This window comes from Streptomyces sp. SCL15-4, assembly GCF_033366695.1.
GTDB lineage: Bacteria > Actinomycetota > Actinomycetes > Streptomycetales > Streptomycetaceae > Streptomyces.
On record NZ_JAOBTQ010000001.1, the window covers coordinates 7,109,971 to 7,166,393 of the forward strand.

A 56,423-nucleotide genomic window follows, 5' to 3' on the forward strand; every position below is an offset into this window, starting at 1 on the left:
GGGTGACGACGAGTTCGTCACCGTGGCGTTCGGCGGCGGCCGGTGCCCCGTCGACGGTGACGCGGTGCAGCGTGTTGCCCGCGAAGTCCAGGTCGAAGCGGGACAGGGCCTGGGTGGCGGTGGCGTCGATGGTGGCGCCGGCCCGGAAGGGCGTGCGGGGCGCGAGCCAGTCGAAGTCGAGCGTGTAGCGGCGGACGGTGTAGCCGCCGTTGCCGGCGAGCGGCATGAGCGGGTCGCCGATGCCCGGCGCGCCGGGCGACGGGGCCGGAACGGCGGCGGCATCGGGTGCGGAGGCGCCGCGACGCGGGTGCGGGCCCGGCCCGGCGGACAGGGCGGTGGCGGTGACGACGACGGCCGCCGTGAGCGCGGCGGCCCCGACGAGCGCGCGGACGAGCCGGCGGCGCCGTGCCGGCGGCGGCGTGCCCGCTCTCCTCGCCGCGGCCGACGCCTTCACCGCGGGAGTCCATGGGCGGTGGGAGGTGCAGGGCGTCCGGCGACGGGACCGGCGGTCGTGATCTCCATGCCCGCACTATGCCAGTAAGGTGCGCTTATATAACTAAATGTCACTTCTCTGGGTGCCCGTGTGGCGTTCCGGGACGGCCGTCGTCATCCCGCCGGTCCGCGCGAGGCGTCATTGCGGGACGGGCCGTCCCCCCGTAGAACACGGGCCATGGGAAGAAAGTTAGTCATGTCCATGCTCGCGGGAGCGACCCTCCTGGTGAGCGCGCTCTTCGGCACCGCTACGCCCTCCGCCCGGGCGGCGGACGTGCCCGCCGAGTTCGGCACCGACTGGCACGACCCGGTGACCGCGGCCCCGCCCGTCCACCGGCCGCACACCCGCTCGTGCCGGGTCACGCTCGCCGACGCGCGGTTCCGCGACTTCACGCCCTACCGCGGCACCTACGCGCCGCCCGAGGGCTGCGGCGACCGCTGGAGCAAGGTCGTCCTGCGCCTCGACGGCAAGGTGAAGGGCCGTCAGTACGACCGGCTCGGCTATCTGCGCGTCGGCGGCGTCGAGGTCCTGCGCACCTCCACTCCGGAGCCCTCGCCTGACGGCATCGAGTGGCACGCCGAGAAGGACGTCACCCGCTACAGCGAGACCTTGCGCGCCGCCCGGGACGTCGAGATGCTGATCGGCAACGTGGTGGACGACACCTACACCGGTGTCATCGACGTGCGCGTCACCCTGACCTTCTATGCGGGACGTCCCGCGACTCCCGTGCCCGACCGCGTCCTCACGCTCGACGAGACGTCCGCCGGTACGACGCTCACCACGCCGCGCAACAGCGAACGGATCGTCGCCGAGGTGTACGCGACGGGTTCGGGTGGCGGCTGCGAGGAGTTCTGGTACCTGACCGTCGCCGACCCGGCGCCGTACTCCTGCAAGGCCGGCCACGGCCCGAACCGCGAGGTGCGGATCAGCGTCGACGGCCGGCTCGCCGGCATCGCGGCGCCGTTCCCGCACGTGTGGACGGGCGGCTGGTCCAACCCGTTCCTCTGGTACGTCCTCCCGGCCCCGCGCGCCTTCGACGTCCGGCCCGTCGAGTACGACCTCACGCCCTTCGCCGGCCTGCTCAACGACGGCCGCCCGCACCGCGTCGAGGTGTCCGTGGCCGGGGTGCCGACGGGGCAGCCGGGGTGGAGCACGCCGGTGAACGTGCTGGTCTGGCGGGACCCGCACCGGGCCCACGTCCCCGGCGCGCTCACCGCGGACACGGGCACCGACCCGGCGAACTCCTCGGTGTACACGCCCGGCCGGGAGCACCGGGTGGAGACCGGGGCGGGGCACCGGCTCACCGTCTCCGGGTACCTGGACACCTCTCACGGACGCGTGACCACCACCGTCACCCGGGCGCTCGCCCACACCTCCGTCCACCGCTGGACCGACGGCGAGACCACGGACGCACTCGACGCCTCCTGGAGCGACGACGAGTGGGTCCGGACCACCGGTCACGGCCCCGCGCGGACGACGCGCACACACCGGACCTACGTCATGAACGGCGCCGTCACCCTCGGCCCGGACGACCGGCTGCGCACCGTGCTCGCCCTCGGCGACCGGGCGTCGGCGGTGACGCGCGAGGGCGGCCGGCGCATCGCGTGGTCACGGCTGGACGACACCTACGCCGGCGACGCCGCGTACACCCTCGACGTCCCGCGCGACCAGCGGCACGCGGTCGGCACCTCGACCGAGCGCTACCGCCTCCTCGGCCCGGCCGGCTGCTACGACCGCTCGCTGACCACGGTCCAGGGCGTGCTGACGGAGGACCGCGACCGCTGCTGAGCCCGGCCCACGGCAGTGGCCCCGCTTCCCGGGCGGGTCCTCCCGGGGTGCGGGCCTCGGGGCGGGGGCCACTGCCGAAGGGGTCAGCAGCGCGGCGCGGCGTCCCCGTCGATCAGTGTGTCCAGCAGTACGCCGAGTACCTGACGCTCCTTCTCCGTCAGCGGCGCCAGTATCTCCTCGGCCGCCGAACGGCGGGCGCCGCGCAGTTCGCGCAGGGTCGCGCGGCCCTCGTCCGTCAGCTCGATCCGGGTCACGCGCCGGTTCGCCGGGTCCGGCGCCCGCCGTACCTTGCCGCTCGCCTCCAGCCCGTCGACCAGCGTCGTCACCGCGCGGGGCACCACTTCCAGCCGCTCGGCCAGGTCGGCCATGCGCGGCGGCGAGGGGTAGTGCGCGAGGGTGCGCAGCAGCCGGGACTGCGCCGGGGTGACGCCCAGGTCACGCTGTTCCAGATGGTGTTTCTGGATGCGGTGCACCCGGCGGGTGAGCCGCAGCAACTGCTCGGCGAGCGCGCTGTCCGCATCAGGGGTGGTCATGCGGGAACAATATCAGGATGCCGTTCATTGTGAGTATAGGTAACAATGAGCTACGATCAGTCAGGCATCGTCGGTGCCGTAGGCCGGCGCCCGTTTCCCCTCCGTAGGAGCCCATGCATCCCGACCGTGAACCCTCCTGGACCCCACCTGCCGACGCCGGCGAGCAGCCCCGGCAGGTGCGCCGCATCCTGCGGCTCTTCCGTCCCTACCGCGGGCGCCTCGCCATCGTCGGGCTGCTCGTCGGCGCCTCCTCGCTCGTCTCGGTGGCCACGCCGTTCCTGCTGCGGGAGACGCTCGACGTCGCCATCCCCGAGGGCCGCACGGGTCTGCTGAGCCTGCTCGCGCTCGGCATGATCCTCAGCGCCGTCCTGGCCGGCGTCTTCGGCGTGCTCCAGACGCTGATCTCGACGACCGTCGGCCAGCGGGTCATGCACGATCTGCGCACGGCGGTCTACGGCCGGCTCCAGCGCATGTCGCTCGCCTTCTTCACCCGCACCCGCACCGGCGAGGTGCAGTCCCGCATCGCCAACGACATCGGCGGCATGCAGGCCACCGTCACCTCCACCGCCACCTCCCTGGTCTCCAACGTCACCAGCGTGGTCGCCACGGTCGTCGCGATGGTCGCGCTGGACTGGCGGCTGACGATCGTCTCGCTCGTCCTGCTGCCGGCGTTCGTCTGGATCAGCCGCCGCGTCGGCAACGAACGCAAGAAGATCACCACCCAGCGGCAGAAACAGATGGCCGCGATGGCGGCCACCGTCACCGAGTCGCTCTCGGTCAGCGGCATCCTGCTCGGCCGCACCATGGGCCGTTCCGACTCGCTGACCGCGTCCTTCGCCGCGGAGTCCGACCGCCTGGTCGACCTCGAGGTCAGAGCGAACATGGCCGGGCGCTGGCGCATGGCCGTGATCACGATCGTGATGGCCGCCATGCCCGCCGTCATCTACTGGACCGCCGGCCTCGCCCTCCGGTTCGGCGGCCCCGAGGTCTCCCTCGGCACCATCGTCGCCTTCGTCTCGCTCCAGCAGGGCCTGTTCCGCCCGGCCGTGAGCCTGCTCGCGACCGGCGTCCAGATCCAGACCTCCCTGGCGCTCTTCCAGCGCATCTTCGAGTACCTGGACCTGCCGGTCGACATCACCGAGCGCGAGCGACCGGTCCGCCTCGACACGGTCAAGGGCGAAGTCCGCTTCGAGGACGTCGAGTTCCGCTACGACGACAAGGGCGGCCCCGTCCTCGACGGCGTCGACATCACCGTGCCGGCCGGCGGCAGCCTCGCCGTCGTCGGTCCCACCGGCGCCGGCAAGTCCACGCTCGGCTATCTGGTGCCGCGCCTGTACGACGTCACCGGCGGCCGGGTCACGCTGGACGGAGTGGACGTCCGCGACCTCGACTTCGACACGCTCGCCCGCGCGGTCGGCGTCGTCTCCCAGGAGACCTACCTCTTCCACGCCTCGGTCGCCGACAACCTGCGCTTCGCCAAGCCGGACGCCACCGACGCGGAACTGCACGCGGCGGCCGCTGCCGCGCAGATCCACGAGCACATCACGGCACTGCCCGACGGCTACGACACGGTCGTGGGCGAACGCGGCCACCGCTTCTCCGGCGGCGAGAAGCAGCGCCTGGCCATAGCCCGCACCATCCTGCGCGATCCGCCGGTCCTCATCCTGGACGAGGCGACCAGTGCGCTCGACACCCGCACGGAGGCCGCCGTCCAGCAGGCCATCGACGCGCTGTCGGCCGACCGCACCACGATCACCATCGCCCACCGGCTGTCCACCGTCCGCGGTGCCGACCAGATCGTGGTGCTGGACTCCGGACGCGTCGCCGAACGCGGCACGCACGAGGAACTCCTGGAGCGCGACGGCCGGTACGCGGCCCTGGTGCGCCGCGATGCGCGATTGCGACCGACAGACTGAACATATGCCAGGTTTATGACGATGTGCGTATTAACGTGCCCGCATGCAGACGAACACTCCGCCACGGAGCACGATCCGACTGACACGCCGGGGCAGACTCCTCACCATCGTGGCCGGCGCCGTCGCGGCCGGCACCGCCGTGGCGGTGCCGCTGCTGCTGCTCGCGAGCGACCGCGAGCAGACCAGGCCCGCCACACTGGTCATCCCGGAAGGCTGGCGCGCGAATCAGGTGTACGACGCGGTCGACAAGGCGCTCCGGCTGCCCCCGGGCAGCACCCGCAAGTCGCTCGGCAAGGCGGCGCTCAGACTGCCCGGCGAGGCCGAGGGCAACCCGGAGGGCTATCTCTTCCCGGCGACGTACCCGATCCCGGAAGGCGCGACCCCCGAGTCGCTGCTGCGCACCATGGTCGACACCGCCAACGACAAATACGGCCTCGCGCCGGTCACGGCGGGGGCCCAGCGCAACGCCATGAACCTCCACCAGGCCGTCACGGTCGCCAGCATCGTCCAGGCCGAGGCCGGCTCCAAGGCGGACATGGGCAAGATCGCCCGGGTCATCCTCAACCGGCTGGCCCGCGGGATGCCGCTGCAAATGGACTCGACGGTCAGCTACGCGCTCGACCACGACCCGGTCCAGGCCGGCAGCAGCGGCCAGGTGCAGAGCCCGTACAACTCCTATCAGCGCATGGGCCTGCCCCCGACCCCGATCGACAACCCCGGAGCGGACGCCATGCGCGCCGCCCTCAACCCCACGCCGGGCGACTGGCTCTACTTCGTCACGGTCCGGCCCGGGGACACCCGCTTCACCGCCGACTACGACGAGCACCTGCGGAACGTGGCCGAGTTCCACGCCGTCCACCAGAGCGCCGCACCGGCCTCGCCGGACGGCGGCGTGCCCTGGTCCTCGCCCTCCCCGGTCCCCGCGCAGCCCTCGGCCGGCTGAGCGGCGGAACGTCACGCGGCGAGGGGCTCGCCGTCGAGCAGCCGACGGATGTCCCGGACGGCCGCGCGTCCGGCCCGGTTGGCTCCGATGGTGCTGGCCGAGGGGCCGTAGCCGAGGAGATGCACCCGCGGATCGGCGACCGCGCGGGTGCCCTCCAGCCGGATGCCGCCGCCCGGCTCGCGCAGCCCGAGCGGCGCGAGATGGTCGAGCGCGGCCCGGAAACCGGTCGCCCACAGGATCACGTCGGCCGCGACCTTCCGCCCGTCCCGCCATTCCACGCCGTCCGGGGTGATCCGGTCGAACATGGGCAGCCGGTCCAGGACCCCGTCCGCGAGACCCCGCCGGATCGCGTCGTTCAGCGGCAGCCCGGTGACCGAGACCACACTGCGCGGCGGCAGCCCCCGGCGCACCCGCTCCTCCACCAGTGCGACGGCCGCGCGGCCCGCCTCCTCGTCGAACGGCCCCTCGCGGAAGACCGGGGGCCGCCGGGTGACCCAGGTGGTCGCGGCGGCGTACGGGGCCAGCTCCAGCAGGTGCTGGGTGCCCGACGCCCCACCGCCCACCACCACGACCCGCCGGCCGGCGAACTCCTCGGGACCCGCGTATCGCGCGGTGTGCAACTGCCGCCCGCGGAAGGTCTCCTGGCCGGGATAGCGCGGCCAGAACGGCCGGTCCCAGGTGCCGGTCGCATTGATCAGCGCCCGGGTCGCCCAGATGCCCTCCGACGTCTCCACGAGCAGCCGCCCCCCGGCGCCCTCGCGTACCGTGCGGACGTCCACGGGCCGCCGTACCCGCAGGTCGAACGCGCGCTCGTACCGGTCGAAGTACTCCCGGACCACCTCGGCCGAGGGCCGCGCCGGGTCGGCGTCCGTCAGCTCCATGCCGGGCAGCGCGTGCATCCCGTGCACCTTGCCGAACGTCAGCGAGGGCCACCGGAACTGCCAGGCGCCGCCGGGCCCGGGGGAGTGGTCGAGGACCGCGAAGTCGCGGCCCGGACCGGCACCGGACCGCCGCAGGTGATAGGCGGCGGACAGACCTGCCTGGCCCGCTCCCACGACGACGACCTCGACCTCGCGTGCTGCGTTCACGCCTGTTCCCAACAGGAACCGGCGCACGGATCTTCCCGGCGGTCCGGTTCCCGACCGGAGTCGTCAGTGCCTGGCCGGGGTCGTCGACGGCGGGAGTCCGCCGTTGTACCGACGGTCCACGAAGCCGCCGAAGCCGACCTTGTGCGGGATGAGCCCCAGCTCGGCGAAGGTGTCGGTGATCCGCTGCTCCGAGGCGACCAGCGGATCGTCGACGGCGACCGCGACGCGGGTGGAGTTCGTGCGCCGCACGGAGGCCAGCGCCACCTCGTACGGCAGACCGGTGTCTTCGGCCCACACCTTGGCCCACTCCTCCTGGTGGCCGTCCACCCAGTCCGTGGCCCGCCGCAGCCGTGCCAGGTAGTCCTTGATGGCGGCGGCCTTCTCGCGGTCCTTCAGCGCGGCGGGCGAGGCCACCTGGAAGGTGAGGCCGTTGGTGACGCCGTCCCCGGTGGTCAGCACCCGGCCCTGCTTCGCCTGGAGGATCTGCGAGGTGTACGGGTCCCAGACCGCCCAGGCGTCGACCTTGCCGGAGGTGAACGCGGCGAGCGCGTCGGCCGGCTGGAGGTACTTGACCTTGACGTCGGACAGGCCCAGTCCCGCCTTCTCGAGCGAGGCGACCAGTTGGTAGTGGGCGGACGAGCCCTGGGCGACGGCGACGGACCTGCCCTCGAGCTGCCGGGTTGCGGTCAGTTCCGAGCCGTTCGGCACCAGGATGGTGTCGCCCTTGGAGGTGCCGTGCCAGGCCGCCACGACGGTGATCTTCGAGCCGGCGCCGGCCGCGAAGACGGGCGGGGTGTTGCCGACGCCGCCTATGTCGACGGCCTTGGCGTTGACGGCCTCCAGCAGCGGCGGGCCGGAGGTGAACGTCGACCACTTGATCTTGTAGTGCAGGTTCTCCAGCTCACCGGCGGCCCGCAGGATGGCTTCCGAACCGCCTTTCTGGTCGCCGACGTCCAGCGTGACCGAGCCCGTTCCGTCGGTGTCGGTGCTCGCGGACGAGCTTCCGCCGCAGGCGGTGAGCAGCAGGGCGAAGGGCAGGAGCAGTGCGGCGGGGAGGAGTCGTCGTCGCATGGGGTTCCGTTCCGGTGCGAGGGCGCGAGGGCGCGAGGGTGCGAGGGTGCGAGGGTGCGAGGGTGCGAGGGTGCGGGGGCGCGAAGGTGGGCGCGGGCGCGGGGGTCAGGCGGTTTCGGGGGCGGTGTCGACGCCGAGGAGTCCGAGCAGCCGGGCGCGGAGCGCGGCGAACCGGGGATCGGTGATCTCGCGCGGCCGGTCGAGGCCGATGTGCTGTTCGTGGGCGATCCGGCCCTGGTCCATCACCAGGACGCGGTCGGCGAGCAGCACGGCCTCCTCGACGTCGTGCGTGACCAGCAGCACCGCGCAACCCCGGCGCTGCCACACCTCCCCGACCAGGCGCTGGGCCTTGATCCGGGTCAGCGCGTCGAGGGCGCCGAACGGCTCGTCGAGCAGCAGCAGATCGGGTTCGCGCACCAGGGCGCGGGCGAGGGAGGCGCGCTGGGCCTCGCCGCCGGACAGCGTCTTCGGCCAGGCGTCGACGCGGTGATCGAGACCGACCTCGTCCAACACCCGTTCGGCGACGGCTCGTCCGGGCCTGCCGGGCAGCCCGAGCAGGACGTTGCGCCACACCTTCTTCCAGGGCATGAGCCGGGGTGCCTGGAAGGCGACGGCCCGGCGGTGCGGGACCAGTGCCGTGCCCTCGATGTCCCGGTCCAGGCCCGCGAGGATGCGCAGCAGGGTCGACTTGCCGCAGCCGCTGCGGCCGAGCAGGGCCACGAACTCGCCGGGCGCGATGTCGAGTCGCAGGTCGTCGATGACCGCGCGGCCGTCGAAGGAGCGGGTCAGCCCCTCGACATGGACCGCGGGCGCGGTCATCGTCCGGTGAACGTCGGTCGCCATTGCAGCAGCAGCCTTTCGAGGGAGCGGACGACGAAGTCGGCGAGCAGGCCGAGGAAGGCGTAGACGATCAGGCAGACCACGATCACGTCGGTCCGCAGGAAGTCCCGCGCCTGGACCATCAGAAAGCCGATGCCGGCGTCGGCGTTGACCTGCTCGGCGAAGACGAGAGCGAGCCAGGCGATGCCGAGCGAGTAGCGCAGCCCGGTCAGCGCCCCGGGCAGCGCGCCCGGCAGGACGACGTGCCGTACCAGCCCCCACCGGGACAGTCCCAGTGACTCACCGGCCTCGACGAGCTGGGCGTCGACACCGCGGATGCCCGCGTAGACGTTGAGGTAGAGCGGGAAGGTGACGCCGAGCGTGATGATCGCGGTCTTCGGGGCCTCACCGATGCCGAACCAGATGATGAACAACGGGATGAGACCGACGAACGGCACCGTCCGCAGCATCTGCACCGGCGCGTCCACCAGGTCCTCGCCGATCCGGAACAGCCCCGCGACCAAGGCGAGTCCGGTGCCGGTCACCGTGCCGAACAGCAGGCCCAGCGCCACCCGCCGGAGCGAGGTCGCCATGGCCGACGGCAGCGAGCCGTCGCCGACCAGGTCCCAGCCGACCCGGGCGATCCGGCCGGGCGAGGCGAGCACGTCCGCCGTCAACAGCCCTGTGGCGCTGAGGAGTTGCCACAGGGCCAGGAGCAGGAGCGGGCCGGTGGCGCGGCGCAGCCAGCGGGGGATCCGGGTACGGCGGACGGAGACGGGGACGACGCGCTGGAGGTCGGGGGACGCGCTTCCGTCAGGATGTTCCGGTGTGGAGGTACCGGACGTGTCGGTTGATGGGGGATTGGGCGGGGCGTGGCTGATGCTCATGGACGCTCCGGAAAAGGAGACGGCTCCGCGCCGCCTCGCCATGCTCAGGTCAATGAGCGGTCAAGGCGTGCGTACGGGCAGGCAGGGGCGGCCCGGAGTCCGAGCGGAGGAGAAGGGGGGAGAGAGGGGCGTCAGCGGCCGAGGGGACACGCGGCGGAGGCCACCCGCAGCAGGTCGATGTGACCGCGCGTGGTGAGCAGGGCTGAACGCGACATGCGGCCGAACGTAGTCAGAGGGACGTGCACAGGTCAACGGTGTCTCGCGTTATGGACCGGCCGTATCAGAATTGAGGGCTGCCGACGCGTGTGAAAACCGGCGTATGGGTCAGGATGGGGGCATGTCCGATGCCTTCACCACGCGCATGCTGCACGTCTCCACCGGTTCCCGGGAGCGTGTCGTCGATCTGACCGCCGACTGCGAGGAGTTCCTGCGGGAGGCGGCGGCCGGCCGGGACGGTCTGCTCAACATCTTCGTCCCACACGCCACCGCCGGGATCGCCGTCATCGAGACCGGCTCCGGCAGCGACGACGACCTCCTCGCGGCCCTGCACACCCTGCTGCCCGCCGACGACCGCTGGCAGCACCGGCACGGCAGCCCCGGCCACGGCCGCGATCACGTCCTGCCCGCGATCGTCCCGCCGCACGCCACCCTTCCGGTGATCGACGGCCGCCTGGAGTTGGGCACCTGGCAGTCGGTGTGCCTGGTGGACACCAACAAGGACAATCCCGACCGTCGGGTACGCCTGAGTTTCCTCGGCTGAGTCTCCTCGGCTGGGCCGCATTGCCGGCCGAGGAGTTCCGCCGGCCGGACCGGACGGGTCAGTGACGCCCGGCGGTGTCCTCCTGGTCCGCCTTCTCCTTCTTCAGGTTCTTCAGCCGCGCGGCTTCCTTGCGGACCTCGGCCTGGGTGGCGCGCTCCTTCTCCAGCCACTCGGGCCGCTCCTGCTTGAGCGCCTCGATCTGCTCGGTGGTCAGCGCCTCGGTGACGCCGCCGCGGGCCAGGCCCGCGATGGACACGCCCAGCTTGGCGGCCACCACCGGGCGCGGGTGGGGACCGTTGAGCCGCAGCTCGCGCAGCCACTCCGGCGGGTCGGCCTGCAGCTCGGTCAGCTCGGCGCGGGTGACCACACCCTCCTGGAAGGAGGCGGGGGTGGCGGGGAGGTACACACCCAGCTTCTTCGCCGCGGTCGCGGGCTTCATCGTCTGGGTGTTCTGCTGCGACTTCATGAGGTCAAGGGTATCGGCCGGCTGCGCGGACGCCGACCACGGCCGGGACCGGGGCGACGCCGGCGGCCGGTAGTCTGGCCCGGTGACAGGCTCGGAGGAATCACCGTCGTTCCGGCTCGCGTACGTTCCCGGGGTGACGCCCGCCAAGTGGGTGAAGGTCTGGAACGAGCGCCATCCCGGCATCCAGCTCACCCTCGCCCAAATCCCGGCCGCCGAGGCGCCGGGGGTGCTGCGCGCGGGGGAGGCGGACGCCGGCCTCGTCCGGCTGCCGGTCGACCGTACGTACTTCAGCGCGATCCCGCTGTACACCGAGACCACGGTGGTCATCGTCCCCAAGGACCACCTGATCACGGCCGCGGAGGAGGTGACCCTGGCCGACCTCGCCGACGAGGTGCTCTTCCACCCGCTGGACGACGTCTTCGACTGGGAGGCCCCGCCGGGCGAACCGGCCTTCGAACGCCCCGCCACGACGCCGGACGCCATCGAGCTGGTGGCGGCGAACGTCGGCCTCCTGCTCGTGCCGCAGTCGCTGGCCCGCCTGTACCACCGCCGGGACCTCACCTACCGCCCGGTCGTCGACGCGCCGCAGTCGAGCGTCGCGCTGTCCTGGCCGGAGGAGGCCACCACCGACCTGGTGGAGGACTTCATCGGCATCGTCCGCGGCCGCACGGTCAACAGCACCCGGGGCCGTACGGCGGCGCCCGGGACCGACGACCGGCGCACGCGCACCGACCAGCAGAAACCGGCGGCGAAGTCCTCCGGCAAGTCGTCCTCGAAGGCCTCGGCGAAGTCGTCCGGGAAGCCGGCGGGCCGTACGGCGGGCGCCCGCACCGGCGGCGCCCGGACGGCCAAACCGGCCAAGCGGGGCAAGCCGCGCCGCAGGTCGTGAGGCGGGGCGCCGGACGAGAGGACCGACGGCGCAAAGGCGGACCGCATCACCCCAAGCCGGCCGGAGGCCGCGAGGACGTACGGCTCGACACGGCGCGGGGCCGCAGAGGCGGTACGGCCTGGCACAGGGCGGAGCGCGCAAGGGCGTGTGGCCTGGTACGGGCCCGGGCGCGCAAGGGCGTGCGGCTTGATACGGGTCGGGGCGCGCAGGCGCGTGCGGTCTGACGCGGGCCCACGGGCACAGGGGCGCCGCCTGCCCGGCGCGGTGCCGGAAGGCGTCGTCGGGACGTCCTGCCGTACGCGGTGGTGAGCGCGGTCGCCGGTACGGCCCGGCCGCCTTCCTCGCCTCACCTGCCGGGCCGTACCCCCTCCTCGACGCCGTCCTCCCCCCAGCCCCGCCCGGCGGGCTCCGCGGCCTTCTCCGGCTCGGGCCGCACATGGCGTTCCCGCAGGTCGGCGACCGCCAGCAGCAGGGCGACCAGGATGATGCCCACCGCGGAGAGCAGCCCCAGCTGCATCGCCGTATCGGTGCGGCCGTGGTTGGCGAGATGGGCGAAGTACACCGAGCCCACCACCGCGATCCCGGCCGCCGAGCCGACGCGCTGGCCCGTCTGGAGGACGCCGCCGGCCGCGCCCGCTCGCTGTACGGGGACCCGGGTGAGCGTGAGAGTGGTGTTCGGGGAGACCGTCAGGCCGGACCCGATGCCTCCGACGAGCAGCGGCAGCGCCGACGCCCAGCCCAGGTTCGGTCCGGGGACGAGGGCCACCGCGACCATGACTCCGAGCAGCCCGAGGGCCACGCCGCCCAGCCCGATGACGACGAGTTTGCGGCCGAACCGCACCACCAGCCGGCCGCCGGCGGCGGCGCCGGCCGCGGAGGCCGCCGCGAAGGGCAGGACCGTCAGTCCCGACGCCAGCGCGCTGTAGCCCACGCCGTTCTGGAGGTACAGGGCGTAGAGGAAGAAAACGGTGGTGAAGCCCGCGAAGTAGGTGAGGCTGATCAGCGAGCCCAGCGTGAACGAGCGCAGCGAGAACAGGCCGAGGTCCACCAGCGGAGCGCGCCCGAGCAGCCCCTGCCGCCGTTCCCACGCCCAGAACGCGCCCAGCAGCACCAGCGCGAGCGGCATCAGCGCCCACTTCTCCCGGCCGGGCCACTGCTGCTCCTGCACCAGAGGCAGCATCAGCGCCAGCACGCCCGCGCCGAGGAGCAGCACCCCGCACAGGTCGAACACCTCGCGCTTGCCCGCCGCCGGATAGCGGGGCAGCAGCCGCAGTCCCGCGACGAAGGCGGCCACCCCGATCGGCAGATTGACGAAGAACACCCAGCGCCAGCCGTCGTCGGTGCCCACGGCATCGATCAGCAGCCCGCCCACCAGCGGGCCCGCCGCCGTGGACACCCCGATGACCGTGCCGAGCACACCGAAGGCCTTGGCGCGCTCGGCGCCCTGGAACATCTGCTGGATCAGCCCCGAGGTCTGCGGCGCGACCATGCCCGCCGCCGTGCCCTGGATCAGCCGGAACACCACCAGCCAGCCGGGGCCGGAGGCGAGGCCGCACGCCAGCGACGCCACCGTGAACAGGGCCAGGCCCCACAGGAAGGCCTGCCGCCGGCCGCGCATGTCGCCCAGCCGTCCGGCCGGTACCAGCGCGAGCCCGAAGGTGAGGGCGTACCCGGAGACCACCCATGACTGGACCGCCTCCGAGGCGCCCAGGCCGCGTTCCAGGGAGGGAAGTGCCACGTTCACGATCGAGGTGTCGAGGAGCGAGATGAATCCCGCCGCCAGACAGACCCCGAGCGCCTTCCACCGCCGCTCGTCGGGGGCGGGCCGTGCCTGGACTGTGCTCATGGGGTCACGCTATGCAGTCACGGTCCGCCGCGCACGCGCAGAGGTCCGTCCGTAGCGGAACCGGTCGGCGGGCCCCGTCGCACGGTCCCGCGTACGCCGACCGTGCGCCTCGTAGTAGTGCGGCTCGCTGTCCACGAGCGTTCCGTCGAGATCGAAGACGACCGAGAGTGCGCCCAGATCGCTCATGGCGCCCGGCACGCCGACCGTCAGCCGCGGGCCGTCGCCCGGCCGACCGACTCCACCAGGGGCAGCAGCCGGTACGGGACCCGCTCGCGCAGCGCCACCTCGGTGCGGGTGCGGACCACGCCCGGCAGGCTGATCAGCTTCTGGATCACGTCCTCCAGGTGCGCGTTGTCGCGGCCCACCACCCGGGCCAGCAGATCCCCGCCGCCGGTGATCGAGAAGGCCTCCACGATCTCCGGTACGGCGGCCAGCGCGTCCCCCACGTCGTCCAGATGTCCCTGGGTGACCTCGATGTGCACGAACGCCAGCACCGGATGGCCCAGCGCGGCGGCGGAGAGGGAGGGGCCCGTACCGGTGATCACGCCGTCCCGCTCCATCCGGTCCAGCCGGGCCTGGAGCGTGCCCCGGGCCACGCCGAGGATGCGGGCGTACTCGCGCACGCTGGTGCGCGGCTGCTCCAGGAGCAGCCGCAGGATGCGGGTGTCGAGTTCGTCCACGGCCATGATGGACGACTGTACCAATGGCCCAGCCGCCATGAAGGCGCGCATGCCCTCCGACCTGGTCCGTTGGCTTTCCGGCGCACGCGCGTACGCGGCTCCTGCCGGGCCAATGGCATGGCGATCCGGGGCTCACTTGAGCCAGTGACCCCGGTGATGCTCTCATGGACGTGTCAATGGCGCTGCGGACCCCCGCGGCGCCTTTTCCGTATCGGTGTTCCCAAGGGGAGGGCAGCAGTGCTGAAGAGGATGTTCGTGGCGCCGGACCCGGGCCGGGCGCGGTTGCGCTTCGCCGCGCGGGCCGTCCTCGGCATCGGACTGGCGGTCGTGGTCTGCGGACTCGCCGGACACTCCCTCCCCGGCGCGGTCACCGGGGGACTCGCCGCCCTGCTGGCCCTGTTCACCGTCGCCGATCCGACCGTGCGCGGCCAGGCGGTCACCACCGCGCTGCTGCCCGTCGTGGGCGTCCCGGTGCTCGCCGCCGCGGCCGGGCTGCACGCCCATCCCGTCGCCCGCGACCTCACGTTCCTGGCCGTCGTCTGCGCCGGCGTCTACGCCCGCCGCTGGGGCCCGCGCGGGCACAGCCTCGGCGTCTTCGCCTTCATGACCTTCTTCGTGGCCCAGTTCCTGCACGCCGTCCCGGACCAGCTGCCCGAGCTGTACGCCGCCGTCCTGCTGTCCGTGCTCACGGCGGCCGCCGTCCGGTTCGGCCTGTGGTGCTACGAGCGCCGGCTGAGCCCCGCCGCCCCCGTTCCCGCCCCCCTCGGCGGTACGGGCCTCGCCCGCGTGACCACGCGGCAGGCCGTCCAGGCGACCGCGGGGGCCGGCTTCGCGCTCGTCGTGGGGCAGCTGGTGTCCGGACACCGCTGGTACTGGGCCGTCGGCGCCACCTGGTGGATCTTCGTCAACACCGCCTCGCGCGGCGAGACCCTGGTCCGCGGCTTCCGCCGGGTCCTCGGCACGGTCCTCGGCATCGGCCTGGGCCTCCTCGTCGCCGTCCCCGTGCACGGCGCGCCCGTCCCGACGGCCGTCCTCGTCGCCGCGTGCGTCTTCGGTATCTTCTACACCGCCGCCGTCTCCTACACCTGGATGATGCTCTGGGTGACCCTGCTCGCCACGTCCCTCTACGGCCTGCTCGGCGTCCTCGGTCCCGGACTGCTCGCGCTGCGGCTCGCCGAGACCGGCGTCGGCGCGCTCGGCGCCGCGCTCGCCGTCCTGTTCGTGCTGCCGGTCACCACGCACGCCACCACCGACGCCTGGATCCAGCGCGCCCTGCGCTGTGTGCACGCCTGCACCGCCGAGGCCGCGGCCCGGCTCGCCGGCTCCGCCACGGCCGACCCCGCTCCGCGCGTGGCCGAGCTGGAGCAGCTGATCGGCCGGGTACGGCTGTCGGTGGCGCCGCTGGTGCACCCGCTGAACCCGATGCCGGCGCGCAAGGCGCGGGCCCGCCGGGTCCTCGCGCTGCTCGACGACTGCGCCCGCGAGATCCGGGGCCTGGTCGCGGTCGCCGCCGACCCGGAGGCCTCCCACGACGCCCGGCTCGCCGCCGCCTGCTGGCGCGTGGAGACCGCCGTCGAGGCCCTCACCGCCGGCCGCGCCGAACCCCTCCGGCACCCCGCCGAACAGCCCGCCGAACCCGCCCTCGCCCATCTGCACGGCCTGGAGCGCGCCCTCGCCGACCTCGCGGAGCCGCTGCGTACACCGTCCGGCTCCCGGCTGGTCGGCGCCTGAGCGCCCCGGCGCACCGCGAACCACCCTGCCACTCGGCCCCCTTGGTCTAGACCGCGCCACGCGGACTGCTACCGTCGGCCCGGACTGGCTCGACGGGCTCGACCGAGAGGGGACAGCGGTGGCACGGGACGGCAGGGCGGGCAGGCGCCGGGCGTTCATCGGATCGTTCACGGCGGCCGGCGGCCCCGGACTGGTGGCCGCCGAGGTCGCGCCCGGCGGCGGCGCCCTCACCCTCCTGTCCGCCGTCCAGGACGTCCCCGACCCCTCCTACCTGGCCCTCGCGCCGGACGGCCGGACCCTCTACGCGGTCAGCGAGACCGCCGAGGGAGCCGTCGCCGCCTACCGCGTCGCCGGCGGCCGGCCCGAACCCGCCGGCCCTCCGGTGCCCGTGGGCGGCAGCGGCCCCACCCACCTCAGCCTGTACGCCGGGCACGTCCTGACCGCCAACTACGGCTGCGGCAGCGTCACCGCCGTACCCCTGCGCCCGGACGGCTCGCTCGCCGGCGCGCCCTCCGGACGGCTCCAGCACACCGGCTCCGGGCCGCACGACCGGCGGCAGCGCGGCCCGCACGCCCACCAGGTGCAGCCCGACCCCAGCGGCCGGTGGGCCGTCAGCGTCGACCTCGGGACGGACTCGGTCCGGGTGTGCACCCTGGTGGACGGCAACCTCGCCGTGCACCGCGAGTTCGCCCTGCGGCCCGGCTCCGGCCCCCGCCACCTGGCCTTCCATCCGGACGGCGGCCACGCCTACGTGGTCAATGAACTGACCCCGACGGTCACGGTGTGCCGCTGGGACGCCGGGCTCGGCACGCTGAAGCCCCTGACCGAGGTGCCCGTACTGCGCGACGCGCCGGCCGGCGACGCCTACCCCTCGGGGATCGCCGTCTCGCCCGACGGCCGCTTCGTGTGGACCGCGACCCGCGGCGAGGACGTCCTCTCGGTCCTCGCCGTCGAAGCGGACGGACTCCGGCTGACCGGCACGGTGCCCTGCGGCGGCCACTGGCCGCGCGCCCTGGCCGAGCACGACGGCTTCCTCTACGCGGCCAACGAGCGCTCCGGCGACGTCTCCTGGTTCGCCGTGGACCCGGCGACCGGCGTCCCCCGCTACGACGGCTCCGTGCGGGTCGCCGCGGCCTCCTGCGTCGTCTTCGGCTGAGCGGCCGGGGACGGGAGCGGACCGCCACGCCGTGGGCGCCGCCCGGGCACGACGGACGGGCCCGCTCCGGCGGGGAGCGGGCCCCGTGTCGTGCACGAGCCCTGAGCCGCTGCGGCGCCGGTGGCCGGCCGGGTCAGCGGACCGGGACGCCCTGCGGCTGCTGCGGCGCGATGCCCAGCGCCGTCGTGTACTTGGCGAGCGCGAGCTTGCCGATCGCCGGGTAGGCGCCCAGCGCCTCGGCCGCCGGGCTGCCCGCCTCTTCGGCCGCCGCGGCGAGCAGCGCCGGGTCGATCTCCGGACCGATCAGGTACGGCGCCAGGGCCAGCTGCTGCGCACCCGCGGAACGCAGCTGCTCGGCCACGGAGGCGATGGAGCCCTCCTGGTCCAGGGCCGCCGCCATCACCGGCACGGCCAGGCGGGCGGCGAGCAGCATGCCGGTGATCCCGGCCGCCTGCACGGCCTCCTCGCCGCCCACGGACGCCAGGATGATGCCGTCGGCGGCGGTGGCCACGGTGAACAGCCGGGCCCGGTCGGCACGGGCCAGACCCGCCTCGGACAGCCGCACGTGCAGTGCCTCGGCGAGCAGCGGGTGCGGCCCGAGGACATCGGTCAGCTCGGCGGCGACCCGGCTGTCCATCACCGACTGCCGGATCCGCCGCAGCAGCGCGCTGTCCGGACCGGCCAGCAGCGGAACGACGACGGCGGCCGGGCCGTCGGGCTCCCCGACCCCCTCGACGCCGGCGGCCACCGCCTGCTCGTACCGCGCGGCGCGCTCCTCGGCGGTGCGCGCCAGCACGGAGCGCAGCGCGGGGAACTCGGCGTCGTCCCCGTCCAGGTACCCGATCCGGGCGTCCAGGCCGGGCAGTTCGGAGCGGGCGATGCTCACGACCTCCTCGGCGAGGCCGCGCGTGCCGGCGCTGGGCACGCCGGGCACCGCGAGGACGAGCGCGGGCGCGCCCTCGGGAGCCACCAGCGGCTCCGGACGGCGGTGCCGTCCGGGCTGGCGGGGTCGCGGCATTCGTACGGGCAGGCCGGACGCGGGTCCAGTGGGGGAGCTCATGGCGCCGCATGTTACTGGCTTCGTGGGCTCCTTCGTTCGGGGAGGGTGCAGGTGAGCGGTATCCGTCCGGTTTTGTCTGATGAGTTACGCGTGAATACCATCCCGTCCGGGCACATGCCGGACGCACGAGCCGACACCGGGACGGAACGCCCGAACGGGACTTCAGCCCTTTCCGTCCCGGAGCACGCACAGCAGCGCCGGTTCGGCCGGCAGGGCGAGCCGGTCCGTCGCCAGGTCCGTCGCGATCCGCACCGCGCCGTGCAGCGGATCTCCCTCGGCCGGCACCTGCCGGGCGTGCGGCAGCCTGCGCGCCAGCTCCGCGCGCAGCGGGACGAGGAGCGGCTCGCCCAGCTTGAGCAGGCCGCCGGTGAGGGCCACTTCGGGAGCGCCGTCCGGCGGGCACACGGCGGCGGCGGAGTCGGTCATGTGCCGGGCCGCCGCGCGCAGCACCTCCGCGGCGACCGGGTCGTGCGCGGCGCACGCGGCCACCTGGGGGGCGAACGAGGCCAGTACGGCGGCCCGGTCGGCCCGGGGATACAGCAGGCCGGGCAGGCCGCGCACCGGGCCGAACCGCTCCTCGGCGCGGGCCAGCAGCGGCGCGGAACCGCCGTCCCGGCCGTCGTGGGCGCGCAGCGCGGCCTCCAGACCGGCCCGCCCGATCCAGGCGCCGCCGCCGCAGTCGCCCAGCAGGTGCCCCCAGCCGTCGGCCCGCCGCCAGCGCGTCAGATCCGTGCCGAGGGCGATCAGTCCGGTGCCCGCGGCCAGCACGGCCCCCGGACGCGGCCCGAGAGCGCCGGCGTACGCGGTGACGGCGTCCGCGGCCAGCGCCACGGCACGCACGCCCAGCTCCCGGGCGAGCGCGCCGGGCAGTTCGGCGCGCAAGGCGTCGCCCAGGCTGGCGAACCCGGCCGCCCCGACGGCAGCCGTGTCCAGCGTGCCAAGGCCCGCCTCGGCGGCCAACGAGCGTGCCACCGGGACGAGTTGGTCCATCAGATGGACGGGGTCGATGCCCCGCGCACCGGTGCGGACCGGCTCCCGGGTCTCCGCCCGGGCCGAGGGCTCCCGCCCGGGCACGCCGACGGCGACCCGGAGACCGGAACCGCCGGAGTCCACGGCGAGATAGCCCGGGACGGTCACGGCAGGCGCCAGTCCACCGGCTGCCCGCCCTGCTGCATCAGCAGGTCGTTGGCCCGGCTGAACGGGCGCGAGCCGAAGAAGCCGCGGTCGGCCGACATGGGCGAGGGGTGCGCGGACTCCACCGCCGGCAGACTGCCCAGCAGCGGACGCAGATTGCGCGCGTCGCGGCCCCACAGGATGGACACCAGCGGCTTCCCGCGCGCCGCCAGCGCCCGGATCGCCTGCTCGGTGACCTCCTCCCAGCCCTTGCCGCGGTGCGCCCCCGGGCTGCGCGGCGCGGTCGTCAGCGCCCTGTTGAGCAGCAGGACGCCCTGCTGTGTCCACGGAGTGAGATCTCCGGTGGACGGCTGCGGCAGCCCGAGGTCGCTGTGCAGCTCGCGGAAGATGTTGATCAGGCTGGGCGGCAGCGGGCGTACCTCCGGCGCCACGGAGAACGACAGACCTACCGCGTGTCCGGGAGTGGGGTACGGGTCCTGGCCGACGATCAGGACGCGTACCTCGTCGAAGGGCTGCTGGAAGGCCCGCAGGACGTTCGGTCCGGCCGGGAGGTAGGTGCGTCCCGCGGCGATCTCCGCGCGCAGGAAGTCGCCCATCTCGGCGATCCGCCCGGCGACGGGTTCCAGGGCTTTCGCCCAGCCCGGTTCGACGATTTCATGCAACGGTCGTGGTGCCACGGGCGTCACCCTACTGCCGTACGCCCGCCGCCGATCAACCGATGGCCGAAGCACGACCGGGTTTCCGCCGGGGCCGGGGCCGGTGCGCAGCGGTCGGTGAGGCCGCTCGCGCCGGCGGTTGCGTCCCAGGGTGTGGCCGGTTCGCCGAGGAGCGGGTCAGCCGATCACCGCCGCGCGTACGCACAGCACGTCCGGCAGGTGCGCGGCCAGTTGCCGCCAGCTGTCGCCGTCGTCGGCCGAGGCGAACACCTCGCCGTTGCGGTTGCCGAAGTACACGCCGGCCGGATCGGAGTCGTCCGTGCACAGGGCGTCCCGCAGCACCGTGCCGTAGTGGTCCTCCGCCGGCAGCCCCTCGGCCAGCGGCTCCCACGACCGGCCCGCGTCGGCGGTGCGGAACACCCGGCAGCGGTGCTCCGCGGGCACCCGGTCGACGTCGGCTCCGATCGGGAAGACGTACGCCGTGTCGCCCCGGCGCGGATGGGCGGCCACCGCGAAGCCGAACGTGGACGGCAGGCCCGCGCCGATGTCGGTCCAGCGCGCGCCCGCGTCGTCGCTGCGGTAGACCCCCCAGTGGTTCTGCAGGTACAGCCGGTCCGGGTCGCGCGCGTCTCTGGCGATCTTGGGCACGCACTGGCCGAACTCCGGGTGCGGGTCCGGCAGGAAGACCGCGGACACCCCGGAGTTGGACGGCGCCCAGCTCGCGCCGCCGTCCGTCGTGCGGAACACCCCGGCCGCGGAGACCGCCACCGTCACGACCCGCGGATCGCGCGCGTCGGTGAGCACCGTGTGCAGGCCCTCGCCGCCCAGGCCCGGCACCCACCGGGAGCGCGTCGGGTGCTCCCACAGCGGCCGGATCAGGGCGAAGCTCTCGCCGCGGTCCTCCGAGCGGTACAGCGCGGCCGGTTGCGTGCCCGCGTACACCACGTCCGGTTCGGCCGCGGACGGGTGCAGCTGCCAGACGCGCTCCAGGGATGCGCCGGTGTCCTTCGGGAACCTCACGGCGGGCCGGGCCGGTTCGGTCCAGGTGCGGCCGAGGTCGTCGGAGTGGAACACCGACGGGCCCCAGTGCGTGCTGTCGCCGCCCGCCAGCAGCCGGGGCCGGGACGCCCGGGTGTCGATCGCGACCGAGTAGACGGCCTGCGCGGTGAAATACGGACGTTCGTCGAACTCCCAGGAGCCGCCGCTCCGCCGCCCGATGAACAGGCCCTTGCGGGTGCCCACCGCGAGCAGTACCTCGGCCATGCCGATCACCTCCGGGACGCCTTTGTCCGGGTAGCCGTCAGATATCGGCCAGTGTGCACCCCGCCACTGACAATCCCTCCCGACGCAGGCGTTCGCCCAGGTCATGGGCCATGTCACCGGCCCATGGCCAAAGATCGGCGGTTCCGTTGCGGCATGCGCCTGCGCGAAAGGGGTGTCTCGTGCGACCGTCGGGGTGACGGCTCGTCGTGAGCAGCGGAGCGATTCCTCCCGTACGGGAGGACGGTCCGGCCGGTCGGTGCGCTCGTGAGGAGGATGCCTTTGAAGGCGTTGCGTGGTCCGAAGGTGTGGCTGTGGCGCTGGCGGCGCAACCCGCTCAGACGCCGGGCCGACGTGGTGGAGGCCTGGGTGGTGCTCGGCGCCTTTTCGCTGACCGTCCTGGCCGGGGTGCTGGCGGGCCTGTTGGCGGCCGGCTCGGTGGAGCACGGGCTCGCCCGCGAGCGGACCGAACGGCGGCCCACCGTGGCCCGGGTGGTCACACGGGTCCCGGCGAAGCCGCCCGCGCGGGAGGACCGGGCCGGGGAGCGGGTCTGGGCGCAGGCCCGCTGGCACGCGGTGGACGGCTCCTCGCACACCGGCCGGGTCCGCGTACGGGCCGGCAGCGAGCCGGGCACGCCGGTCACCGTCTGGACCGACTCGCGCGGCCGGCTCGTCAACCGCCCCGTCACCGCCTCCGAGGCCGCCTTCCGGGCCACGCTGGTCGGCCTCCTGGTCGGCGTGAGCGCCGCCGCCGTGCCCTGCGTCGCGGGCCTGGCCGTGCGGGGCCGCCTGGAGCGCCGGCGCCTGCGGGCATGGGACACGGAATGGGCCCGCCTCGGCCCGCAGTGGGGCCGCATGGTCTGATCCGCCGCGACCGCGGGGCCGTGCGTGCCGTCGCGGGCGATGCGGCAGCGGGTACGGGCCGGTCCGCGGTGAGCAGGTCGCGTGGCGGTGAGTTCCGTCGGGGCCAGGCGGCCCGGACCACGGGCACGACCTCGTTCGGGGCCCGGTGTCGTGGCCCGGTGACGCGCCACAGCGCGCGCGTGGCCGGAATCCGCTCCCGCGCCGGTCCGATCCGGGTGAGCCGGCGCGGTGCCGGCGGCGCGGGGCCCGGCCCCGCCGAGCCGCGCCGCCGCGTACCTCCGCGCCGGGATGCGCCGACGCGCGTGGCAGTGCGGGAAGTACGGCGGAGCGTCACCGCCCGCTGACCACCACAGCGCGCCCGCCGCCGGAGACGCGTGCCTGCGGCGCCCCGACACCGGCCGCGCCCCGGCTCCGTCGGCGTCCCGGTCAGCCGGGTGTGATCCGAGAGAGGCCGCCGGCCACGCGTACGTCCCGCGAAGGGTGCTCAGTCGCGGCCGGGCAGGGCGCGCTCCAGGATGGCGCCGAGGTCGGTTCCGGCGGGCAGGGTGCCGAACGCGTGGCCCCAGTCGCCGCCCAGCCGGGACGCGCAGAAGGCGTCCGCGACCGGGTGCGGGGCGTGCCGTACGAGCAAGGAGGCCTGGAGCGCGAGCGCCATCCGCTCGACCAGCCGGCGGGCGCCCACCTGGTCGGTCTCGGCCAACCGGGCCTTGAGCGAAGCCACGGTCGCGTCGAGGCGGGCGTCCGCCCCGCGCGCCAGGGCCAGTTCGGCGAACAGCGCCTCGACGGTGTCCGGTTCCCGGCCCAGGGCGCGCAGCACGTCGAGCGCGTTGACGTTCCCGGAGCCCTCCCAGATCGACAGCAGCGGCGCCTCCCGGTAGTGCCGGGGCATGCCGGAGTCCTCGACGTACCCGTTGCCGCCGAGGCACTCCAGGGCCTCGGCGGTGAAGGCCGGACCCCGCTTGGTGACCCAGTACTTGCCGACGGCGGTGGCGATCCGCCGGAAGGCCCGCTCCCCGGCGTCCCCGCGCACCGCGCGGTCCGCCGCGCCCGCCAGCCGCAGCGTGAGCGTCGTCGCGGCCTCCGACTCCAGCGCGAGATCGGCCAGGACGTTGCGCATCAGCGGCTGGTCGGCCAGCCGGGCGCCGAAGGCGCTGCGGTGCCGGGCGTGGTGCCCCGCCTCGACCAGTGTCTTGCGCATCAGGGTCGCCGAGGCCATCACACAGTCCAGCCGGGTGCAGTTGACCATCTCGATGATGGTCTTCACACCCCGCCCCTCCGGCCCCACCAGCCAGGCCACGGTCCGGTCGAACTCCGGCTCGGAGGAGGCGTTGGACCGGTTGCCCAGCTTGTCCTTCAGCCGCTGGATGCGGAAGGTGTTGCGGCTGCCGTCCGGCAGGACACGCGGCACCAGGAAGCACGACAGCCCGCCCGGGGCCTGCGCGAGCACCAGGAAGACGTCGCACATCGGCGCCGACGTGAACCACTTGTGCCCGCGCAGCGTGTACACGCCCGGCTCGCCGGTGGGCGTGGCGACGGTGGTGTTCGTGCGGACGTCGGAGCCGCCCTGCTTCTCCGTCATGCCCATCCCGGCGAGCAGCCCGGGTTTGTCGGTGGGCACGCGCAGCTCCGGGTCGTACTCCCGGCTGGTGAGCAGCGGTTCGTACACCTTGGCGAGATCCGGCTGGGCGCGCAGGGCGGGTACGGCGGCGTACGTCATCGACGTGGGGCAGCCGTGTCCCGCCTCCGTCTGTCCCCACACCAGGCCGCCCGCCGTCCGGGCCACGTGCGCGCCCGGCCGGTCGTCGGCCCACGGGGCGCCGGCCAGGCCCTCGGCGACCGCCGTCCGCATCAGGTGGTGCCAGCTGGGGTGGAAGTCGACCTCGTCGACGCGGTGGCCGTAGCGGTCGTGGGTGCGCAGCACCGGCTCGTACCGGTTCGCCAGCTCGCCCCACTCCTGCGCCTCCGCGCTCCCGGCGCGCGCCCCCAGCCGCCGGATGTCCTCCTCGGCCCACCCGGCACCCTCCCGGCGCAGCCCCTCCAGCAGCGCCGGGTCGTCGGAGGCGTCGTACGGAGCGAGCGGCGGTGGCTGGTTGGTGACGTCGTGCGTGCCGGACTGCGGCGGGGCCGGTGACTGCGCGGGATTCGAGACCATGGCAGCATGCTGCACTCTTCCTGCGGTCGTAGCAATACTGCAACACGAGGGCGCACGTACAGTACGGGTCCATGCGCGTGAACGTCCCGGCGGAGCCGGATCCGGTGGCCCTGCGACCGCTGTCCGCCCGGTCGGTGGTGCTGAGTCTGCTGCTCGGCGCACACCCGCCCCAGTTGCCGGTGCGGGACCTGGTGCGGCTCGTGGAGCCGTTCGGGATCGGCGGCTCCACGCTGCGGGCCGCGCTCAGCCGGATGGTGGCCGCCGGAGACCTGCGGCGCGCGGACGCCGTCTACCGGCTCAGCGACCGGCTGCTGGAACGGCAGCGCCGCCAGGACGACGCCGTACGGCCGCGCACGCGCGCGTGGGACGGCGACTGGGAGATGGTCGTGATCACGGCGACCGGACGCGGCCCCGCCGAACGCGCCGACCTGCGCGCCCGGTTGACGGGCCTGCGCCTGGCCGAGCTGCGCGAGGGCGTATGGCTGCGCCCGGCCAACCTCGACCGGCCGCTGCCCGCCGAGGTGCACCGGGTGGCGCTGACGTACACGGCCCGCCCCGACGAGCCCCCGCGCGAACTGGCCGCCCGGCTGTGGCCGCCGGACGGCTGGGCGGCCACCGCGCGCACCCTGCTCGCCCACGCGGCCCGGGCCGCACACCCGGCCGACCGGTTCACCGCCTACGCCGCCGCCGTCCGTCATCTGCTCACCGACCCCGTCCTGCCGCCCGCACTGCTGCCCGCCGACTGGCCGGGTGAGGAACTGCGGGCGGCGTACGCCGGATACCGACGGGAGCTAGGCGCGGGTCTCGGCGTGCGCGGAGGAGAGTGACAGCGAAGGGCGCGGGGCGGAGGGGCGTGTCCGGGTGACGCGCACGCTCGTCCCAGGTCGTGCCGGGTGCCTGCGCACACCGCGTCGGCGGACGGCGGGAGATCCTCCGTGGCACGCCGCTGTACCTTCGAGGGGCCCGCACGGCACCGCCCGAAGGACATGATCCGCCGCGTCGGTCCGTGAAGCCCGGCCGATCTCGTCGCCGACCTGGAACCGGCCCCGAAGGGGGCCACGGAGGAAGACCGTTGAGCCCCGAGTCCCCCGAGACGGACACCCCGCCGGACGCGGCGCACTCCACCGGCCGCCCGACCGCGAAGCCCGCCGGGAAGCCGGCCGGTGGACCGGCGCTACCGGTGGGCCGGCCCCGGCTGCTGCGCGACGCGTCGCTGTCCGCCGTGCTGGCGGGCCTCGTCGCCGTCGTCGTCTCCTACTCGGGAACGCTGGTCATCGTGCTCTCGGCCGCCTCGGCCGGACATCTCGACACCGCGCGGACCAGCTCCTGGGTGTGGGCGATCTCCATAGGCAGCGGCCTGACCTGCATCGGGCTGAGCCTGCGCACCCGGATGCCGGTCATCACCGCCTGGTCGACGCCGGGCGCGGCGCTGCTGGTGACGAGCCTCGGCGCGTACTCGTACGCCGAGGCCGTCGGCGCGTTCCTCATCACCGGTGCCGTCCTCACGCTGGTCGGGCTGACCGGAGTGTTCGGGTGGCTGATGCGTCAGGTGCCGGCGGCGGTCGTGTCGGCGATGCTGGCGGGCGTCCTGTTCGGTTTCGGCACCCATGTCTTCACCTCGCTGAAGACGGCACCGGCGGTCGCCGGTCCGGTGCTGCTGGCCTACCTGCTGGCCAAGCGGCTGCTGCCCCGGTACGCGGTGCTGATCGCGCTCGCCGCGGGGGTCGCCGGCAGCGCGGCCACCTCGCGGCTGCACGTCCACGTCGACCACATCGAGCTGGCCCGGCCGGTGCTCACCGCTCCGCACTTCTCCCTCGCCTCGCTCGTCGGCATCGCCGTGCCGCTGATCCTCGCCACCCTCGCCTCGCAGAACGCCCCGGGCATGGCGGTGCTCGCCGCCTCCGGCTACCGGCCCGGGGACCGGCTGCTCGTCGGCACCACCGGTGTGGCGTCCACCGTGCTCGCGCCCTTCGGGTCGCACGCGGTCAACCTGGCCGCGATCACCGCCGCGATCTGCACCGGCCCGGAGGCCCACCCCGATCCCCGGCGGCGGTACGTGGCGGGTGTCTCCTGCGGCGTCTGCTACCTGCTGGTCGGCGCCTTCGGCTCGACGCTGGTGGCCTTCTTCGCCGGGCTGCCGGAGGAACTGGTCGCCGCCATCGCCGGGGTCGCCCTGTTCGGGGCGCTCGCCGGGGGCCTCACCGGCGCGGTCAAGGAGGAGAAGGACCGCGAGGCCGCACTGATCACGTTCCTGGCCACCGCCTCCGGTGTCACCCTGTTCGGCATCGGCTCGGCCTTCTGGGGCCTCGTTTTCGGTGTCGCCGCCCACCTCGTGCTGTCCGGGCGGCGGCGCGGACGGACGGCCGGCGCGTAAGTCACGGCCGGGCCGCCGGCGGCGGCCCGGCCCGCGGGGCTCACTTGTAGGTGATGTCCGAGCTGGAGTACTTGCAGTAGGTGCCGTCCGGACCCGAGCCGTTCGTGGTCGGTTCGGCACCCGAGTTGTTGCCGATGTACTTCTGGCAGGGAATGATCTTCTTGCTGGTGTCCCCGACGATGGTGATGTTCCGCAGGGTCGCGCTGTCGCCGTAGTTGGTGTTGATGCCGACGAGCTTGCTGCCCTTGTAGGTCGCCTCGATGCCGCTGAGGTTGATCGTCCGCTTGTACTGGGTCTTGCAGTTGCCGCAGGAGCGGGCGAACGTCCCGAAGTTCTTCACCGCGAAGCCGGAGACGTTCAGCGTGCCGGCGCCGTTGAACTGGAACACCTTGTCGCTCGCCTCCTTCGCCCCGCCGCCGCTGACGGTGTAGACGTTGGACGACGAGGAGCCGAGGAAGGTGGCCGCGTCCTCGCCGACGTCCTCCCACCACACGTTCTGCAGCGTGCAGCTGCCCAGGCAGTGGATGCCGTCGGCGGCGGGGGAGCCGATGACGACGTTCTTGAGGACCGCGCCGGGAGCCAGCTCGAGCAGCGGGCCCTGGTCCTCGTCCTGGCTGTCGCTGCCGAGGTCGCCGCTGCCGTACAGCCGCTTCATCCCGTAGTCCTTGGTGCCGGACACGGAGATGGTCGAGGAGACCGCCTGGCTGCCGTTCGGGGTCGGCCAGGTGGCCGCGCCCGCCGGCGCCCCGGAGGTCATGATCATGCCAAGCGTGAGTCCGAGGGTGGCGAGTCCGCCGAGCAGACCGCGCGAGGTCGCTGATGAGGTCATGTCCCGCGATGCCTTCTTTCGTGGGGTGGTCAGAGCGGTGCGTCCCTTCCGCGGGGGTGCGGCTCTGTGGGGGTGTGGGGTTATGTACGTGAATCACGTGCGCCTGGCGGAACGCATGGCAGGCTGTTGTGGGGCCGAATCGGCTGCCTTGCGTACCGGATGGTCACGCTGATGAACGGACCGTAGGGGGCAAGCGCTTTCTAGTCAACCGGTCGCGCAGGCACTGTTCCGGTTCCCGGGAGGTGATGTGGGAGCGCTTCCATGAGTTGCGTGTCCATGCCACGATGCCCGGTGTTCCCCGCACGACGCGCACACCGTACGGCTCCCGCACGCATCGCGATCAGAAGGGACGGGCGACGTGCCCCCCACACCGCACCGCTCGAGAACCGGTCTCCGCAAGGTCCTTGTCGCCCTGCTGGGCGCCCTGCTGCCGCTGCTGGCGGCGCTCGCCCTCGCCGCACCGCCGGCCGGGGCCCAGACCCGGGCCGTTCCCGCGGCCACCCTCACCGAGGTCACCGGATTCGGCGTCAACCCGAGCAACCTCCAGATGTACGTCTACGTCCCGCAGAACGTCGGCCCGCACCCGGCGGTCGTGGTGGCCGTGCACTGGTGCGGCGGCTCCGCCTCCGCGATGTACTCCGGCACCGAATGGCCCGCGCTGGCCGACCGGCACGGGTTCGTCCTCGTCTACCCGTCCGTCACCCGCGCCAGCAAGTGCTTCGACGTGTCGTCCCCCCAGGCACTGCGCCACGACGGCGGCAGCGACCCGGTCGGCATCCGGTCCATGGTCGACTGGGCGACCCGCACCTACGCGGCCGACACCGGCCGGATCTTCGTCACCGGCATCTCGTCCGGCGCGATGATGACCAACGTCCTGCTCGGCGACTACCCCGACGTGTTCGCCGCGGGCGCCGCCTTCTCCGGCGTTCCCTTCGGCTGCTTCGCCACCACCGACGGCTCGGAGTGGAACAGCGCCTGTTCCGGCGGCACCCTCACCCGCACCCCGCAGCAGTGGGGCGACCTGGTCCGCGCCGCCTACCCCGGCTACACCGGCCCCCGCCCGCGGATGCAGCTGTGGCACGGCACCGAGGACGACACCCTGCGCTACCCCAACTTCGGGGAGGAGATCAAGCAGTGGACGAACGTGCTCGGCGTGAGCCAGACCCCCGCCGCCACCGACACTCCCGCCGCCGGCTGGTCCCGCACCCGCTACGGCGGCACCGGTGACCGGGCTCCCGTCGAGGCGATCAGCCTGCAGGGCGTCGGCCACAACCTCTACAGCTGGGGCATGGCCTCCCGCGCCCTGACCTTCTTCGGCCTCGACGGCGACGGCGACGGCGGCACCGACCCGCAGCCGCCCGCCGGAGCGTGCGAGGTGACGGCCGCCGTCAGCACCTGGAGCACCGGTCTGACCGCCTCCCTCACCGTCACCAACACCGGCACGGCCCCGGTGAACGGCTGGAAACTCGCCTTCACCCTCCCGGCCGGCCAGACCATCACCAACGGCTGGAGCGCCACGTACAGCCCCCGCACCGGCGCGGTGACGGCGACCGACGCCGCGTACAACGCCACCATCGCCCCCGGCGGCAGCGTGACCCTCGGCTACCAGGCCGCGCACACCGGGAACAGCGGGACACCGACCGCGTTCAGCCTCAACGGGAGTGCCTGCGCGGTGGGCTGACCACCGGATCGCGCACCGGCCCGGCGGAGAGGTGGCCGGACGGTGCGCATTCCGCCGGTGCGGGACCCTGAGGGACCCCCGCACCGGCCGAGGGGCCGGCGACCGGGGCCGCACGAACCCGGGTGTGGTGCCTGGGAGTCGGCTGATGCTCCGCGTTCCGGGGTGCGGGGTCCGCACCGGCGCGCAGGTAAGGACTCCCGCACCTCGTCCAGGGTCCACGCGGTGGCGTGCGGTGCTGCGACGTCACCGGCGGCCGTCGACGGCAGCACCCCGTACGGACGACCCCGCGCGAGACCTCCGCAACGCCGACGCGGCGTCCGTGGCCCCGTGGTCCCGTCCGGAACCGGCCAGCCGTTTCGGGGGCCGTCGCGGGCGGTGTCGTCCTGTGCCGCGAGGTTTCCCGGCGGCGGTGGGCGTTCCCCGGGAAAGTGGGGATGACCAGCGCGGTCGAGGGGCACTCGGGGGGCACGCAAGGCGGATCTCACCCCCGAGGAGAGTCATGGCTGAGCAGAAGTCGTCGTCGGCCCTCACGGCGCCCCTGCGCGGCGCCGCCTCGGTCCTGAGCCGGGTGCCCGGCGCCGGAACGGTGAGCAGGGCCGCCGAGGAGACACTCGACAAGATCGGCGCGGTCTCGCCCCGCGGGCGGCGCATGGCGGTGTACGCGGGTGCCGGGATGCTCGGCGCGGCGGGCGTGGTGGAGTGGCCCGTGGCGCTCACCGGCGCGGCGGTGGCCTGGCTCACCCAGCCCCGGCCCGGCCGGCCGGAGGAGGGCGGGGACGCCGCCGGACAGCGCCCGGAGCCCGCGCACGACCTCGGCACCGCGGCCCTCAGGTCCGGCACCGGCGGCGCGCACGGCGGCCAGGCGATCGAGGGCGCATCCGGCGGCAGCGGGGCCGTTGCGACCGCCCGGCCCTCCGGGCGGGCCAAGGGAGCCGGGCCCGCCGGGACGTCCCGGCCGCCGGAAGCCGAGCACGGCGCCGGAACGTCCGCGACCAAGGGGTCCTCCGGTCCTCTCGGGCCGACCGCCCGGCCCGACCGCACCACGCTCTAGGAGGTCATGGTGGCCGGTCTGCTGACGGCGCCGTCGGCCGCCGTACGACGGCTGCCCGCGGCACCACGCCTGCTCACGCGGGCGGCGGCACCGGCGGTCGGCATGGCCGCCGGTGCCGCCGCCGGTACCGCGCGTGCCGGTGTGCGCGGCGCGGACGCCGCCGCCCGGGTCGCCCGGGTCGCCCGCAACGCGCTGCCCGGCGCCGGTACGCACTGGCGCTCCGGCGCCCGCGCCCATCTGGCCGTACGCCCCCTGGAACGGGACCTGGCACGGCACGCGGGCGGTACCGCGCAGCTGGCGCGCCGGATGGCCGAGGCGCTTCAGGAGCATCCCGACGTCCTGGTCGCCTACTGGGACCAGGGGCTGGCCAGGCTGGTGGTGACCGCGACCGGCGAGCAGGCCGCCGACCGGGTGCTCGCGCACGCGGCGGACCTGGCCGAACGGCACGGACTGGCGCTGGCCGGCGGGGACGACGCCGAGATCACCCACCCGGCCGACCCGGCCGGGGTGCGCGCCGCCGCGGCCACGCTCGCCGCCGACGCCGTCGGCATCGCCGTGGCCCTGACCGCCTACGGCCTGCGGCTGCCGCCCTCGCCGCGGATGGTGACCGCCGTCGTGACCCTGCTGCGGGAGAACCCGCGCTTTCGCTCGCGGCTGCGCGCCCGGCTCGGCGACTCCGGCATGGACCTCGCGCTGGCCTGCGCCAACGCGGCCGTGCACGGCGCCGGGCAGACCCCCGCCTCACTGATCCTGGACGGTGCCCTGCGCGCCTGCCAGATGGCCGAGACGCTGGCCCGCTCGGCCGCCTTCGACGCGGTGCACGACCAGCTGTGCGCCCCGCGGCGGATCAGTCTCGCCCCGGACGGCCCGCCCCGTCCGCCGCTGCACGTCTCACCGGCCCAGGAGTACGCCGCCCACGCCTCCGCCGGCAGCGTGCTGGGCGCGGCGGCCACGCTGCTGGTCAAGCACGACGTCGCCGAGGCCGCGGAGGCCGTGCTGGCCGGCTCTCCGAAGGCCGCCCGCTACGGACCGGCCGCCTTCCACGCCGTACTCTCCGGCACTCTGGCCCGCACCGGCGTACTGGTCCGCGCCCCGGAGCGGCTGCGCCAGCTGGAGATGGCCGGCACCGTCGTGCTGCACCCGGGCGCGCTGCGCACCGAGGACGGCGAGGCGGACCCGTGGGCCGAACCGGTGCTGGACGCCGCCCGCCGGGCCGGGCTGCGGGTCGTGCTCGTGGACGACGAGGCCCTGGAGGACTTCACCGGCCTCGCCGACCAGGTCGTCGACCCCCGCCGGCCGCTGGACGACGTCGTGTACGAGGCGCGCGGCGAGGAAGGCGCCGTCCTGGTCGTCGCGCGGGTGCGCTCGGCCGGCGACCACGACGTCCTCGCCGCCCTGCGCGCCGCCGACATCGCCCTCGCCCTGACCGACCGGGACGGCGCGGTCGTCTGGAGCGCGGACCTCCTCGCCCCGCACGGACTGCCCGACGTCTGGCGGGTCCTGACCGCGGTCCCGGCCGCCCGCAGGGTCGGCCGCCGCGCCCAGACGCTGGCCCGCTCCGGCGCCGCGCTGTCCGGGTTGCTCGTCGCCGTCGGCGAGTCCGGCGGACGGCGGGGCCGCCGCGCCATCCTGCCGGGGCTGCGGCGGCGCGCCGGTCGACGCCGGCGCCGCCACCGCGCTGCTGTCGGAGTGCGCGCCGCGCTCGGTGTGGCGGCGGCCCGCGCCCCGCACCCGCGTCCCCGGGTGCACTGGCACGAACTCGGCGCGGACGAGGCCCGCGACCGGCTGGCCCGGGAACCGGCCGCCGACGCCGGGACCGACGCGCCGGCCACCCGGATGCGCAAGGCGGCGAAGGGCGTCGTCGCGCATCCGGCCGCCGCGCCCGCCCGCTGGTCCTACCGGCTCGGCCGGGCCGTCCGGGACGAACTCCAGGACCCGCTCACCCCGGTGCTTGCCGTCGGCTCGGCGGCGTCCGCGATCCTCGGCTCGGTCGTGGACGCGCTGCTCGTCGTCGGCGCCCTCGACCTGAACGCCGTGGTCGGCGGAGTCCAGCGGCTCCGGGCCGAACGGGCGCTGTCCGGGCTCGTCGCGGAGCAGAAACAGAAGGCCCGCCTGGTGCCGCCGCCGGCCGAGGCCCCGGCGGGCGGCACCCGGACCGTGGAGGCGAACCGGCTGCGGCCGGGCCATGTGATCCAGCTCAAGGCGGACGACGTGGTGCCCGCCGACGCCCGGCTGCTGTGGCAGGAGGGCCTGGAGGTGGACGAGTCCGCGCTGACCGGCGAGTCGCTGCCGGTGGAGAAGCAGACCGCCCCCACCCCGCACGCCGCCGTCGCCGACCGGCGCTGCATGGTCTTCGAGGGGACGACGGTGGTGGCGGGGGAGGCCCGGGCCGTCGTGGTCGACATCGGCGATCGCACCGAGGCCGCCCGCGCCGTCCACCTCGCCGCGCGTACGCCCGCGGCCGGCGGAGTGCAGGCCAGGCTTCAGGAACTCAGCCGCAAGGCGCTGCCGCTGACCCTCGGGGGCGGCGCCGCGGTGACGGGACTGGCACTGCTGCGCGGCACCCCGATCCGCGAGGCGGTCAGCGGCGGTGTGGCGGTGGCCGTGGCCGCCGTGCCGGAGGGACTGCCGCTGGTGGCCACGGTCGCCCAGCTGGCGGCCGCCCGGCGGCTGAGCCGGGGCGGCGTCCTGGTCCGCACGCCGCGTTCGCTGGAGGCGCTGGGCCGGATGGACACCGTCTGCTTCGACAAGACCGGCACGCTCACCGAGAACCGGCTGCGCCTGGTGCGTACCGCCGACACCGGGGGCGCGGTCCACACCGTGGACGACGCCGGCGCCGAGGACACCGTACGGGCCGCCGCGCGGGCCTGTCCGCAGCTGGACGACGGCTCCGACCGGCCGGTGCACGCCACCGACGAGGCCGTGCTCGCCGCCGCGCCGCCCGACGCGGACTGGACCCGGCTCGCCGACCTGCCATTCGAGGCCGCGCGCGGATACGCCGCCGCCGTCGGCCGCGCCGGGGACGGCCCGTCCGTGCTGGTGGTCAAGGGCGCCCCGGAGACCGTGCTGCCCGCCTGCCCCGGGTTGCCGGAGCACGCCTTCGACACCGCCCACGCGCTGGCCGGGGACGGACTGCGGGTGCTCGCGGTGGCCGAGCGGCGGCTCGACGAGGGCGAGAAGGAGGACGCGGCCCTGGAACGGCCGCTGGAGAACCTGGAGTTCATCGGGCTGCTGGCACTGTCCGACGTACCTCGCGACACCTCCACGGCCCTCGTGAACGCGCTCAACGGGGCGGGCGTACGACCGGTGATGCTCACCGGCGACCATCCGCAGACCGCGCGGGCCATCGCCGCCGACCTGGGCTGGCCGGCGGACACCGTGGTGGTCACCGGCGACGAACTGGCCGCCGCCGACCGCGCGGCCCGGGCCCGGATGCTGCGCGACGCGGGCGTGGTGGCCCGGGTGGCGCCCGAGCAGAAGCTCCAGGTCGTGGAGGCGCTGCGGGACGCGGGGCGGGTGGTCGGCATGGTCGGCGACGGCGCCAACGACGCCGCCGCCATCCGTGCCGCCGACATCGGCGTCGGCATCAGCGCCCGGGGTTCGGCCGCCGCCCGCAACGCGGCGGACATCGTGCTGACCGACGACGATCTGACGGTGCTGGTCGACGCGGTCGGCGAGGGCCGCGCCCTGTGGCACAGCGTCGCCGACGCCATCGCCATCCTGATCGGCGGCAACGCGGGCGAGGTCGGCTTCGGCATCATCGGCACCCTGCTGTCCGGGCGGGCGCCGCTGTCCACCCGGCAGATGCTGATGGTGAACCTGTTCACCGACCTGTTCCCGTCGATGGCCGTGGCGGTGACGGAGAAGGAGGACGGGCAGGGCACCGTCCGGGCGCGCAGCGGATCGCCGGAGGACGCCGCCGTGGTGCTGGGCGCCCCGCTGCTGCGGCAGATCCGGCACCGGGCGCTGACCACCTGCCTCGGCGCGGTCACGGCCTGGCTGATCGGCCGCTTCACCCCGGGCACCGCCCGCCGCTCCAGCACCATGGCCCTGTGCGGGGTGGTCGGCACCCAGCTGGTGCAGACCCTGCTCGACCGGCGGGACAGCCGGCTGGTGCAGGTGACCTCGCTGGGCTCCGCGCTGGCGCTCGTCGCCGTGGTCCAGACGCCGGTCCTCAGCCGTGCGTTCGGCTGCACCCCGCTCGGCCCGGTGGCGTGGGCGGGCGTCGTCGCCGCGATCGCCCTGGCCCTGGCGGGCCAGCGGTCCCTGCCCCGCCTGGAGGAAACCGTGGCACGACTGCTGCCGGGCAGGTGACGGCCGGCGCGCCGCAACGAACGTGACCGGCAGGCCGACACGGCCGGGGCTCCGAGCGGTACTCACGGCGCCCCTGTTCGGCGCCTTCGGGTCGGTCGGACCGTGCCGCATACCCAGCCGGCACCGCGGGACCGCCGTAGTGCCCCGGCTCCGGGCGCGGCCCCGCCGGTGTGACGGCGGGGTCAGACGGAGCGGTGGTACTGGTCCGGTACCCGGATCTCCGCGCCCAGTTCGCGGGCGGCCTGCCGGGCCCAGGACGGGTTGCGCAGCAGTTCCCGGCCGAGCAGGACCACGTCGGCCTCGCCGTTCGCCAGGATCTTCTCCGCCTGCCCGGCCTCGGTGATCAGCCCGACGGCGCCGACCGGCAGCGGGGTCTCGGCCTTCACCCGGGCGGCGAACGGCACCTGGTAGCCCGGTCCGGTCGGGATGCTGACGCTGCTCGCGTTGCCGCCGGTGGAGACGTCGAGCAGGTCCACCCCGTGGGCGTGCAGATCGCGGGCGAAGCGGACCGTGTCGTCGGGGGTCCAGCCGGCCTCGTCCAGCCAGTCGGTGGCGGAGATGCGGAAGAACACCGGCTTCTGGTCGGGCCACACCTCGCGTACGGCGGCCACGACCTCCAGGGCGAACCGGACACGGTTGTCGTACGAGCCGCCGTAGGCGTCCGTGCGGTGGTTGGAGTGGGGGGAGAGGAACTCGTTGATCAGGTAGCCGTGGGCGCCGTGGATCTCGACGGCCTCGAAGCCCGCGGCCAGCGCCCGGCGCGCGGCGGCGGCGAACTGCCCGACGATCTCCTTGATCTCGTCGGCGGTCAGCTCGGTCGGCACCGGGTGGCGTTCGTCGAACGGGACGGCGCTGGGGGCGAGCGGCTGCCAGCCGTGCGCGTCCGGTCCGACGGGCGCGCCGCCCTTCCACGGCCGCTCGGTGGACGCCTTGCGTCCTCCGTGTCCGAGCTGGACGGCCGGCACGGTGCCCTGCGCGGTGAGGAACCGGGTGATCCGCCGGAAGGCCTCCACCTGGGTGTCGTTCCACAGTCCGAGGTCGTACGGGGAGATCCGGCCCTCGGGCGCGACCGCGGTGGCCTCCACCACGATCAGACCGGTGCCGCCGGCGGCCCGCGCCGCGTAGTGCGCGAAGTGCCAGTCGTGCGGGGCTCCGGCGAGCGGGCCCTCCGGCTCGGCGGAGTACTGGCACATCGGGGCCATCCATACCCGGTTCGGGATGGTCACTTCGCGCAGGGTGAGGGGCTCGAAGAGCGCGGACATGACGGACTCCATTTCGTCACGGGTGGCCTGATAGCTTCGTACGGCGTTCACCGTACTACGAGGAACGTGAAAGTACGAGACGTGTCAAACTACGAGACATCTCGTACGATGGTCGTCGTCGAAGAAGTCCCGCGACGAAGGGCGGTCGCCGTGACCGAGACAGCCACCACCGGACGCGCGCTGCCGCACCCGGACCGCGAGCACATCCGGCTGGAGTCCGTGCTGCACGCGCTCTCCGACCCGATGCGGTTGCAGATCGTGCGCGAACTGTCCGCCCGCGAAGAAGAGTTGACCTGCTCGCAGTTCGAGCTGCCGGTGACCAAGTCCACCACCACGCACCACTTCCGGGTGCTGCGGGAGGCCGGGGTCGTCCGGCAGGTCTACCGAGGGACGGCCAAGATGAACGGCCTGCGCCGGGACGATCTAGAGAGCCTCTTCCCTGGGCTGCTCGACAGCCTCCTCGCCGCGGCCGACCGGCAGGCCGGCCGGCTCGGTGACATCGGCCGAATTCCGGCCGCCGGCTGAACCACCCCGCACCGGAAGGTGGTTGAAGAGCAGGTTCAGCGCGATCGCGGACAGGCAGCCCGAGCTGATCCCGCTGTCCATCACGGTCTGGAACCAGTCCGGGAACCTGGCGTAGACCGCGGGCACGCCCACCGGGAGCATGCCGATCGCCACCGAGACGGCCACCACGGTCAGATTGCCGTTGTCCCGGAAGTCGACCCGGGCCAGCGTCCGCAGCCCGCTCGCCGCGACCGTCCCGAACATCACCAGCCCGGCCCCGCCGAGCACCGGCGCCGGGATCGCCGCGACCACCGCACCCAGCTTGGGCAGCAGGCCGAGCAGCACCAGGATGCCGCCGGCCGCGGCGACCACCCAGCGGCTGCGCACCCGGGTCATGCCCACCAGGCCCACGTTCTGCGCGAACGCCGTGTACGGGAAGGTGTTGAACACCCCGCCCAGCACGGTCGACAGACCGTCCGCGCGCAGCCCGTCGGCCAGCGTGCGCGGCTCGACCTTCCGCCCGGTCAGCTCGCCGACGGCGATCAGGTCACCGGCGGTCTCGGTCATCGTCACCAGGGCCACCACGAGCATGGACGCGATCGCGGACACCCGGAACTCGGGCGCCCCGAAGTGGAACGGCGTGCTGATGCCCACCCAGCCGGCGTCGGCGACCCCGCCGAAGTCGGCGACGCCGAGCGGCACCGCGACCGCCAGACCGGCGGCGATGCCGACGAGCACGGCGATCCGGGAGAGGAAGGCGGGCGCGAACCGCTGCACACCGAGCACCACGGCCAGCACGAAGCCCGCCAGCGCCAGGTTCCGCGGCGCCCCGAAGTCCTTCGCACCGGCACCGCCCGCCGCCCAGTTGCCCGCGACCGGCAGCAGCGAGACGCCGATGATCAGGATCACCGTGCCGGTCACCAGCGGCGGGAAGAAGCGCAGCAGCCTGCCGAAGACCGGTGCGAGCAGCGTGATCGCGAGGCCAGCGACGATCACGGAGCCGTAGATCGCGGGCAGTCCGCCGCCCGTCGTCCCGATGAGCACCATCGGCGACACGGCCGCGAACGTGCACCCCTGCATGACCGGCAGCCGCACCCCGAACCGCCGGAACCCGACGCACTGGATCAGCGTGGCGATCCCGCACACCAGCAGGTCGGCCGTGATCAGGTACGCCAGGTCGGCCGGCGGCAGTCTCATCGCGCCGCCCACGATCAGCGGCACGGCGACGGCGCCCGCGTACATCGCGAGCACGTGCTGGAGCCCGAAGGCGGCCAGTTGCCGGAACGGGGGTATCTCGTCGACGGGGTGCGCGGCTGCGGGCGTGGCCATGAGGTCTCCATCTGCGGCGGACGGGGAGCGGGATCCGGACATCGCGACATCCGGACAGGACGAGACCGTAAGGGCCTTGAACAGTTTGTTGATTTCAGGCCTGTTGCCGCTGTGTGTCCCGCCCGCCGGGAACGCCGGCCCCGGCCCGCCGCCCTCGGCCCGCCCCTCTCGCTACGGCACCCGTGCCGCCGCGAGCAGCGTGTCCCAGTCGGCCAGCTTGACCACGCCGCGCCCCAGCCGTGACCCCAGCTCGGCCTCGGCCCGCTCGATCGCCAGCCAGCCGCCCCAGGGCACGGGATCGGCGCCGGCCGCCCGCAGCGCGGCCACCGGATCGGCCGGCACGTCCGCGCGGGCCAAGGCGGGCGCGTCCGCGAGCAGCGAGGTCGCCGTCTCCTTGGCGCAGGGCCGGTTGGTGCCGATGACCCCGGTCGGCCCGCGCTTGATCCACCCGGCGACGTACTCGCCGGGAGAGGGCGCGCCGTCCCGCAGGACGCGGCCCTCCCGGTGCGGGACCGTGCCGCGCGCGGTGTCGAACGGCAGGCCCTCCAGGGCCACTCCGCGATAGCCCACCGAGCGCAGCACCAACTGCGCGGGCACGTCCTCGTACCGGCCCGTCCCCGCCACGCCGCCCAGGCCGTCCGGTGCCGTGCGCTCGAAGCGGACGGCACCCACCCGGCCGCCGGCTTCCAGCAGTTCCACCGGGCGCAGGAAGAACCGCAGCCGGATCCGCCGGGCGGCCGCCGCCACGGGCCGCGCCGCCCAGCCGCGCAGCACCTCCACATTGCGGCGCTGTCCGGCCGGCAGCGCGCCGGGGTCGGCCGGGTCGAGCGCCAGGTCGGCCTTGTCCACGGTCACCCCGGTGCCGGGAAGGCCGTCCAGCTCCCGCAGCTCCTTGGTGGTGAAGCGGGCCTGGGCGGGGCCGCGCCGGCCCACCATGTGCACCTCGGTGAGCCCGCTCGCCGCCAGCGTGTCCAGCGCGGCCTGCGGGATGTCCGTACCGCGCAGCTCCGCCGCGCCCCGGACCAGGATCCGGGCGACGTCCACCGCGACATTGCCGACGCCGACGACCACCGCCGACCGGACCCCACGCAGATAGCCCGCGTCCGCCGCGTCCGGGTGCGCGCTGTACCAGGAGACGAACCCGGTCGCCGGGAAGCTGCCCGGCAGGTCCTCGCCGGGGATCCCGAGCCGCCGGTCGGCGGCGGCGCCCACGCAGTACACCACCGCGTGGTACAGCCTCCTCAGCCGCTCCACCGGCAGGCCGCCGGGGCCGCCCACCCGGACCCCGCCGAGGAACCGCACCCGCTCGTGCTCCAGCACCGTCCGCAGGCTGCCCTGGAGGGACTTGATCTTCTCGTGGTCGGGTGCGACGCCGTAGCGGACCAGGCCGTAGGGACACGGCAGCCGGTCCAGGACGTCCACCAGGACCTCCGGATCACGCTGCACCAGGCTCTGGGCGGTGTAACACCCGCTCGGCCCGGATCCGACGACGGCGACACGCAGCACAGCGGTACTCCTTGCCCGAAGGAGGGGCGTGCGGACGGTTCCAGCATGGCACCGCGGAGGCCCGGCGGGCAGGGCCGGAGGAGTGATCCGGACCCGTCGCCGCTCGTCGGGACGCGCGAGCGTACGGCCGCGGAAGGCGCCGGAGGCGGCCTCTTCAGGACCGCTCCCGCCGCTCTCCCGTGGCGAAGAACCGGGACAGGTCCCCGTCCTCCGCCCCCGCGCCCGGCTCGTTCTCCGGCGGCACGCCCATCTCCCAGTCCAGCCCGTACCGCTGGAACAGCTCGGCCCGCAGCACCGGTACGGGCATCGGCACGCCCGGCACCAGTGTCGAGTACACCGCGCCCATCAACAGGGCCCGCAGCATCGGGTAGTCGGCCGAGACCGCCTGCGAGCCGTAGCGGGCGACGGTCTCGCCGAGCAGCTCCGCCAGCCGGCGCTGCTCCGGGCACTGCACGAAGCCCTCGGCGTGGAGCAGGCCCGCCATGTGCTGGCGCATCAACACCGGCCGGGCCCGGGCCAGGCCCAGGATCGCGTCGATGGCCCGGGCCAGCCGCTCCCGGCCGTCCTCGGTGTGCGGCTCCCGCTCCAGCGCCTCCTCCAGCGTGCGGTGCATCAGCCGGTGGACGGCGGACTGCACCAACTGGCGCTTGCCGGGGAAGTAGTACGACACCAGTCCACGTGCCGAACCGGCCCGGTCGGCGATGTCGCCCAGCGTCGTGGCCTCGAAGCCCCGCTCGCCTACCAGTTCGACGGCGGCCTGCAGCAGCCGTTCCCTGGAACGCCGCCGCAATTCTTCATTGACCGAAGCGCTGCGCGGGGACATCCTGTAACTCCTGCGTTGACTGGCTGCCAGCCAACTATACTCAACGCATCGGGGCACCCGTGTGCTTGCGGTCGCCCGGAGCAGCCGTCCGTCTGGGGCGACGCGGGGGATCGTCTCAGACGGACGGCATGGGGCGCCGCACGTTTCAAGCCCATCAGCACCGGCACCGGCAGCAGCCCGTCCGGACGTCGGCACACGGGCAGGTGGTCCACGAAGTACACCCGGCAGCCGAACGCGGCGCCGCCGTCCGCCGTCCTGCTGCCACCGGCGCCAATCCCGGCCGATGCCACTGGCCACCCCGACACCGCTCCCGCGCGGGTGCAAGGTACGCAGCACCTCGGGCGCGCCGGGGTACGGGTCCAGGCGGCCGGTGTCATGTGCCGTTCGTCCAAGGCGCCGTGGGGCACGGGGTCCGCGCCGCCCGGCAGCGCGCAGGCATCCTCCAACGCCTCGGTGCCGCACGTGAGTTCACCTTCGGGCGGGGTGAATCCGGTCTCGTCCGGGCGACTTCACCCGCGTCGGCGCGCCGGAGGCTCCGGCCGGTCCCGTGGCCACTCGTACACCAGCACGGCCAGCACCACCAGCAGCGCGCCGAACAGCCAGCCGCCGAGCACGTCCGAGGCCCAGTGGACGCCCAGCCAGACCCGGGTGATGCCCACGCCGGCCACCGAGACGACGGCCACCGCCGTCGCCGTACGCCTGAGGGCGCGGCCCGCGCCGCCGCGGCGCAGCAGCCACAGCAGCAGGCCGCAGACCACGGTCGCGGTCAGCGCGTGACCGGACGGGAAGGCCGCGTAGTGGGCGGAGTCGACGGGGTCCGGCCAGACCGGGCGGGGGCGGCCGACGGCGGCCTTCACCGACTGCTGCACGAGCGCGGCCAGCGCGACGGTGGCCGCCAGCCACCACACCGTCCACCAGGCGGCGCGGCGCCACACCAGCCACACGGCCGCCGCCGCGCACACCAGGCGCATGGTCAGCGGGTCCCACACCCAGTCCGTCAGCACCCGGAACACCCGGGTCACCGCGTGCTCGCGGACGGCCCAGCGGTGCGTGGCGCGGGCGATGTCGCCGTCCAGCGCGAGCAGAGGGTGCCAGCGCACCGCGACGAGGACGAGCAGCAGCACCGAGCAGACCCCGAGCACGAGGGCGGCCCGGGCGGCCGTGCGGTGCGGCGGCGCGGGGCCGGGGGAGGGCGGTGGCGGCGGAGAGGGGGCGGTGGGACGATCGCGCATGCCGCGATCTTTGTGGATACGGACGCCGCCGCCAAGCCCGGCAGGGCCGTCAGCGGAGCGGAGGCTTCCGAACCGGGGGCGGTACGAGCCTCAGCCCAGCGCCCGCAGTCCCGGGACCAGGGCCACCAGGACCGGGAGCACCGGTACCAGCGCGGCCGTCGCCGTCAGACGCAGGCGGTGCCGGGCGGGAAGGCGGCCTGGCGCGGTCAGGAGGCGGTCCACGCGGCGCGGCACGTGCGCCTGCGGGGCCGGCCCCGGGCCGAACACGCCCCGCTCCTCGTTGAGTTCGACCAGGGCCAGCGCGGTCGTCAGCCGGCCGAAGCGCCGGGAGGCGGTGTCGTCGGCGGCCAGTTCCACCAGCCGGTGCATCTCGTCGCGGAACGCGGTGAACACCGGCACCTGCGGGAACCCGCCCGCCAGCGCGGCCGAGCAGTGCAGCAGCCAGTCGTGCCGGGCCTGCGCGTGCCCCTGCTCGTGCGCGAGCAGCGCGTCCAGCCGGCGCCCCCTCAGCCGGCGCAGCGCGGCCGTGGTGACGACCAGCCGGGGCGCCGGGCCGGTCAGCCACCAGGCGTCGGGGCGGTCGTCCTCCAGCACCACCAGCCGCCCGCCCGTCGGCTCCTCGCCCGGCAGCAGCGGTGCCCGCACCAGCAGTCCGGCCCGCCGTCCGCGCCGCCGCGCCCGGGCCCGGCGGACCTCGCGGACCAGCATCGCCAGGCTCCACAGGCCTCCGCAGGCGAGCAGCACGGCGGTGGGCGCCGCCCAGGGTCCCGCGGTACCGAGGGCGTACGCGTCCACGACGCCGCGCGGCGCGGTGGCGAACACCTGCCCGCGCACCGCCTGCCAGGCCGCCGCCGCGCTGAGCGTCATCGACAGCGCGCAGCACAGCAGGACGGCCGCCACGACGCACTGCCAGACCCAGAGGGCGACGACCGGCTCGCGGTCCGGCCAGTCGGCCCGGGCCAGCAGCCTCGGGCCGACGACGGCGGTCAGGGCGCCGAGCAGCAGCAGGAGGAAGGGGACCATCATGGGCGGCACCCTATGAGCGGCAGGCCGTCCGGCGTACGGTCCCCGGGGCCGAAGTGACGTACACAACGCGCTTGTTGGGCAGTTCGTCGCCCGTCGCGCCGTCCTCACATCGCCAGCAGCATCGCCACCATGCCGATCCCCATCGACAGCCGGCACGCCCGGGCCAGTTCCGGGCGGTCGCCCCAGCCGTCCGGCCCCCTCGGGCCCACGGGGACGGCGGCGGGCACCAGCCGTGCGCCGGAGAGCAGCACATAGCCGGTGAAGTACAGCAGCAGGGCGCCGGTCAGCAGCGGGATGCCCGTGCCGCCGTGCCCGTGGTGGGCGGCGGGCGGAGCGCCGGACATCGCCACCGCCATGTAGACCATCGCCGCGCTGCCCACCAGGTGGTGCAGATGGCACAGGCCGCCGCGCACCGCCCACAGCGCGCGCAGCGTCGCCGCGCCGAACACGGCCGCGTACACCGGCCACGCCCAGCCCGGCGGCGTGAACACCGCCGCGGGCACGGCCATCGCGGCCATCCCGAAGCCCATCAGCGCGTCGCCGCCCGCGGCCCGGCGCTGCTCCGCCACACCGCTGCGCATCCGCAGCAGGCAGTAGGCCCCGGTCGCCGCGCACAGCGCCACCAGCAGCCAGGCTGTCGACACCGGTCCGTGCACGCGCACCTCCCGCTCGACGCTCGGTCCAAGGCGGCGCCCGACCCGCCCGCCCCAGGGACGCCATGCCCCGGCCCGGCGGAGCGCACGCGAGCGCAAGGGGGTACACGGGGAGCACTCGAAGGAGCACGGGCCGTTGTCCTGGGAGGTCTCATTATTTTACGAGTAAAACACATGCTAAATTAGTGGTATGAGCAGTGCCGCCCCCCACCGACTTCCGCTAGCCGGAGTGCTCCGCCTCGGCCGCCCCTCCGACATCTGGTTCAAGCCCGCGCTCAGCGTGATCGCCGCGGTCGCCCCGCCCAACCTCCTGCTGCTGGCCCTCGGCCGGCTCGATCTCGCCATGTACACCATGGCCGGATCGCTGTGCGCGCTCTACGGCCACAACCGGCCCTACGCCGCCCGCGCCCGCACCCTCGCCTGGGTGGTGCTCGGCATGGTCGGCGGTCTCGCCGTGGCCCTGCTCGCCTCGGCGCTGACCACGAACGCCGTCGTCCTCGTCACTGTCGGCGCCGTCCTCGCGGCGGCCCAGAAGACGGTGTGCGACGCCACCCGCGTCGGACCGCCCGGCAACGTGGTCCTCACCTTCATCAGCTCCGCCTCCCTCTTCGCCCCGCAGACCCCCGGCCAGCTGCCGGGACACCTCGGGCTGGCCCTGGCCGCCGGCGCCTGGGCCTGGCTGATCGGCATGGCACCCGGGCTGCTGCGCCCGCACGGCCCCGAGCGCCGCGCCACCGCCCAGGCCCTGAACGCCGCCGCCGCGTACGCCGCCACCCGCGGCACCGCCGACGGCCACGCCCGGGCCCGCGCCGCCTGCGCCGCCGCGATCCACGCCGCCTGGCAGTCGCTGCTCGCCGCCGGCGCCCGGCCCGACAGCACCCGGCGCGCCCTCGAACAACTCCTGGTCCGCGCCGAGGTCGCCCTCGCCGCGCCCGCCGACGCCGACCCCGCACGGCTGCGCGCCTGGTCCCACGCCCTGCGCGGCACCGGCCGGGTCCCGCGCGTGGAGCCGACGGGCGCGCTCGCCGACGAACTCCTCGGCGTCGCCGCCGAACAGGCCGCGCCGCCCCGCTCCCTCCGGCACCGCCTCGCCCCCCTCGCCCCGCTCGCCGTACGCACCGCGCTCGGCTGCGCCCTCGCCGGATACGCCGCCCTCGCCCTCGGCGTCGGCCGCCCCTACTGGGCGCTGGTCACCGCGGCCTCCCTCTACCAGGCCAACGTCACCCTCACCTGGAGCCGGGGCGTCCAGCGGGTCGTCGGCAACCTCGTCGGCGTCCTCGTCTTCGCCGCGCTCGCCCCGCTCACCCATCTGCACCCCGCCGCCCTGGTGCTGGTCTCGCTCGCCCTCAACTTCGGTGCCGAGGCGCTGATCGGCCGCAACTACTGGCTGGGCAGCGTCTGCGTCACCCCGATGGCCCTGCTGATCACCGAGTTCGCGCGCAGCCAGGACCCGGCCGAGCTGATCACCGACCGGATCGTGGACACCCTGATCGGCGCGCTGGTCGGCTTCGCCGCCGCCGTCGCCGTCACCAACCGGCGCGCCGGCGCCCGCCTGGACCACGCGCTGACCGCAGCCGAGCGCGCCCGCGAGCACGCCGCCCGCCTGCTGGCCGACCCGCACCCGCGGCCCCGCGCCCTGGAAGCCGCCCGCCGCACCCTGGCCGCCGCCCTGGTCGACCTGCGCGCCACGGCCGACGCCGCCGCCGGGGAGTGGTGGCAGCGCGCGCTGCCCGAGGAGCGGGTCGTGCTCACCGAGCAGGCCGGACACCGTACGCTCGCGGCGACGGTACGGCGCCAGGGGCTCCTGCCGGCGGACCGAGACGAGGACCCGGGCCGGGCGCCGGGCGGCGACCGGGACCCGGACGAGGCGACGGAGGACATACGGCCATGACGGCGACGAACGGCCAGGCGACGCCCGGAAGCGAAGCGACCGGTGCCCGGACCGGGACCGGCCCCGATCCCGCGCGCGGCGACACCGTCTCCGCCGTCGTCCGCCAGTGGCAGTCCGTCCACCCCCGGCTGGACACCGGGCCGATGGAGATCATCGGCCGGATCAACCGCTGCGCCGCGCTGCTCCAGCAGGCCGAGGACGCCCCGCTGCGCCGGGCCGGACTGAGCCGTGCGGAGTTCGACCTGCTCGGCGCGCTGCGCCGCACCGGCCACGAGCTGACCCCGGGGGAGCTGGCCCGGGAGACCTTCTCCTCCGGGGCCGCCGTCACCAAGCGGCTCAAGCAGCTGACCGAGCGCGGCCTGGTCGAACGGCGCGGCGACACCCGCGACCGGCGCGTGGCCCACGTCCGGCTCACCGACGCCGGCCGCGGCCTCGTCGACGGCATCCTTCCCGAGCAGCTCGCCTACGAGACGGCCGTCCTGTCCGTCCTGCCTCCCGGCGACCAAGGCGAACTGGCCGGGCTCCTCGCCGAGTTGCTGGGCCGCCTGGAGGGCCGGATGGGCGCGTTGCGGGCCTAGGGTCCACCGTCCGGATCGCGCCGGACACGCACCGGGCCCTGGCCGGCGGGCGTCACAGGACGTCGTGCGCGGTACGGCGGTACGTGGAGCGGCGGTCGGCGATGTCCGGCCAGCGGTCGCCGTACACATTGCGGGTGACGGCGGCCTCCCGCAGGAAGTCGTGCGGGAAACCCAGCGGCACCGCGCTCACCTCGTCCAGACGGGCCCGCGCGTCCGCGTCGAGCCGCACCCCGGTGCACCCCAGGTTGTCCGCGAGCTGCTCCGGCCGGGTGGCCGACACGATCGGCACGACGTTCCCGGGCCGGCCCAGCAGCCAGGCCAGGGCCACCTGCGCCGGGCTCCAGCCGCCCGCCTCGGCGACCTCCAGCACCGCGCCGACGACCTCCTCCTCCCGGGCCCCGGGCGGCTCGTCCCGCGTGTCCAGCCGCCCGGACTCCCCGCGCCGGTACTTCCCCGTGAGCCGGCCCTCCGCCAGCGGCGCCCAGGCGAACACGGCGAGGTCGAACGCCCGGGCCTGCGGCAGCAGTTCGCGTTCCGGAGTGCGTTCCAGCAGGCTGTAGCGCAGCTGCGAACCGGCGAAGCAGGTCCAGCCGCGCAGCTCGGCCAGGGTGTTGGCCTGCGCGATCTCCCAGGCCGGCCAGTCCGACACGCCCACGTAGAGCACCTTGCCGGCGCGGACGACGTCGTCCAGGGCGCGCATCACCTCCTCCACCGGGGTGAAGTTGTCCCGGGCGTGCACCCACAGCACGTCCAGCCGGTCGGTGCGCAGCCGGCGCAGGCTGTCCTCCACCGACCGCACGAGGTTCCCGCGGTGGTTGCCCGCCGCGTTGGGGTCGCCGTCACGGGTGCCGCAGGTGTACTTGCTCGCCAGCACGAACCGGTCGCGGCGTCCGGCGAGCAGCTCGCCGAGGATCCGCTCGGCGCTGCCCGCGGTGTAGTTGTTCGCGGTGTCGACGAAGTTGCCGCCCGCCTCGGCGTAGACGTCCAGGATCCGGGCGCTGGTGTCCTTGTCGGCGCCCCACCCCCAGTCCTCCCCGAAGGTCATGGTGCCCAGCGCCAGCTCGCTGACGCGCAACCCGGTCCGTCCGAACAGCGTGTACCGCACGTGTGCCTCCCTTGTCGCAGGTGGTGCGGTGCGACGCTAGGAGCTGGAGCGCCCTCGAAGGCAAACCCGCACGGCCCCGCGTGTCCCGGTCCCCTGGCCGGCCTTCCGGCCAACGCCCACGGGACGGCGGCGGCGTCCGGCGTCTCCGTCTCCGCGCTCCGACCGCCGTCGCCGTCCGCCGAGTCCGGCGGCTTCGCCGGGCCGACCGGCACCGGCACCGGCCGCCGAGCGCGGTGTTCTGGCCGGGCTTGGTCCGGCTGTCGTGGCCGTCGGCTGAGCACGGCGGCCTCGCCGGGCCGGCCGAGGCGGGGCCCGGCGGTCGCCGCGCGGCGACCGCCGGGACGCACCTGGGCGGGGCACCGGCCGCCGAGCGCGGTGTTCCGGTCGGGTCCTGGTCCGACCGTCGTCGCCGTCCGCTGAATACGGCGGTCTCGCCGGGCCGGCCGGGACGGGGCGGTGGCTGCGGAGCGCGGTGTTCTGGCCGGGGCTTGGCCCGACCGCCGTAGCCGACCTGCTGAGTACGGCGGGCCGGCCGGGGCGGCGGGCCCACCCAGGCCGGCGGTCCGGCCCGGCCGGGGCGGGGCCGTCGGCCCGGTGCGTTCCGCCGGGCCGGTCCTAGATTCCGGGCCGGTAGCGCAGGGGATGGTCCGCCGGGATCTCCACCAGGACGATCTGCGTGCCGTCGGGGTCGGCGATCCACATCTCGACCAGACCCCACGGCTCCTTCACCGGCGGCCGCACGATGTCCACGCCCCGCGCCCGCAGCTCCTCGTACGCCGCCGACGCGTCCTCGACCTGGAGCCACAGCCGTACCGCGGGGGAGGGCGGGTCGTCGGAGCGGCCGGACAGCTCCAGGAAACCGCCGCCCAGGAAGTACACCGTGCCGCGTTCGGGGCCGGTACCGAACTCGCGGTAGACGGACAGCCCCAGCTGTTCGCCGTAGAAGGTCCGGGAGCGTTCGGGGTCGGAGGGCCGGAGCAGGGTCCGGCCGCTGAGTACATGCACCATGCAGCAGGGTTACCCTCTTCCGTGCCCCGGCCACGCCCGAGATCGGAGACCACCGCCATGGACACCCCCGCCACCGGACTCACCTTCCGTGACGCCACCGACGCCGACGTGGACGCCCTCGTCGCGCTGGTCGAGTCGGCGTACCGGGGGGACGGCAGCCGGGCGGGCTGGACCACCGAGGCGGACATCCTCCAGGGGCAGCGCACCGATCCCGAGGGTGTGCTGGAGGTGATCAAGTCGCCGGACAGCCGGCTGCTCACCGTGGAGCGGGACGGCCGGATCGTCGCCTGCTGCCAGCTGGAACACCGCGGTGATCACGCCTACTTCGGCATGTTCGCGGTGAGCCCCGGCCTCCAGGGCGCGGGCCTCGGCAAGGTGGTCATGGCGGAGGCGGAGCGCCGGTGCCGTGAGACCTGGGGCGTCGGCGAGATGCGCATGACGGTGATCTCCGTACGCGACGAGCTGATCGCCTGGTACGAACGCCGCGGCTACCGCCGTACGGGCCGGATGTCCCCTTTCCCGTACGGCGACGAACGCTTCGGCATCCCGCAGCGCGACGACCTGGAGTTCGAGCTGCTGGTCAAGAAGCTCACGTGATCTCCCCGCCGACGTCTACGCCGTGAACCGGCCCGTGCGCTTGATCTCCGGGTAGTCGGTCGTCGCCCCGTCCAGCTCCAGGGCGCGGACCAGCCGCAGGTGGTCCTGGGTGTTGACCACCCAGCCGATGATCCGCAGCCCGGACGCGCGCGCGTGCTCGACGATCTCCAGGGTCAGCCGGCGGATGTTCAGGCACACGGTCGCCGCGCCCGCCGCGACCGCGCGGTCCACCACCTCGGTGCCGTACCGGCCGGCGATCAGCGCGGTGCGCACTCCCGGCACCAGCCGGGCGATCTCGGTGATCGCCTCGTCGTGGAACGAGGACACCTCCACCCGCGCGGTCAGGTCCCGCGCGCGCATCACCTCGGCGAGCGCCCGGGCCGCCGCCACGTCCTTGATCTCGGCCTGCAACGGCGTGCGCACCGCCTCCAGCACCTCTTCGAACACCGGCACCCGCTCTCCGCGGCCCGCGTCCAGGGCGCGCAGCTCCGCGAGGGTCTTCTCGGCGATGGGCCCGGAGCCGTCGGTGGTCCGGTCCACCTCCGCGTCGTGCATGACGACCAGGGCGCCGTCCTTGCTGAGGTGCAGATCGAGTTCGATCAGGTCGAGGCCGGCCCGCTGCGCGGCGGCGAAGGAACGGAGGGTGTTCTCGGGCTCGACGCCCATGACCCCGCGATGACCGATGGTAAGGAAGTTCAAGGTTCAACTCGCTTCCGTCGACGGCGGCTCGGCGACGCGCGGACCGACGGACCCGTGCCGGACGTCGTCGTCCACGCGGCAAGGCCGCAGCCTAGTGGCCGGGCCGTGCGATGGACCCGTGGCTGCGCCGGGCATTCGGGAGCCGGGGCAGACGCCCGTTGGCCGGTATCCGCCCCGGCCGTCACCCGCCCGTGGGCGCGTCCTCCACCCCCTTGACCGACCGGTGCGCCGTCGCGCCGGGGAGCGCGCGCCGTCGGCGAAAGTGAGCGCGGTCACGGTTTACGACAGGAAAAACATCGGTGACCAAGGAGGTGGGCAGAAGAATTTCCGGCACCCACTCTTGCTGAGAGAAACAGGGTGGGCTTACGGTGACCACACGCGAGGTTCTCCCGTGGAGGATGGGACATGACGGAAATTCTTGTGCAGGCAGGCGCGGAGGAGCGGGCTCCTTCGCTGACCAGGGTGGTTGAGCACCCGGCCTGGACCGTGCTCAAGGATGCCGTGGAGCAGATCCGGCCATGGCAGTCGAAGGACGGCTCGATCGACTTCGACGCCGAGGGCGCCCCGCGGCGGGCCGAGGCCGTGGCGGCCGTCGAGCGCGTCGCCGAAGCGGTCGAGCGCCTCTCCCCGCTGGTTCCGCACGACGCCGCCTACCACCAGGCCCTCGTGAAGGACCTGCGCCGCTGGGCCGAGGGCGGCTTCGAGGTCCCGGACTTCCTGGACTCGCTGCTGGCCTTCCAGCCCGCCGCGCACCGCGTGGACGGCCTCCAGCACCTGGTCGTCTTCCCCATGTACACGCAGAACGGCAACCCGGACCGCAACCTCGAGGCGGTCGTGCTGCGCATGGTCTGGCCGGACTGGCTGGCCGAGCTGGAGCGCACCCGGTACGACAACCCGCTCTTCTGCGGCATCACCTTCGAGGACTTCACCTCGGGCTACGACACCAACTCGGCCGTCCTCTTCCCGGAGACCATCGCCGTCCGCGAAGCGCCGGAACGTTTCTCCTGGGGTGGCATCTTCTGCGACCGCGAGGCCGCCCGGTTCCGCCGTGTCACCGACGCCGCCGTGGACATCCTGGGCCTGGAGCTGCCCGAGGACATCGCCGCGATGGTGCACGACCAGAGGCGCTGCGAAGAGGCCTTCGTCCTGTGGGACATGGTCCACGACCGCACCCACAGCCACGGCGACCTGCCGTTCGACCCGTTCATGATCAAGCAGCGCCAGCCGTTCTGGATGTACGGCCTGGAGGAGCTGCGCTGTGACCTCACCGCCTTCAAGGAGGCCGTGAAGCTCCAGGCGGACGGCGTCCCGCAGGCCCGTGACGTGCAGTACGCGGTGCTCTTCGACCGCATGTTCCGCTTCCCCGTCACCGGCGACCGCAACCGCAACTACGACGGCCTCGGCGGCCAGCTGCTCTTCGCCTACCTGCACAAGCACGACGTCATCCGCTGGACCGACAACAAGCTCTCCATCGACTGGGAGCGCGCCCCGCAGGTCACCAACCAGCTGTGCGCCGAGATCGAGAAGCTCTACCGGGACGGCATCGACCGCCCGAAGCTCGTGCACTGGTTCGCCGGCTACGAACTGGTCCGCACCTACCTCGCCCCGCACCCCGGCTCCAAGTGGGCCAAGGGCCCCGACGCCCTGGACCTGACCCAGCCGCCGCGCAAACTGGTGGACGACGTGCTTCCGGACGAGTTTCCGCTGAGCATGTTCTATGAGGCGCTGTCCAAGAAGCTGAAGAATGTGATCGCCTCCACCAAGGGCATCACGGCGGACGGCACCGAGCGGATCGCCGCGTGAGCGACCGCGGCCGGCACACTGTTCAAGAGGGGAAGAACGTGGGGTACGTGGGGAACAACGGGTCTCTCAGCGGTGCGGTGATCGCGGTGGCCGGCGCGGGCGGCCCCGCCGGGCACGCGACGCTGGTCCGGCTCGCCGAGGCGGGCGCGGTCGTCGTCGGCGCCGACAACAATCCCGAGCGCCTCGCGGAGGCCGTGGACGCGGCGCGCTACGCCCGCGGCGGTGCCACGGTCACCGGCGAGACCGTCGACCTGCTCGACCCGGCGGACACCCGGGCCTGGGCCGCGCGCATCGAGAAGGACCACGGCCGCGTCGACGGCCTGGTCCACCTGGTGGGCGGCTGGCGCGGCAGCGCCACCTTCGCCGAGACCGACCTCGCCGACTGGGACCTGCTGGAGAAGCTGCTGGTCCGCACGGTCCAGCACACCTCCCTCGCCTTCTTCGAGCCCCTCCAGCGCGGCGACCGCGGCCGGTACCTGCTCATCAGCGCCGCCGGCGCGTCCAAGCCGACGGCCGGCAACGCGGCGTACTCCGCCGCCAAGGCCGCCGCCGAGGCGTGGACGCTCGCCATGGCCGACGGCTTCCGCAAGGCCGGGGGCGAGGAGGGCCCGCGTGCGGCGGCTGCCATCCTGGTGGTGAAGGCGCTGGTGCACGACGCGATGCGCGCCGAACGCCCCAACGCGAAGTTCGCGGGCTTCACGGACGTCAAGGACCTGGCCGAGGCCGTCGAGGGCGTCTGGAGCAAGCCCGCCGCAGAAGTGAACGGAAACCGTCTGTGGCTGACCGAGAAGCCGTGAACCCTCCCAAGACCGACGCGCGTCGCCATCACGACCCGCAGGTCCGCGGTTTCGCCAGTGACAACTACGCCGGAGTCCATCCCGAGATACTGGCCGCCCTGGCCCTGGCCAACGGCGGCCACCAGGTGGCGTACGGCGAGGACGACTACACCGAGCACCTCCAGCGGATCGTCCGCAGCCATTTCGGGGCCACCGCCGAGGCCTTCCCGGTCTTCAACGGCACCGGCGCCAACGTGGTCGCGCTCCAGGCGGTCACCGACCGCTGGGGCGCGGTGATCTGCGCCGAGAGCGCGCACATCAACGTCGACGAGGGCGGTGCTCCCGAGCGCATGGGCGGGCTGAAGCTGCTCACCGTGCCCACGCCCGACGGCAAGCTCACCCCGGAGCTGATCGACCGGCAGGCCTGGGGCTGGGAGGACGAGCACCGCGCGATGCCGCAGGTCGTGTCGATCACCCAGTCCACCGAGCTGGGCACCCTCTACACGCCCGGGGAGATCCGCGCGATCTGCGAACACGCCCACGCGCGCGGCATGAAGGTGCACCTGGACGGCTCCCGGATCGCCAACGCCGCCGCCTCCCTGGACGTGCCCATGCGGACGTTCACCAACGCGGTGGGCGTGGACATCCTCTCGCTGGGCGGGACGAAGAACGGCGCGCTGTTCGGCGAGGCCGTCGTCGTCATCAACCAGGACGCGGTGCGGCAGATGAAGCACCTGCGGAAGATGTCGATGCAACTGGCCTCCAAGATGCGCTTCGTCTCGGTGCAGTTGGAGGCGCTGCTCGCCAAGGACCTGTGGCTGCGCAACGCCCGGCACGCCAACGAGATGGCCCAGCGGCTCGCCGAGGGCGTCCGCGCGGTGCACGGCGTGGAGATTCTCTACCCGGTCCAGTCCAACGGCGTCTTCGCCCGGCTCCCGCACGACGTGAGCGAGCGGCTGCAGAAGCGGTTCCGGTTCTACTTCTGGGACGAGGCCGCCGGAGTGGTGCGCTGGATGTGCTCGTTCGACACCACGGAGGACGACGTGGACGCGTTCCTGGCGGCCCTGAAGGAGGAGATGGCCCGCTGACTCCGTAGCACTGCATAGGTATGCGATCACCTGGAAAGTCATTGACGTCGGGTGATCGCGTTCCTATGCTCTGCGGACATGGAGCTGATCCAGAACACCGCCGACCTGTCCGCCTACCTGGCCGCCGACGAGGCCATCGACCACCACCACCCGGTGGTCCGGGAGACCGCCGCCCGCCTCGCCGCCGAGGCCGCCGACTCGTATGAATATGCGCGGGCCGCCTATGAGTTCGTGCGGGACGCCATTGCGCACTCACAGGACTCCGGCGACCTCCGCGTCACCTGGCGCGCCTCCGACGTACTGGCCCTGGGCACCGGCATCTGCCACGCCAAGTCCCATGCCCTCGCCGCGCTGCTGCGGGCCGAGGACATCCCGGCGGCCCTGTGCTACCAGCGGCTGACCGACGACGCGGACGGACACCTGCTCCACGGCCTGGTCGCCGTGCGCTTCCACGGCGCCTGGCACCGGCAGGACCCCCGCGGCAACAAGCCGGGCGTGGACGCGCGCTTCTCCCTGGCCGGCGAACGGCTGGCCTGGACCCCGGACCCCGCGGCCGGCGAGACGGACTACCCGGGCCTCTACGCCGCTCCGCATCCCGCGGTCCTCACCGCCCTGCGCACGGCCCCGGACCGCCCGCACCTGTGGAAGACGCTCCCGGCGAGCCTGTGAGACCCGGTGTACGACCGGCCGCGCACCGCATCCGGCGCACGGCCGCACCTCGACGGCGGACGGACCACGGGAAGCGGCCCGCCGGAAAACGCGCCCGGGCCAAGGCGAACCGGCCGGGCGCCGCGGGCCTCAGGCCTGGACCGCCCGCAGTTCCTCCGTCGTGGGCGCCGTACCGCCCAGGTGCGCGGGCAGCCACCAGGCGTCCTCCGGGCCCTTGGGCCGGCCCGGGTAGGCACGCTGCGCGGCCTCCAGCAGTTCCTGGACGCGCTCGCGCAGCCGGCGGGTGATGGCACCGGCGTACTGGTCGCGAGGGGCCTCCACCGCCTCGCCGACCCGGACGGTGACGGGCAGATGGCTGCGCCGGAAGTTGCGCGGCTGCCCCTTCGTCCACAGCCGCTGCGTGCCCCACAGCGCCATCGGGATCAGCGGGACGCCCGCCTCCTGGGCCAGCCGGGCCGCGCCCGACTTGAAGCTCTTCAGCGTGAAGGACTGCGAGATCGTCGCCTCCGGGAACACCCCGATGACCTCGCCGGAGCGCAGCGCGTCCAGCGCGTGCGAGTACGCCGCCTCGCCCTGCCCGCGGTCCACCGGGATGTGCTTCATGCTGCGCATGAGCGGACCGGAGATCCGGTGCCGGAAGACGGACTCCTTCGCCATGAAGCGCACCAGCCGCTTCTGCGGCAGGGCCGCCAGGCCGTTGAAGACGAAGTCCAGATAGCTGATGTGATTGCTCACCAGCACGGCGCCGCCCGAGCGTGGGATGTTCTCCGACCCCCGGCAGTCGATCTTCAGATCCCAGGCCTTGAACGCCGTCTTGGCGATACCGATGACGGGACGGTAGACCAGCTCTGCCATGGGCGGGGTGGGCCCTTTCTGCTCTGCTCGGGAAAGGGGGCTCCCGGCGGGAAGGTTACGCAGCCGTAGGTTTACGGCGTCTCGCAGATCGTGCCCGAAGAACGAACGGGTGGCCAGTTCTGGTGCCGCACGGCGGCGAGATCCTCGTCACGTCGGCCTACATCCCACCTCGGATCTTTAAATCCCCTTTACTCGGCGCGGGGGTGCGGGCGGGAATCTCCGGGGTGCCGCGACCGGTTGTGCTGATGACGACCGGACCGGCGGCGCGCCCCTCACGCGTGCCCGCCGCGACGAGCCGCGCCGGCGGCGGAACGGGAGAGCTGGGTGGGCGGGCGCGACGACGGCAGGCGGATCGAGGCGGCGGAACTCGGCACCGCGCTGGGCGAACGCGCCACACTGGTGCAGTTCTCCAGCGCCTTCTGCGCGCCCTGCCGGGCCACCCGCCGGGTCCTCGGCGAGGTCGCCGCAATGGTCCCGGGCGTGACCCACGTCGAGATCGACGCGGAGGCCCACCTGGGCCTCGTACGCGCCCTGGAGGTCCGCAAGACGCCCACCGTCCTGGTGCTGGACGCCGGCGGCCGGGTGGTGCGGCGCGCCACCGGACAGCCCCGCCGGGCCGACGTCATCGCGGCTCTGGGGGAGGCGGTATGAGCGGGGTGCGGCGCGCGGCGCGCCGTCTTCCGGAGGGCGGAAGCGGCTTGACGGTACGCCTTGCCTGTCGCCAACCTGACCGCATGCCGACAGAACTCCTTCTCCACGGACGGGCCCACATCGACCTGGCCCGTACCGCGAGCGCGTGGTGTCCGGCCCGTTGAGCACCCGCGGACCCGCTCGTGACCCCCGGCAGAAGGACGACTCCATGACGGCCACGCCCGAACTCGGCTCCCCCCGGCTCGCCTCCCCGGAACTGCTGCGCTCCACCTTCCGCCGGCACGCCGCCGGTGTGGCGGTGATCACCGCCCGCGGCGCCGGCGGCCCGGTCGGCTTCACCGCCACCTCCCTCACCTCCGTCTCCGCCGAACCCCCGCTCGTCTCCTTCGGCATCGGCACGAACGCCTCCAGCTGGCCGGCGATCGCCGGGGCGGACCACGTCGGCGTGCACATACTCGGCGAGCACCAGAGCGAGCTGGCCGCCACCTTCGCGCGCAGCGGCGCCGACCGCTTCGGCGAGCCCACCGCCTGGCGGGACGGCCCGCACGGGGTTCCGGTGCTGGAGGACGTGCTGGCGTGGCTGGTGTGCCGGATCGTCGGGCGGGTCCCGGCCGGCGACCACCGGATCGTGCTGGCCGAGGTCGTTCTCGGCGATCCCTCGGGCTCCGGCCGCCCGCTCCTCTATCACCAGGGCCGCTTCAGCGGTCTGCGGGATTGATCACCTCCGGCGCCCCCGCGCACCCGTCGGGTTCCGGTTACGCTGCGTTGCGAAGGTCACAGTTCAAAGCGCTTGCTTAGCGGGCAGGATCTAGATGTACTGACGAGTAATATCTCGTTCGGAGCGCGCGGACGCCCCGACCGGGATCGGCCGCTTGAGGCGCCTATGCTGCCTGCAAGAGGCAGCCCGAAATGACGATGCAGTAGGAGAGCCGGCGTGAGCTTGAGGATCGTTGTCACTGTGAAGTACGTGCCCGACGCCACTGGCGACCGGCACTTCGCCGATGACCTGACCGTCGACCGCGACGACGTGGACGGTCTGCTCTCCGAGCTGGACGAGTACGCGGTCGAGCAGGCTCTCCAGATCGCGGAGAACGCGGACGACGCCGAGGTCACCGTGCTGACGGTCGGCCCCGAGGACGCCAAGGACGCGCTCCGCAAGGCCCTTTCCATGGGTGCGGACAAGGCCATCCACGTCGAGGACGACGACCTGCACGGCACCGACGCCATCGGCACCTCCCTGGTGCTGGCCAAGGCCATCGAGAAGGCCGGCTTCGACCTGGTCGTCTCCGGCATGGCCTCCACCGACGGCACCATGGGCGTCGTCCCGGCGCTGGTCGCCGAGCGCCTGGGCGTCCCGCAGGTCACCCTGCTCTCCGAGGTCTCCGTCGAGGACGGCGTGGTCACGGGCCGCCGCGACGGCGACGCCGCCTCCGAGCAGCTTCAGGCGCAGCTCCCCGCGGTCGTCTCCGTGACCGACCAGTCCGGCGAGGCCCGCTACCCCTCCTTCAAGGGCATCATGGCGGCCAAGAAGAAGCCGGTGGAGTCCTGGGACCTGTCCGACCTCGACATCGAGGCGGAGGAGGTCGGCCTGGACGGTGCCTTCACCAAGGTCGAGTCCGTGACCGAGCGTCCGGCGCGCACGGCCGGCACCATCGTCAAGGACGAGGGCGAGGGCGGCAAGCAGCTCGCCGAGTTCCTCGCGGCCCAGAAGTTCATCTGAGGCCCGCCCCCGCCGACCGCCCCTCAACTTCGTTTCGCAGGAGAGCAATCCCATGGCTGAAGTCCTCGTCTACGTCGACCACGTGGACGGCGCCGTCCGCAAGCCCACCCTGGAGCTGCTGACCCTGGCCCGCCGTCTGGGCGAGCCCGTCGCCGTCGCGCTGGGCAACGGCGCCGCCGACACCGCCGCCACGCTCGCCGAGCACGG

At 74.1% G+C, this 56,423-nt stretch carries 50 protein-coding genes and 2 pseudogenes (2 of these 52 only partly in view); 25 read left to right on the top strand and 27 right to left on the bottom strand.

Going from position 1 to position 56,423, the window contains the following annotated elements; genetic code table 11:
* Positions 1-454 carry the beginning of a M1 family metallopeptidase gene (locus tag SCK26_RS32025; RefSeq protein WP_318204830.1) on the bottom strand. It extends 1,103 nt beyond the left edge of the window, so 454 of the gene's 1,557 nt are visible here — the first part of the coding sequence; it begins with the start codon at positions 452-454; its stop codon lies off the left edge, out of view.
* A gap of 216 nt (positions 455-670) precedes the next feature.
* Between SCK26_RS32025 and SCK26_RS32030 the strand changes: the two genes are divergently transcribed.
* The gene (locus SCK26_RS32030; RefSeq protein ID WP_318204831.1) at positions 671-2,281 is read left to right on the top strand and encodes a peptide-N4-asparagine amidase; all 1,611 of its coding nucleotides are present in this window, start codon (positions 671-673) and stop codon (positions 2,279-2,281) included.
* A gap of 83 nt (positions 2,282-2,364) precedes the next feature.
* On the opposite strand, the gene SCK26_RS32035 is transcribed toward SCK26_RS32030, so the two are convergent.
* Positions 2,365-2,814 carry a MarR family winged helix-turn-helix transcriptional regulator gene (locus SCK26_RS32035; RefSeq protein ID WP_318204832.1) on the bottom strand — a complete coding sequence of 150 codons (450 nt, stop codon included), beginning with the start codon at positions 2,812-2,814 and terminating at the stop codon, positions 2,365-2,367.
* Positions 2,815-2,927: 113 nt separating this feature from the next.
* Here SCK26_RS32035 and SCK26_RS32040 point away from each other — a divergent pair, with 113 nt between their 5' ends.
* Both SCK26_RS32040 and mltG read left to right on the top strand, forming a co-directional pair.
* Entirely contained in the window at positions 2,928-4,730 is a 1,803-nt protein-coding gene (locus tag SCK26_RS32040) for an ABC transporter ATP-binding protein (protein ID WP_318204833.1), read from the top strand.
* Positions 4,731-4,773: 43 nt separating this feature from the next.
* Complete coding sequence (mltG, locus tag SCK26_RS32045; RefSeq protein WP_318204834.1) at positions 4,774-5,673, top strand: endolytic transglycosylase MltG; 900 nt, start codon at positions 4,774-4,776, stop codon at positions 5,671-5,673.
* Between the two features lie 11 nt (positions 5,674-5,684).
* On the opposite strand, the gene SCK26_RS32050 is transcribed toward mltG, so the two are convergent.
* The 5 genes from SCK26_RS32050 to SCK26_RS32070 all read right to left on the bottom strand — a co-directional run bounded on the left by SCK26_RS32050 (position 5,685) and on the right by SCK26_RS32070 (position 9,753).
* Positions 5,685-6,761 carry an NAD(P)-binding domain-containing protein gene (locus tag SCK26_RS32050; RefSeq protein WP_318204835.1) on the bottom strand — a complete coding sequence of 359 codons (1,077 nt, stop codon included), beginning with the start codon at positions 6,759-6,761 and terminating at the stop codon, positions 5,685-5,687.
* Between the two features lie 63 nt (positions 6,762-6,824).
* Positions 6,825-7,832 carry an ABC transporter substrate-binding protein gene (locus tag SCK26_RS32055; RefSeq protein WP_318204836.1) on the bottom strand — a complete coding sequence of 336 codons (1,008 nt, stop codon included), beginning with the start codon at positions 7,830-7,832 and terminating at the stop codon, positions 6,825-6,827.
* 105 nt (positions 7,833-7,937) lie between these two features.
* Entirely contained in the window at positions 7,938-8,675 is a 738-nt protein-coding gene (locus SCK26_RS32060) for an ABC transporter ATP-binding protein (protein WP_318204837.1), read from the bottom strand.
* Complete coding sequence (locus SCK26_RS32065) at positions 8,648-9,538, bottom strand: ABC transporter permease (protein ID WP_318204838.1); 891 nt, start codon at positions 9,536-9,538, stop codon at positions 8,648-8,650. The genes SCK26_RS32060 and SCK26_RS32065 overlap by 28 nt, the downstream gene beginning before the upstream one ends.
* 131 nt (positions 9,539-9,669) lie before the next feature.
* The gene (locus SCK26_RS32070; RefSeq protein ID WP_318206137.1) at positions 9,670-9,753 is read right to left on the bottom strand and encodes a putative leader peptide; all 84 of its coding nucleotides are present in this window, start codon (positions 9,751-9,753) and stop codon (positions 9,670-9,672) included.
* Between the two features lie 122 nt (positions 9,754-9,875).
* Here SCK26_RS32070 and SCK26_RS32075 point away from each other — a divergent pair, with 122 nt between their 5' ends.
* On the top strand, positions 9,876-10,298 hold the full coding sequence (locus tag SCK26_RS32075) for a secondary thiamine-phosphate synthase enzyme YjbQ (RefSeq protein WP_318204839.1): 423 nt from the start codon (positions 9,876-9,878) through the stop codon (positions 10,296-10,298).
* Between the two features lie 58 nt (positions 10,299-10,356).
* Here the strand turns inward: SCK26_RS32075 and SCK26_RS32080 are convergent, their stop codons facing one another.
* On the bottom strand, positions 10,357-10,764 hold the full coding sequence (locus tag SCK26_RS32080) for a DUF5997 family protein (protein ID WP_318204840.1): 408 nt from the start codon (positions 10,762-10,764) through the stop codon (positions 10,357-10,359).
* Positions 10,765-10,846: 82 nt separating this feature from the next.
* Here SCK26_RS32080 and SCK26_RS32085 point away from each other — a divergent pair, with 82 nt between their 5' ends.
* Positions 10,847-11,653, top strand: a complete 807-nt coding sequence (locus tag SCK26_RS32085; protein ID WP_318204841.1) for a LysR family transcriptional regulator substrate-binding protein — start codon at positions 10,847-10,849, stop codon at positions 11,651-11,653.
* Between the two features lie 346 nt (positions 11,654-11,999).
* On the opposite strand, the gene SCK26_RS32090 is transcribed toward SCK26_RS32085, so the two are convergent.
* Both SCK26_RS32090 and SCK26_RS32095 read right to left on the bottom strand, forming a co-directional pair.
* Positions 12,000-13,499, bottom strand: a complete 1,500-nt coding sequence (locus tag SCK26_RS32090; protein WP_318204842.1) for an MFS transporter — start codon at positions 13,497-13,499, stop codon at positions 12,000-12,002.
* 206 nt (positions 13,500-13,705) lie between these two features.
* Complete coding sequence (locus SCK26_RS32095) at positions 13,706-14,185, bottom strand: Lrp/AsnC family transcriptional regulator (protein ID WP_181797548.1); 480 nt, start codon at positions 14,183-14,185, stop codon at positions 13,706-13,708.
* A gap of 231 nt (positions 14,186-14,416) precedes the next feature.
* Between SCK26_RS32095 and SCK26_RS32100 the strand changes: the two genes are divergently transcribed.
* Positions 14,417-15,910 (top strand): FUSC family protein, encoded by a 1,494-nt coding sequence (locus SCK26_RS32100; RefSeq protein ID WP_318204843.1) that lies wholly within the window; start codon positions 14,417-14,419, stop codon positions 15,908-15,910.
* Between the two features lie 118 nt (positions 15,911-16,028).
* Positions 16,029-17,066, top strand: coding sequence for a lactonase family protein (locus tag SCK26_RS32105; RefSeq protein WP_318204844.1), 1,038 nt, complete (start codon positions 16,029-16,031; stop codon positions 17,064-17,066).
* Positions 17,067-17,199: 133 nt separating this feature from the next.
* Here SCK26_RS32105 and SCK26_RS32110 read toward each other — a convergent pair whose 3' ends face one another.
* The 4 genes from SCK26_RS32110 to SCK26_RS32125 form a co-directional block, all read right to left on the bottom strand.
* Positions 17,200-18,126, bottom strand: coding sequence for a hypothetical protein (locus SCK26_RS32110; protein WP_318204845.1), 927 nt, complete (start codon positions 18,124-18,126; stop codon positions 17,200-17,202).
* Between the two features lie 162 nt (positions 18,127-18,288).
* Entirely contained in the window at positions 18,289-19,263 is a 975-nt protein-coding gene (locus SCK26_RS32115) for an N-acetylglucosamine kinase (protein WP_318204846.1), read from the bottom strand.
* Positions 19,260-19,937: a uracil-DNA glycosylase gene (locus SCK26_RS32120; RefSeq protein ID WP_318204847.1), complete on the bottom strand. Its 678-nt coding sequence runs from the start codon at positions 19,935-19,937 to the stop codon at positions 19,260-19,262. Before SCK26_RS32120 ends, SCK26_RS32115 begins: the two co-directional genes overlap by 4 nt.
* 156 nt (positions 19,938-20,093) lie before the next feature.
* Entirely contained in the window at positions 20,094-21,179 is a 1,086-nt protein-coding gene (locus SCK26_RS32125; RefSeq protein ID WP_318204848.1) for a sialidase family protein, read from the bottom strand.
* A 273-nt stretch (positions 21,180-21,452) separates the two neighbouring features.
* Here SCK26_RS32125 and SCK26_RS32130 point away from each other — a divergent pair, with 273 nt between their 5' ends.
* On the top strand, positions 21,453-22,040 hold the full coding sequence (locus SCK26_RS32130) for a hypothetical protein (RefSeq protein WP_318204849.1): 588 nt from the start codon (positions 21,453-21,455) through the stop codon (positions 22,038-22,040).
* A gap of 484 nt (positions 22,041-22,524) precedes the next feature.
* On the opposite strand, the gene SCK26_RS32135 is transcribed toward SCK26_RS32130, so the two are convergent.
* On the bottom strand, positions 22,525-24,192 hold the full coding sequence (locus tag SCK26_RS32135; protein WP_318204850.1) for a DNA alkylation response protein: 1,668 nt from the start codon (positions 24,190-24,192) through the stop codon (positions 22,525-22,527).
* Between the two features lie 71 nt (positions 24,193-24,263).
* Between SCK26_RS32135 and SCK26_RS32140 the strand changes: the two genes are divergently transcribed.
* Both SCK26_RS32140 and SCK26_RS32145 read left to right on the top strand, forming a co-directional pair.
* Positions 24,264-25,019 (top strand): PaaX family transcriptional regulator C-terminal domain-containing protein, encoded by a 756-nt coding sequence (locus SCK26_RS32140; protein WP_318204851.1) that lies wholly within the window; start codon positions 24,264-24,266, stop codon positions 25,017-25,019.
* Between the two features lie 245 nt (positions 25,020-25,264).
* Positions 25,265-26,566: a benzoate/H(+) symporter BenE family transporter gene (locus tag SCK26_RS32145; RefSeq protein ID WP_412080804.1), complete on the top strand. Its 1,302-nt coding sequence runs from the start codon at positions 25,265-25,267 to the stop codon at positions 26,564-26,566.
* A gap of 40 nt (positions 26,567-26,606) precedes the next feature.
* Here SCK26_RS32145 and SCK26_RS32150 read toward each other — a convergent pair whose 3' ends face one another.
* Positions 26,607-27,395 (bottom strand): pectate lyase, encoded by a 789-nt coding sequence (locus SCK26_RS32150; RefSeq protein ID WP_318204852.1) that lies wholly within the window; start codon positions 27,393-27,395, stop codon positions 26,607-26,609.
* Between the two features lie 358 nt (positions 27,396-27,753).
* Here SCK26_RS32150 and SCK26_RS32155 point away from each other — a divergent pair, with 358 nt between their 5' ends.
* From SCK26_RS32155 to SCK26_RS32165, 3 genes and pseudogenes are all read left to right on the top strand, one after another.
* Entirely contained in the window at positions 27,754-29,076 is a 1,323-nt protein-coding gene (locus tag SCK26_RS32155; protein WP_318204853.1) for a PHB depolymerase family esterase, read from the top strand.
* Positions 29,077-29,575: 499 nt separating this feature from the next.
* The gene (locus SCK26_RS32160) at positions 29,576-30,127 is read left to right on the top strand and encodes a hypothetical protein (RefSeq protein ID WP_318204854.1); all 552 of its coding nucleotides are present in this window, start codon (positions 29,576-29,578) and stop codon (positions 30,125-30,127) included.
* A 6-nt stretch (positions 30,128-30,133) separates the two neighbouring features.
* Positions 30,134-34,441: pseudogene (locus SCK26_RS32165) on the top strand (HAD-IC family P-type ATPase).
* A 182-nt stretch (positions 34,442-34,623) separates the two neighbouring features.
* On the opposite strand, the gene SCK26_RS32170 reads toward SCK26_RS32165, so the two are convergent.
* Positions 34,624-35,703, bottom strand: coding sequence for an NADH:flavin oxidoreductase/NADH oxidase (locus SCK26_RS32170; RefSeq protein ID WP_318204856.1), 1,080 nt, complete (start codon positions 35,701-35,703; stop codon positions 34,624-34,626).
* A gap of 108 nt (positions 35,704-35,811) precedes the next feature.
* Between SCK26_RS32170 and SCK26_RS32175 the strand changes: the two genes are divergently transcribed.
* Positions 35,812-36,228 carry an ArsR/SmtB family transcription factor gene (locus SCK26_RS32175; RefSeq protein ID WP_412080873.1) on the top strand — a complete coding sequence of 139 codons (417 nt, stop codon included), beginning with the start codon at positions 35,812-35,814 and terminating at the stop codon, positions 36,226-36,228.
* Here SCK26_RS32175 and SCK26_RS32180 read toward each other — a convergent pair.
* The 6 genes from SCK26_RS32180 to SCK26_RS32205 all read right to left on the bottom strand — a co-directional run bounded on the left by SCK26_RS32180 (position 36,127) and on the right by SCK26_RS32205 (position 42,779).
* Positions 36,127-37,536, bottom strand: a complete 1,410-nt coding sequence (locus tag SCK26_RS32180; RefSeq protein WP_318204858.1) for a nucleobase:cation symporter-2 family protein — start codon at positions 37,534-37,536, stop codon at positions 36,127-36,129. The genes SCK26_RS32175 and SCK26_RS32180 overlap by 102 nt on opposite strands.
* 171 nt (positions 37,537-37,707) lie before the next feature.
* On the bottom strand, positions 37,708-39,042 hold the full coding sequence (locus SCK26_RS32185) for an FAD-dependent oxidoreductase (protein WP_318204859.1): 1,335 nt from the start codon (positions 39,040-39,042) through the stop codon (positions 37,708-37,710).
* A 154-nt stretch (positions 39,043-39,196) separates the two neighbouring features.
* A complete protein-coding gene (locus SCK26_RS32190; RefSeq protein WP_318204860.1) occupies positions 39,197-39,865 on the bottom strand; it encodes a helix-turn-helix domain-containing protein in 669 nt (222 codons plus the stop codon).
* Positions 39,866-40,374: 509 nt separating this feature from the next.
* Positions 40,375-41,097 (bottom strand): phosphatase PAP2 family protein, encoded by a 723-nt coding sequence (locus SCK26_RS32195; protein ID WP_318204861.1) that lies wholly within the window; start codon positions 41,095-41,097, stop codon positions 40,375-40,377.
* Positions 41,098-41,187: 90 nt separating this feature from the next.
* Positions 41,188-42,123, bottom strand: coding sequence for a M56 family metallopeptidase (locus SCK26_RS32200; RefSeq protein ID WP_318204862.1), 936 nt, complete (start codon positions 42,121-42,123; stop codon positions 41,188-41,190).
* A gap of 104 nt (positions 42,124-42,227) precedes the next feature.
* Positions 42,228-42,779 carry a DUF5134 domain-containing protein gene (locus SCK26_RS32205; RefSeq protein WP_318204863.1) on the bottom strand — a complete coding sequence of 184 codons (552 nt, stop codon included), beginning with the start codon at positions 42,777-42,779 and terminating at the stop codon, positions 42,228-42,230.
* 187 nt (positions 42,780-42,966) lie between these two features.
* On the opposite strand from SCK26_RS32205, the gene SCK26_RS32210 reads away from it, so the two are divergent.
* A complete protein-coding gene (locus SCK26_RS32210; RefSeq protein ID WP_318204864.1) occupies positions 42,967-44,667 on the top strand; it encodes an FUSC family protein in 1,701 nt (566 codons plus the stop codon).
* A complete protein-coding gene (locus SCK26_RS32215; protein ID WP_318204865.1) occupies positions 44,664-45,245 on the top strand; it encodes a MarR family transcriptional regulator in 582 nt (193 codons plus the stop codon). Before SCK26_RS32210 ends, SCK26_RS32215 begins: the two co-directional genes overlap by 4 nt.
* 52 nt (positions 45,246-45,297) lie before the next feature.
* Here the strand turns inward: SCK26_RS32215 and SCK26_RS32220 are convergent, their stop codons facing one another.
* Entirely contained in the window at positions 45,298-46,350 is a 1,053-nt protein-coding gene (locus SCK26_RS32220) for an aldo/keto reductase (protein ID WP_318204866.1), read from the bottom strand.
* 615 nt (positions 46,351-46,965) lie between these two features.
* Positions 46,966-47,358 carry a VOC family protein gene (locus tag SCK26_RS32225; RefSeq protein ID WP_318204867.1) on the bottom strand — a complete coding sequence of 131 codons (393 nt, stop codon included), beginning with the start codon at positions 47,356-47,358 and terminating at the stop codon, positions 46,966-46,968.
* A 57-nt stretch (positions 47,359-47,415) separates the two neighbouring features.
* Here SCK26_RS32225 and SCK26_RS32230 point away from each other — a divergent pair, with 57 nt between their 5' ends.
* Positions 47,416-47,955 carry a GNAT family N-acetyltransferase gene (locus SCK26_RS32230; protein WP_318204868.1) on the top strand — a complete coding sequence of 180 codons (540 nt, stop codon included), beginning with the start codon at positions 47,416-47,418 and terminating at the stop codon, positions 47,953-47,955.
* 15 nt (positions 47,956-47,970) lie between these two features.
* Here SCK26_RS32230 and SCK26_RS32235 read toward each other — a convergent pair whose 3' ends face one another.
* On the bottom strand, positions 47,971-48,654 hold the full coding sequence (locus SCK26_RS32235) for a glycerophosphodiester phosphodiesterase (protein WP_318204869.1): 684 nt from the start codon (positions 48,652-48,654) through the stop codon (positions 47,971-47,973).
* A gap of 405 nt (positions 48,655-49,059) precedes the next feature.
* Between SCK26_RS32235 and SCK26_RS32240 the strand changes: the two genes are divergently transcribed.
* The 4 genes from SCK26_RS32240 (at position 49,060) to SCK26_RS32255 (ending at position 52,990) form a co-directional block, all read left to right on the top strand.
* The gene (locus tag SCK26_RS32240; RefSeq protein WP_318204870.1) at positions 49,060-50,457 is read left to right on the top strand and encodes a DUF6421 family protein; all 1,398 of its coding nucleotides are present in this window, start codon (positions 49,060-49,062) and stop codon (positions 50,455-50,457) included.
* Positions 50,454-51,254 carry an SDR family NAD(P)-dependent oxidoreductase gene (locus SCK26_RS32245; RefSeq protein WP_318204871.1) on the top strand — a complete coding sequence of 267 codons (801 nt, stop codon included), beginning with the start codon at positions 50,454-50,456 and terminating at the stop codon, positions 51,252-51,254. Before SCK26_RS32240 ends, SCK26_RS32245 begins: the two co-directional genes overlap by 4 nt.
* The gene (locus SCK26_RS32250) at positions 51,251-52,321 is read left to right on the top strand and encodes a low specificity L-threonine aldolase (RefSeq protein ID WP_318204872.1); all 1,071 of its coding nucleotides are present in this window, start codon (positions 51,251-51,253) and stop codon (positions 52,319-52,321) included. The genes SCK26_RS32245 and SCK26_RS32250 overlap by 4 nt, the downstream gene beginning before the upstream one ends.
* A 78-nt stretch (positions 52,322-52,399) precedes the next feature.
* A complete protein-coding gene (locus tag SCK26_RS32255) occupies positions 52,400-52,990 on the top strand; it encodes a transglutaminase family protein (protein ID WP_318204873.1) in 591 nt (196 codons plus the stop codon).
* Positions 52,991-53,119: 129 nt separating this feature from the next.
* On the opposite strand, the gene SCK26_RS32260 is transcribed toward SCK26_RS32255, so the two are convergent.
* Positions 53,120-53,845 carry a lysophospholipid acyltransferase family protein gene (locus tag SCK26_RS32260; RefSeq protein WP_318204874.1) on the bottom strand — a complete coding sequence of 242 codons (726 nt, stop codon included), beginning with the start codon at positions 53,843-53,845 and terminating at the stop codon, positions 53,120-53,122.
* A gap of 301 nt (positions 53,846-54,146) precedes the next feature.
* On the opposite strand from SCK26_RS32260, the pseudogene SCK26_RS32265 reads away from it, so the two are divergent.
* The 4 genes and pseudogenes from SCK26_RS32265 to SCK26_RS32280 all read left to right on the top strand — a co-directional run.
* A pseudogene (locus tag SCK26_RS32265) lies at positions 54,147-54,496 on the top strand (thioredoxin family protein); the annotation flags it as partial.
* Between the two features lie 208 nt (positions 54,497-54,704).
* Positions 54,705-55,214 (top strand): flavin reductase family protein, encoded by a 510-nt coding sequence (locus SCK26_RS32270; RefSeq protein ID WP_318204876.1) that lies wholly within the window; start codon positions 54,705-54,707, stop codon positions 55,212-55,214.
* Between the two features lie 216 nt (positions 55,215-55,430).
* Positions 55,431-56,216: an electron transfer flavoprotein subunit beta/FixA family protein gene (locus SCK26_RS32275; RefSeq protein ID WP_318204877.1), complete on the top strand. Its 786-nt coding sequence runs from the start codon at positions 55,431-55,433 to the stop codon at positions 56,214-56,216.
* 52 nt (positions 56,217-56,268) lie between these two features.
* Positions 56,269-56,423: the start of an electron transfer flavoprotein subunit alpha/FixB family protein gene (locus SCK26_RS32280; protein WP_318204878.1), read on the top strand. Its footprint extends 808 nt past the window's final position; only the first 155 of its 963 coding nucleotides appear in the window; its start codon is at positions 56,269-56,271; the stop codon falls past the right edge of the window.

What these genes read in the sequence shown, in the direction of transcription:
- SCK26_RS32135 (WP_318204850.1), bottom strand. Translation starts at nt 24,192, where the DNA reads ATGGTCTCGAATCCCGCGCAGTCACCGGCCCCGCCGCAGTCCGGCACG.
- SCK26_RS32075 (WP_318204839.1), top strand. Translation starts at nt 9,876, where the DNA reads ATGTCCGATGCCTTCACCACGCGCATGCTGCACGTCTCCACCGGTTCC.
- mltG (WP_318204834.1), top strand. Translation starts at nt 4,774, where the DNA reads ATGCAGACGAACACTCCGCCACGGAGCACGATCCGACTGACACGCCGG.
- SCK26_RS32030 (WP_318204831.1), top strand. Translation starts at nt 671, where the DNA reads ATGGGAAGAAAGTTAGTCATGTCCATGCTCGCGGGAGCGACCCTCCTG.
- SCK26_RS32070 (WP_318206137.1), bottom strand. Translation starts at nt 9,753, where the DNA reads ATGTCGCGTTCAGCCCTGCTCACCACGCGCGGTCACATCGACCTGCTG.
- SCK26_RS32150 (WP_318204852.1), bottom strand. Translation starts at nt 27,395, where the DNA reads ATGACCTCATCAGCGACCTCGCGCGGTCTGCTCGGCGGACTCGCCACC.
- SCK26_RS32260 (WP_318204874.1), bottom strand. Translation starts at nt 53,845, where the DNA reads ATGGCAGAGCTGGTCTACCGTCCCGTCATCGGTATCGCCAAGACGGCG.
- SCK26_RS32240 (WP_318204870.1), top strand. Translation starts at nt 49,060, where the DNA reads ATGACGGAAATTCTTGTGCAGGCAGGCGCGGAGGAGCGGGCTCCTTCG.
- SCK26_RS32040 (WP_318204833.1), top strand. Translation starts at nt 2,928, where the DNA reads ATGCATCCCGACCGTGAACCCTCCTGGACCCCACCTGCCGACGCCGGC.
- SCK26_RS32230 (WP_318204868.1), top strand. Translation starts at nt 47,416, where the DNA reads ATGGACACCCCCGCCACCGGACTCACCTTCCGTGACGCCACCGACGCC.
- SCK26_RS32180 (WP_318204858.1), bottom strand. Translation starts at nt 37,536, where the DNA reads ATGGCCACGCCCGCAGCCGCGCACCCCGTCGACGAGATACCCCCGTTC.
- SCK26_RS32175 (WP_412080873.1), top strand. Translation starts at nt 35,812, where the DNA reads ATGGTCGTCGTCGAAGAAGTCCCGCGACGAAGGGCGGTCGCCGTGACC.
- SCK26_RS32060 (WP_318204837.1), bottom strand. Translation starts at nt 8,675, where the DNA reads ATGGCGACCGACGTTCACCGGACGATGACCGCGCCCGCGGTCCATGTC.
- SCK26_RS32170 (WP_318204856.1), bottom strand. Translation starts at nt 35,703, where the DNA reads ATGTCCGCGCTCTTCGAGCCCCTCACCCTGCGCGAAGTGACCATCCCG.
- SCK26_RS32195 (WP_318204861.1), bottom strand. Translation starts at nt 41,097, where the DNA reads ATGCGCGATCGTCCCACCGCCCCCTCTCCGCCGCCACCGCCCTCCCCC.
- SCK26_RS32055 (WP_318204836.1), bottom strand. Translation starts at nt 7,832, where the DNA reads ATGCGACGACGACTCCTCCCCGCCGCACTGCTCCTGCCCTTCGCCCTG.
- SCK26_RS32080 (WP_318204840.1), bottom strand. Translation starts at nt 10,764, where the DNA reads ATGAAGTCGCAGCAGAACACCCAGACGATGAAGCCCGCGACCGCGGCG.
- SCK26_RS32190 (WP_318204860.1), bottom strand. Translation starts at nt 39,865, where the DNA reads ATGTCCCCGCGCAGCGCTTCGGTCAATGAAGAATTGCGGCGGCGTTCC.
- SCK26_RS32215 (WP_318204865.1), top strand. Translation starts at nt 44,664, where the DNA reads ATGACGGCGACGAACGGCCAGGCGACGCCCGGAAGCGAAGCGACCGGT.
- SCK26_RS32125 (WP_318204848.1), bottom strand. Translation starts at nt 21,179, where the DNA reads ATGGCCGAGGTACTGCTCGCGGTGGGCACCCGCAAGGGCCTGTTCATC.
- SCK26_RS32090 (WP_318204842.1), bottom strand. Translation starts at nt 13,499, where the DNA reads ATGAGCACAGTCCAGGCACGGCCCGCCCCCGACGAGCGGCGGTGGAAG.
- SCK26_RS32200 (WP_318204862.1), bottom strand. Translation starts at nt 42,123, where the DNA reads ATGATGGTCCCCTTCCTCCTGCTGCTGCTCGGCGCCCTGACCGCCGTC.
- SCK26_RS32225 (WP_318204867.1), bottom strand. Translation starts at nt 47,358, where the DNA reads ATGGTGCATGTACTCAGCGGCCGGACCCTGCTCCGGCCCTCCGACCCC.
- SCK26_RS32130 (WP_318204849.1), top strand. Translation starts at nt 21,453, where the DNA reads ATGCCTTTGAAGGCGTTGCGTGGTCCGAAGGTGTGGCTGTGGCGCTGG.
- SCK26_RS32095 (WP_181797548.1), bottom strand. Translation starts at nt 14,185, where the DNA reads ATGGCCGTGGACGAACTCGACACCCGCATCCTGCGGCTGCTCCTGGAG.
- SCK26_RS32255 (WP_318204873.1), top strand. Translation starts at nt 52,400, where the DNA reads ATGGAGCTGATCCAGAACACCGCCGACCTGTCCGCCTACCTGGCCGCC.
- SCK26_RS32210 (WP_318204864.1), top strand. Translation starts at nt 42,967, where the DNA reads ATGAGCAGTGCCGCCCCCCACCGACTTCCGCTAGCCGGAGTGCTCCGC.
- SCK26_RS32035 (WP_318204832.1), bottom strand. Translation starts at nt 2,814, where the DNA reads ATGACCACCCCTGATGCGGACAGCGCGCTCGCCGAGCAGTTGCTGCGG.
- SCK26_RS32270 (WP_318204876.1), top strand. Translation starts at nt 54,705, where the DNA reads ATGACGGCCACGCCCGAACTCGGCTCCCCCCGGCTCGCCTCCCCGGAA.
- SCK26_RS32160 (WP_318204854.1), top strand. Translation starts at nt 29,576, where the DNA reads ATGGCTGAGCAGAAGTCGTCGTCGGCCCTCACGGCGCCCCTGCGCGGC.
- SCK26_RS32065 (WP_318204838.1), bottom strand. Translation starts at nt 9,538, where the DNA reads ATGAGCATCAGCCACGCCCCGCCCAATCCCCCATCAACCGACACGTCC.
- SCK26_RS32110 (WP_318204845.1), bottom strand. Translation starts at nt 18,126, where the DNA reads ATGAGCTCCCCCACTGGACCCGCGTCCGGCCTGCCCGTACGAATGCCG.
- SCK26_RS32140 (WP_318204851.1), top strand. Translation starts at nt 24,264, where the DNA reads ATGCGCGTGAACGTCCCGGCGGAGCCGGATCCGGTGGCCCTGCGACCG.